The sequence below is a fragment of the Ruegeria sp. CH8 genome (assembly GCF_056536985.1).
Map to the genome: position 1 here is coordinate 225,692 of NZ_JBQFQR010000001.1, position 56,891 is coordinate 282,582.

At 57.3% G+C, this 56,891-nt stretch carries 55 protein-coding genes and 1 tRNA gene (2 of these 56 running past the window's edge); 20 read left to right on the top strand and 36 right to left on the bottom strand.

Annotation, left to right across the window (positions count from 1 at the left end; translation table 11 throughout):
• Positions 1-444: the 5' portion of a type II toxin-antitoxin system RatA family toxin gene (locus ACR0ER_RS01160; RefSeq protein WP_480767355.1), read on the bottom strand. It extends 3 nt beyond the left edge of the window; the window shows 444 of its 447 coding nt (coding positions 1-444); the start codon lies at positions 442-444; the stop codon falls past the left edge of the window.
• Between the two features lie 72 nt (positions 445-516).
• On the opposite strand from ACR0ER_RS01160, the gene hpt reads away from it, so the two are divergent.
• The gene (hpt, locus tag ACR0ER_RS01165; RefSeq protein WP_480767356.1) at positions 517-1,059 is read left to right on the top strand and encodes a hypoxanthine phosphoribosyltransferase; all 543 of its coding nucleotides are present in this window, start codon (positions 517-519) and stop codon (positions 1,057-1,059) included.
• Here the strand turns inward: hpt and ACR0ER_RS01170 are convergent.
• The gene (locus tag ACR0ER_RS01170) at positions 1,046-2,203 is read right to left on the bottom strand and encodes an amidohydrolase (protein WP_480767357.1); all 1,158 of its coding nucleotides are present in this window, start codon (positions 2,201-2,203) and stop codon (positions 1,046-1,048) included. The genes hpt and ACR0ER_RS01170 overlap by 14 nt on opposite strands.
• Positions 2,200-3,150, bottom strand: a complete 951-nt coding sequence (lipA, locus tag ACR0ER_RS01175) for a lipoyl synthase (RefSeq protein WP_480767358.1) — start codon at positions 3,148-3,150, stop codon at positions 2,200-2,202. The genes ACR0ER_RS01170 and lipA overlap by 4 nt, the downstream gene beginning before the upstream one ends.
• 264 nt (positions 3,151-3,414) lie before the next feature.
• On the opposite strand from lipA, the gene ACR0ER_RS01180 reads away from it, so the two are divergent.
• The gene (locus ACR0ER_RS01180; RefSeq protein ID WP_480767359.1) at positions 3,415-3,963 is read left to right on the top strand and encodes a redoxin family protein; all 549 of its coding nucleotides are present in this window, start codon (positions 3,415-3,417) and stop codon (positions 3,961-3,963) included.
• Positions 3,964-4,015: 52 nt separating this feature from the next.
• Here ACR0ER_RS01180 and ACR0ER_RS01185 read toward each other — a convergent pair whose 3' ends face one another.
• Both ACR0ER_RS01185 and ACR0ER_RS01190 read right to left on the bottom strand, forming a co-directional pair.
• Positions 4,016-4,939, bottom strand: a complete 924-nt coding sequence (locus ACR0ER_RS01185) for a LysR substrate-binding domain-containing protein (protein WP_480767360.1) — start codon at positions 4,937-4,939, stop codon at positions 4,016-4,018.
• A 44-nt stretch (positions 4,940-4,983) separates the two neighbouring features.
• Positions 4,984-6,093, bottom strand: a complete 1,110-nt coding sequence (locus ACR0ER_RS01190; protein ID WP_480767361.1) for a DUF6456 domain-containing protein — start codon at positions 6,091-6,093, stop codon at positions 4,984-4,986.
• Between the two features lie 253 nt (positions 6,094-6,346).
• On the opposite strand from ACR0ER_RS01190, the gene ACR0ER_RS01195 reads away from it, so the two are divergent.
• Positions 6,347-6,634, top strand: a complete 288-nt coding sequence (locus ACR0ER_RS01195) for a DUF6477 family protein (protein ID WP_480767362.1) — start codon at positions 6,347-6,349, stop codon at positions 6,632-6,634.
• Here ACR0ER_RS01195 and ACR0ER_RS01200 read toward each other — a convergent pair whose 3' ends face one another.
• The gene (locus ACR0ER_RS01200; RefSeq protein WP_480767363.1) at positions 6,635-8,176 is read right to left on the bottom strand and encodes a trimethylamine methyltransferase family protein; all 1,542 of its coding nucleotides are present in this window, start codon (positions 8,174-8,176) and stop codon (positions 6,635-6,637) included.
• A gap of 154 nt (positions 8,177-8,330) precedes the next feature.
• Here ACR0ER_RS01200 and ACR0ER_RS01205 point away from each other — a divergent pair, with 154 nt between their 5' ends.
• A complete protein-coding gene (locus tag ACR0ER_RS01205) occupies positions 8,331-9,032 on the top strand; it encodes a DUF2270 domain-containing protein (RefSeq protein ID WP_480767364.1) in 702 nt (233 codons plus the stop codon).
• Between the two features lie 8 nt (positions 9,033-9,040).
• Here ACR0ER_RS01205 and ACR0ER_RS01210 read toward each other — a convergent pair whose 3' ends face one another.
• Complete coding sequence (locus ACR0ER_RS01210) at positions 9,041-9,478, bottom strand: GNAT family N-acetyltransferase (protein WP_480767365.1); 438 nt, start codon at positions 9,476-9,478, stop codon at positions 9,041-9,043.
• A gap of 81 nt (positions 9,479-9,559) precedes the next feature.
• Between ACR0ER_RS01210 and guaA the strand changes: the two genes are divergently transcribed.
• The 9 genes from guaA (at position 9,560) to ACR0ER_RS01255 (ending at position 18,908) form a co-directional block, all read left to right on the top strand.
• Complete coding sequence (gene guaA, locus ACR0ER_RS01215) at positions 9,560-11,119, top strand: glutamine-hydrolyzing GMP synthase (protein ID WP_480767366.1); 1,560 nt, start codon at positions 9,560-9,562, stop codon at positions 11,117-11,119.
• A gap of 73 nt (positions 11,120-11,192) precedes the next feature.
• Entirely contained in the window at positions 11,193-12,095 is a 903-nt protein-coding gene (locus ACR0ER_RS01220; protein WP_480767367.1) for a DMT family transporter, read from the top strand.
• Positions 12,096-12,219: 124 nt separating this feature from the next.
• The gene (locus ACR0ER_RS01225) at positions 12,220-13,443 is read left to right on the top strand and encodes an OmpP1/FadL family transporter (RefSeq protein WP_480767368.1); all 1,224 of its coding nucleotides are present in this window, start codon (positions 12,220-12,222) and stop codon (positions 13,441-13,443) included.
• Positions 13,444-13,543: 100 nt separating this feature from the next.
• Complete coding sequence (locus tag ACR0ER_RS01230; protein WP_480767369.1) at positions 13,544-14,440, top strand: DMT family transporter; 897 nt, start codon at positions 13,544-13,546, stop codon at positions 14,438-14,440.
• Positions 14,441-14,489: 49 nt separating this feature from the next.
• Positions 14,490-15,362 (top strand): ATPase, encoded by an 873-nt coding sequence (locus ACR0ER_RS01235; protein WP_480767370.1) that lies wholly within the window; start codon positions 14,490-14,492, stop codon positions 15,360-15,362.
• A 39-nt stretch (positions 15,363-15,401) separates the two neighbouring features.
• A complete protein-coding gene (gene metA, locus ACR0ER_RS01240) occupies positions 15,402-16,340 on the top strand; it encodes a homoserine O-acetyltransferase MetA (RefSeq protein ID WP_480767371.1) in 939 nt (312 codons plus the stop codon).
• Between the two features lie 4 nt (positions 16,341-16,344).
• A complete protein-coding gene (locus tag ACR0ER_RS01245) occupies positions 16,345-17,295 on the top strand; it encodes an alpha/beta fold hydrolase (RefSeq protein WP_480767372.1) in 951 nt (316 codons plus the stop codon).
• 49 nt (positions 17,296-17,344) lie between these two features.
• Positions 17,345-18,214: a polyphosphate kinase 2 gene (gene ppk2 / locus ACR0ER_RS01250; RefSeq protein WP_480767373.1), complete on the top strand. Its 870-nt coding sequence runs from the start codon at positions 17,345-17,347 to the stop codon at positions 18,212-18,214.
• Between the two features lie 79 nt (positions 18,215-18,293).
• On the top strand, positions 18,294-18,908 hold the full coding sequence (locus ACR0ER_RS01255; protein WP_475209743.1) for a TetR/AcrR family transcriptional regulator: 615 nt from the start codon (positions 18,294-18,296) through the stop codon (positions 18,906-18,908).
• Between the two features lie 3 nt (positions 18,909-18,911).
• Here the strand turns inward: ACR0ER_RS01255 and ACR0ER_RS01260 are convergent, their stop codons facing one another.
• From ACR0ER_RS01260 to ACR0ER_RS01305, 10 genes are all read right to left on the bottom strand, one after another.
• Positions 18,912-19,970, bottom strand: coding sequence for an adenylate/guanylate cyclase domain-containing protein (locus tag ACR0ER_RS01260; RefSeq protein ID WP_480767374.1), 1,059 nt, complete (start codon positions 19,968-19,970; stop codon positions 18,912-18,914).
• Positions 19,967-20,335 carry a group I truncated hemoglobin gene (locus ACR0ER_RS01265; RefSeq protein ID WP_480767375.1) on the bottom strand — a complete coding sequence of 123 codons (369 nt, stop codon included), beginning with the start codon at positions 20,333-20,335 and terminating at the stop codon, positions 19,967-19,969. Before ACR0ER_RS01265 ends, ACR0ER_RS01260 begins: the two co-directional genes overlap by 4 nt.
• 116 nt (positions 20,336-20,451) lie before the next feature.
• Positions 20,452-21,672 (bottom strand): aminopeptidase P family protein, encoded by a 1,221-nt coding sequence (locus ACR0ER_RS01270; protein ID WP_480767376.1) that lies wholly within the window; start codon positions 21,670-21,672, stop codon positions 20,452-20,454.
• Positions 21,673-21,832: 160 nt separating this feature from the next.
• The gene (locus tag ACR0ER_RS01275) at positions 21,833-23,044 is read right to left on the bottom strand and encodes an ABC transporter permease (RefSeq protein WP_480767377.1); all 1,212 of its coding nucleotides are present in this window, start codon (positions 23,042-23,044) and stop codon (positions 21,833-21,835) included.
• Between the two features lie 5 nt (positions 23,045-23,049).
• Positions 23,050-24,321 (bottom strand): ABC transporter permease, encoded by a 1,272-nt coding sequence (locus tag ACR0ER_RS01280; protein ID WP_480767378.1) that lies wholly within the window; start codon positions 24,319-24,321, stop codon positions 23,050-23,052.
• A 66-nt stretch (positions 24,322-24,387) separates the two neighbouring features.
• A complete protein-coding gene (locus ACR0ER_RS01285; RefSeq protein WP_170329905.1) occupies positions 24,388-25,479 on the bottom strand; it encodes an extracellular solute-binding protein in 1,092 nt (363 codons plus the stop codon).
• A 111-nt stretch (positions 25,480-25,590) separates the two neighbouring features.
• The gene (locus ACR0ER_RS01290) at positions 25,591-26,682 is read right to left on the bottom strand and encodes an ABC transporter ATP-binding protein (RefSeq protein WP_480767379.1); all 1,092 of its coding nucleotides are present in this window, start codon (positions 26,680-26,682) and stop codon (positions 25,591-25,593) included.
• Between the two features lie 149 nt (positions 26,683-26,831).
• Complete coding sequence (locus ACR0ER_RS01295; protein WP_480767380.1) at positions 26,832-27,539, bottom strand: maleate cis-trans isomerase family protein; 708 nt, start codon at positions 27,537-27,539, stop codon at positions 26,832-26,834.
• The gene (locus ACR0ER_RS01300; RefSeq protein WP_480767381.1) at positions 27,536-28,681 is read right to left on the bottom strand and encodes a M24 family metallopeptidase; all 1,146 of its coding nucleotides are present in this window, start codon (positions 28,679-28,681) and stop codon (positions 27,536-27,538) included. Before ACR0ER_RS01300 ends, ACR0ER_RS01295 begins: the two co-directional genes overlap by 4 nt.
• Positions 28,678-29,721 carry a pyridoxal-phosphate dependent enzyme gene (locus ACR0ER_RS01305; protein WP_480767382.1) on the bottom strand — a complete coding sequence of 348 codons (1,044 nt, stop codon included), beginning with the start codon at positions 29,719-29,721 and terminating at the stop codon, positions 28,678-28,680. Before ACR0ER_RS01305 ends, ACR0ER_RS01300 begins: the two co-directional genes overlap by 4 nt.
• Before the next feature lie 85 nt (positions 29,722-29,806).
• Here ACR0ER_RS01305 and ACR0ER_RS01310 point away from each other — a divergent pair, with 85 nt between their 5' ends.
• Positions 29,807-30,991 carry a M24 family metallopeptidase gene (locus ACR0ER_RS01310; protein ID WP_480767383.1) on the top strand — a complete coding sequence of 395 codons (1,185 nt, stop codon included), beginning with the start codon at positions 29,807-29,809 and terminating at the stop codon, positions 30,989-30,991.
• A complete protein-coding gene (gene argE / locus ACR0ER_RS01315) occupies positions 30,988-32,145 on the top strand; it encodes an acetylornithine deacetylase (RefSeq protein ID WP_480767384.1) in 1,158 nt (385 codons plus the stop codon). The genes ACR0ER_RS01310 and argE overlap by 4 nt, the downstream gene beginning before the upstream one ends.
• Here argE and ACR0ER_RS01320 read toward each other — a convergent pair.
• The 6 genes from ACR0ER_RS01320 to ACR0ER_RS01345 are packed head-to-tail and all read right to left on the bottom strand — an operon-like array spanning position 32,142 to position 37,826.
• A complete protein-coding gene (locus ACR0ER_RS01320; protein WP_480767385.1) occupies positions 32,142-33,008 on the bottom strand; it encodes an urea carboxylase-associated family protein in 867 nt (288 codons plus the stop codon). The genes argE and ACR0ER_RS01320 overlap by 4 nt on opposite strands.
• Before the next feature lie 28 nt (positions 33,009-33,036).
• Positions 33,037-34,515 carry an aldehyde dehydrogenase gene (locus ACR0ER_RS01325; RefSeq protein WP_480767386.1) on the bottom strand — a complete coding sequence of 493 codons (1,479 nt, stop codon included), beginning with the start codon at positions 34,513-34,515 and terminating at the stop codon, positions 33,037-33,039.
• Positions 34,516-34,523: 8 nt separating this feature from the next.
• A complete protein-coding gene (locus tag ACR0ER_RS01330; RefSeq protein ID WP_480767387.1) occupies positions 34,524-35,558 on the bottom strand; it encodes an LLM class flavin-dependent oxidoreductase in 1,035 nt (344 codons plus the stop codon).
• A gap of 12 nt (positions 35,559-35,570) precedes the next feature.
• Complete coding sequence (locus ACR0ER_RS01335) at positions 35,571-36,479, bottom strand: flavin reductase (protein ID WP_480767388.1); 909 nt, start codon at positions 36,477-36,479, stop codon at positions 35,571-35,573.
• Complete coding sequence (locus ACR0ER_RS01340; RefSeq protein WP_480767389.1) at positions 36,476-37,255, bottom strand: alpha/beta fold hydrolase; 780 nt, start codon at positions 37,253-37,255, stop codon at positions 36,476-36,478. Before ACR0ER_RS01340 ends, ACR0ER_RS01335 begins: the two co-directional genes overlap by 4 nt.
• Positions 37,227-37,826 carry an amino acid synthesis family protein gene (locus ACR0ER_RS01345; RefSeq protein WP_170329894.1) on the bottom strand — a complete coding sequence of 200 codons (600 nt, stop codon included), beginning with the start codon at positions 37,824-37,826 and terminating at the stop codon, positions 37,227-37,229. The genes ACR0ER_RS01340 and ACR0ER_RS01345 overlap by 29 nt, the downstream gene beginning before the upstream one ends.
• A 108-nt stretch (positions 37,827-37,934) precedes the next feature.
• Between ACR0ER_RS01345 and ACR0ER_RS01350 the strand changes: the two genes are divergently transcribed.
• Positions 37,935-38,798, top strand: coding sequence for a LysR family transcriptional regulator (locus ACR0ER_RS01350; RefSeq protein ID WP_480767390.1), 864 nt, complete (start codon positions 37,935-37,937; stop codon positions 38,796-38,798).
• Between the two features lie 275 nt (positions 38,799-39,073).
• Here ACR0ER_RS01350 and ACR0ER_RS01355 read toward each other — a convergent pair whose 3' ends face one another.
• Positions 39,074-39,322 carry a hypothetical protein gene (locus tag ACR0ER_RS01355; RefSeq protein WP_480767391.1) on the bottom strand — a complete coding sequence of 83 codons (249 nt, stop codon included), beginning with the start codon at positions 39,320-39,322 and terminating at the stop codon, positions 39,074-39,076.
• A 3-nt stretch (positions 39,323-39,325) separates the two neighbouring features.
• The gene (locus tag ACR0ER_RS01360; protein WP_480767392.1) at positions 39,326-40,168 is read right to left on the bottom strand and encodes an alpha/beta fold hydrolase; all 843 of its coding nucleotides are present in this window, start codon (positions 40,166-40,168) and stop codon (positions 39,326-39,328) included.
• 106 nt (positions 40,169-40,274) lie between these two features.
• Here ACR0ER_RS01360 and ACR0ER_RS01365 point away from each other — a divergent pair, with 106 nt between their 5' ends.
• A complete protein-coding gene (locus tag ACR0ER_RS01365) occupies positions 40,275-41,144 on the top strand; it encodes a LysR family transcriptional regulator (protein WP_480767393.1) in 870 nt (289 codons plus the stop codon).
• 13 nt (positions 41,145-41,157) lie between these two features.
• On the opposite strand, the gene ACR0ER_RS01370 is transcribed toward ACR0ER_RS01365, so the two are convergent.
• Positions 41,158-41,769, bottom strand: a complete 612-nt coding sequence (locus ACR0ER_RS01370) for a YrbL family protein (RefSeq protein WP_480767394.1) — start codon at positions 41,767-41,769, stop codon at positions 41,158-41,160.
• 340 nt (positions 41,770-42,109) lie between these two features.
• Positions 42,110-42,982, bottom strand: a complete 873-nt coding sequence (locus ACR0ER_RS01375) for a LysR substrate-binding domain-containing protein (protein WP_480767395.1) — start codon at positions 42,980-42,982, stop codon at positions 42,110-42,112.
• Positions 42,983-43,102: 120 nt separating this feature from the next.
• Between ACR0ER_RS01375 and ACR0ER_RS01380 the strand changes: the two genes are divergently transcribed.
• Complete coding sequence (locus ACR0ER_RS01380) at positions 43,103-43,810, top strand: SDR family oxidoreductase (protein WP_480767396.1); 708 nt, start codon at positions 43,103-43,105, stop codon at positions 43,808-43,810.
• A 33-nt stretch (positions 43,811-43,843) separates the two neighbouring features.
• Here ACR0ER_RS01380 and ACR0ER_RS01385 read toward each other — a convergent pair.
• The 9 genes from ACR0ER_RS01385 to pyrH form a co-directional block, all read right to left on the bottom strand.
• A tRNA-Ser gene (locus ACR0ER_RS01385) sits at positions 43,844-43,933 on the bottom strand.
• Positions 43,934-44,023: 90 nt separating this feature from the next.
• A complete protein-coding gene (locus ACR0ER_RS01390) occupies positions 44,024-46,465 on the bottom strand; it encodes a DUF3772 domain-containing protein (RefSeq protein ID WP_480767397.1) in 2,442 nt (813 codons plus the stop codon).
• Positions 46,465-47,499: a cysteine synthase A gene (locus ACR0ER_RS01395; protein ID WP_480767398.1), complete on the bottom strand. Its 1,035-nt coding sequence runs from the start codon at positions 47,497-47,499 to the stop codon at positions 46,465-46,467. Before ACR0ER_RS01395 ends, ACR0ER_RS01390 begins: the two co-directional genes overlap by 1 nt.
• Before the next feature lie 69 nt (positions 47,500-47,568).
• Positions 47,569-48,750 carry an NUDIX domain-containing protein gene (locus ACR0ER_RS01400; RefSeq protein WP_480767399.1) on the bottom strand — a complete coding sequence of 394 codons (1,182 nt, stop codon included), beginning with the start codon at positions 48,748-48,750 and terminating at the stop codon, positions 47,569-47,571.
• Positions 48,716-49,156, bottom strand: a complete 441-nt coding sequence (locus ACR0ER_RS01405) for a TrgA family protein (RefSeq protein ID WP_480767400.1) — start codon at positions 49,154-49,156, stop codon at positions 48,716-48,718. The genes ACR0ER_RS01400 and ACR0ER_RS01405 overlap by 35 nt, the downstream gene beginning before the upstream one ends.
• Positions 49,157-49,172: 16 nt before the next feature.
• The gene (locus ACR0ER_RS01410) at positions 49,173-50,381 is read right to left on the bottom strand and encodes a class I SAM-dependent methyltransferase (protein WP_480767401.1); all 1,209 of its coding nucleotides are present in this window, start codon (positions 50,379-50,381) and stop codon (positions 49,173-49,175) included.
• Between the two features lie 69 nt (positions 50,382-50,450).
• The gene (locus ACR0ER_RS01415) at positions 50,451-51,875 is read right to left on the bottom strand and encodes a cryptochrome/photolyase family protein (RefSeq protein ID WP_480767402.1); all 1,425 of its coding nucleotides are present in this window, start codon (positions 51,873-51,875) and stop codon (positions 50,451-50,453) included.
• A 223-nt stretch (positions 51,876-52,098) separates the two neighbouring features.
• Complete coding sequence (locus ACR0ER_RS01420) at positions 52,099-53,685, bottom strand: BCCT family transporter (protein WP_480767403.1); 1,587 nt, start codon at positions 53,683-53,685, stop codon at positions 52,099-52,101.
• Positions 53,686-53,896: 211 nt separating this feature from the next.
• Positions 53,897-54,649 (bottom strand): UMP kinase, encoded by a 753-nt coding sequence (gene pyrH / locus ACR0ER_RS01425; protein WP_170331334.1) that lies wholly within the window; start codon positions 54,647-54,649, stop codon positions 53,897-53,899.
• A gap of 96 nt (positions 54,650-54,745) precedes the next feature.
• Here pyrH and miaA point away from each other — a divergent pair, with 96 nt between their 5' ends.
• Positions 54,746-55,639, top strand: coding sequence for a tRNA (adenosine(37)-N6)-dimethylallyltransferase MiaA (miaA, locus tag ACR0ER_RS01430; RefSeq protein ID WP_480767404.1), 894 nt, complete (start codon positions 54,746-54,748; stop codon positions 55,637-55,639).
• A 309-nt stretch (positions 55,640-55,948) separates the two neighbouring features.
• Positions 55,949-56,891 carry the 5' portion of an ABC transporter substrate-binding protein gene (locus ACR0ER_RS01435; RefSeq protein WP_170331330.1) on the top strand. Its footprint extends 728 nt past the window's final position, so the window shows 943 of its 1,671 coding nt (coding positions 1-943); the start codon lies at positions 55,949-55,951; its stop codon lies off the right edge, out of view.

Here is a 56,891-nt window from a genome sequence, read left to right on the forward strand (position 1 = left end):
GTCGTACAAATCCGCGGCACGAGCCTCGAACGCCTGAACGATCCGGTGCATGGCCTCGTTGAAAACGACGCCGATGATGCCCTGCAGGATGGCGTTCTTGAATTCGAAGTCCACGTGGAAAGACACATTACACCCGCCCTCGGGCGCGTCCGCGAACTGCCAGTCGGACTTCATGTATTTGAACGGACCGTCTAGATACTCGGTGTCGATCTTCATCTGATCGGGGAACAGCGTCACCCGGCTGCCGAACCGTTCGCGGAACACCTTGAACGAAATGACCAGATCCGCCTCCATCACCTGCGCTTCACCGGCGGCGTAGGTCCGGCGGATACGGGCGGCAGCACACCAGGGCAGAAACTCGGGGTACTTCGCCACATCCGCGATCAGGTCGTACATCTGCTGCGCCGTATACGGCAGGTGGCGGGTTTCCGAATGAGTAGGCATGGCGTCCGGTATTAACAGGTGACAATGGCGCGTGATTTCGTATGTTGCGCGCCAAAGATCAAGGGGGCAGCGATGAGCGACCGTGCATATGTGATAGATGAGATGATCTCGGCCAAGGCCATCGCCGCCCGGATCGAAGAGCTGTGCCGCGAGATCAGCACCGAGTTTGCCGACACCGACAAACTGGTCGTGGTCGGCCTGCTGCGTGGCAGTTTCGTCTTTATCGCTGATCTGGTACGCGAGTTGGACCTGCCGATCGAAGTGGATTTTCTTGAAGCATCATCCTACGGCGATTCGATGGAAAGCAGCCGAGAGGTGCGTATTCTCAAGGACTTGCGCGGTGCAATTGAAGGGCGCGACGTTCTGGTCGTTGAGGATATCGTCGATACCGGCCACACTCTGAACCACGTGACCAACTTGCTGCGCAGCCGCAAACCCGCGCGGCTGAGGTCCATCGCACTGCTGGACAAACCCAGTCGGCGCGAGGTCGATTTCCGGTCCGACTGGATCGGCTTCGAAATTCCAGACGAATTCGTTGTGGGGTACGGAATCGACTACGCCCAACGCAATCGCAACCTGCCTTTCATCGGCAAGGTCCGCTTTACCGAGGACTAAGCGGCCCCAACACCTGCTGAATCGCACCGACGAAAATCCCGGTTCCGATCGGGATCAGAGCGTCCGGGAAATCGTAATCCGGGTTGTGCAGTTGGGGGTGATCCACCCCCGACCCAAGCCAGAACATTGCAGACTTGGCGCCTTTGCCGAACTGTCCAAAGTCTTCCGAAAACTTTTGCGGGTTGGATGCCAACGTACATGGCACGTCCGCTTCATCACAGGACCTGCTGAGGATATCGACAGCCTCGGGCGCGTTCACACAGGCCTCGAACACGTCTTCATAACCGATCTCATAGCCCAGCCCCTGATCTGAAGCGACCTGCGCAACCAACGCCTCGGCCTCGTTCATCAGGTTCTGCATTCGCGCATCGGCGACAGTGCGCAAGGTCACCCAAAGCTCGGCCCTACCGGGGGCAACGCCAAAGGTCGGTTCGCCCAGATTAGCGTGTGTCACCGTGGTCAGGGCAAACTCAGCATCCAGAGCCCCGCCCTGCCCCAACCCCGTCAATTGCGGCATCAGGAGCGCCAGCGCCCCAGCTGGTGACACCCCGTCCTGTGGCGCCGCCGCGTGTGAGGTTTTGCCGGTCAGAACAATCTTCATCCCACGCGAGGCACAATTCGCGGGCCCCTTGCACAGCAGCACGTCCCCCTGCGCCAAGCCCGGCAGGTTGTGCAGGGAAAACACAAAATCCGGCGCGATTTCGGCAAACTTTGGATCGGCCCGAAAGGCGATGGCCCCTTGCCCGGTTTCCTCGGCCGGTTGAAAGATCAGAACCACGCGGCCCGTTTGCGGGCGGGATTGGGCCAGTTGCTCGGCCACACCCAGAACCATCGTCATATGGCCATCATGCCCGCACAAATGCCCCTTTCCAGGAACACGCGAAGCATAATCCGAGTCAGAGATTTCCTGAATCGGCAACCCGTCCAGCTCGCACCGAATAGCAACGGTTGACCCGGCCTGTCCGCTGTCAAAAACGCCCGCCACCCCATGACCGCCAATACCCGTCAGCACCTGATCGGCACCACGGGCGTGCAATTCATTCGAGATCCGGGCAGCGGTTTGTTCCTCCTGCCCAGAGACCTCAGGGTATTGATGCAATTCGTGGCGCAGCCGAGTCAGCCGCGAAAGTGTGTCAGGGGTCACCCTTGCTCCAGCTTTTTCTGACGCGCATCGCGCAGACGGGCAAAGTCATCGCCTGCATGGTAGGACGACCGGGTCAGAGGCGTCGCGGACACCATCAGGAATCCCTTGCCGTAAGCCGCCTTTTCGTAGGACGCGAACTCCTCGGGCGTGACAAAGCGATCGACGCCGTGGTGTTTCGGCGTGGGCTGCAAGTACTGACCGATGGTCAAGAAATCGATATCGGCAGCGCGCATATCGTCCATGACCTGCCGGACCTGTTGTTCGTCTTCCCCAAGGCCAACCATGATGCCCGATTTGGTAAAGATCGACGGATCCATCTCTTTGACCCGCTGCAACAGACGCAGCGAGTGGAAATACCGAGCTCCGGGGCGCACTTCGGGGTAAAGGCCCGGAACGGTTTCGAGGTTGTGGTTGAACACATCCGGTTTCGCCTCGACCACAGTTTCCAGAACCAAAGGATCACATTTCAGGAAGTCAGGCGTCAGGATTTCAATCGTTGTCTTGGGCGAGCGGTGACGCACCGCGCGGATGGTCTGGGCAAAATGCTCTGCCCCGCCATCTTTCAGGTCGTCCCGGTCAACCGAGGTGATAACCACGTGGTTCAGCCCCAGCTTTTGCACGGCATGCGCTACCCGACCGGGTTCGAACGCGTCCAGATCGTCGGGGCGACCGGTCGCAATGTTGCAGAAAGTACAGCCACGGGTACAGATCTCACCCATGATCATCATGGTGGCGTGACCCTGGCTCCAGCATTCGCCGACATTCGGGCAACCGGCCTCTTCGCAGACGGTCACGAGGTTGTTCTCGCGCATGATCTTGTGGGTTTCGGCATACCCTTTTCCACCCGGAGCCTTAACCCGAATCCATTTCGGCTTTTTCGGCTGCGCATTGTCCTGGCGATGCGCCTTTTCGGGATGACGTTGTTCGGGGATCTTCAGATCACGCACGGTCGGCTTTCCTGACTTTTGGTCACTTTGCTACGACATAATATAAACAGTGACAGATTGCTACGCCACCCATGCATAGCTGCCATAACAGCGCACTATGCAATTGCAGAAAAACACCAGACAAATCCCGGCTAAATCCTATTGAAAACAGTCCGCTTTGCAGTATCCGCCAGAATTCGCGTTTGCGGCAACAATAGCGTTGAAGCCAATTTAGAACTGTTTTAAATCTGCGGCAGTTCACACATGAATCACAGGAACTTGAGCATGAAATCCGGTACCAAACTGCCTGACGTAACCTTTCACACCCGCGTCCGTGACGAGGCCGTCGAAGGCCCCAACCCGTTCCGTTGGGAAGACAAGACCACTGCAGATTACTTTGCCGGCAAACGGGTGATCCTGTTCTCGCTGCCCGGTGCGTTCACCCCCACCTGTTCGACCTACCAGCTGCCCGGTTTTGAAAACGGTCATGCCGAATTCAAGGAAAAAGGCATCGACGAGATTTACTGCATGTCGGTGAATGACAGCTTTGTCATGAACAAATGGGCGCAGGATCAGGGCCTGGAAAACGTCAAGGTGATCCCGGATGGTTCGGGCGAGTTCACCCGCAAGATGGGCATGCTGGTCGACAAAGACAACCTGGGCTTTGGAATGCGCTCGTGGCGCTATGCTGCCATCGTCAACAACGGCGTCGTCGAGGCATGGTTCGAAGAGCCCGGCCTGATGGATAACTGCCCGGAAGACCCCTATGGCGTGTCCTCGCCGGAAAACCTGAAAAAGCACCTAGACGAAGTCAAGGAACCGGCTCTGGCCTAAGCTTTTCTACGATCCAAAACAAAAGGCCCGCCATCGGCGGGTCTTTTCTTTTTCAGGCGCGAGTCGCGGTCACGATGTCTTCGCCGACCCGCTGAATGACCTCAGCCAGACCGTCGAACCAACCCTCTCGACCGGATGACACACGTCGCACCAGACCAACCGTCCGTGCGGGTTGCGGCGTGCCGAAACGCATTAATTTCAACCCGGGCACAGCTTCGGATTCCGACCGCGCCGCAAGTTCGGGCATCAGGGTCAGGCCAAAGCCTTCGGCCACCAGTCGGGACAGGGTCGCCAGCGACGACGCACCCATATTGATCAACCCGCTGCTGCGGTCCTGCCCGCAGACCTCAAGCGCCTGATCCGTCAAACAGTGGCCATCATCCAGCAACATCAACTGCGCGGTTTTCAGGTCCAGTGGCCGAAGGGCCTCGGGGTTTGTTGCCATTCCCTGCAGGCGCGCCGTGCTACCGGCCAGAAGAAACCGATCCTGAAACAGGGGCAGTTCGAACAGCTCATTTCCCCCAACCGGCAGAGCCACGACCCCAGCGTCGATTTCCCCGGCACGCAACATATTCAGTAGCCGCTCGGTCCTGGCCTCGCGTACTTGCACTCGCAGCGACACGTCAGAGGCGCGCAACCCAGCCAGAACGCCGGGCAGCAAATACGGCGCAATTGTTGGAATGATCCCAATCGCCAGCGATCTGTGCCCACCCGAGCGATCCCTGGCAAATTGGTCCAGCCTGTCGGCGGCTCCCAGAACCTGACGCGCATGGTCCAGCACATCGCGCCCCAACGGAGTCAGTAGGATGTCGCGGGCCTGACGTTCGAAAAGCGGGCCACCCAAGCTCTCTTCCAGCGCCTTGATCTGTACGGACAAAGCAGGTTGAGACACATGGCAGGTCTGCGCCGCCCGGCCGAAATTTCGTTGTTCGGCGACGGCGCTGAAATACTGCAACTGTCTGAGGGTGAAATTCATAACCTGTGATTATCACTTGGCTGCACGAACGCAACCAAAACATATCACCCGATCATGCGATTACGCTCTGACTGGCATTCGTAATGCCGCTTGAGTCGCTGCAGCGCGATCCGCAGCACGATCTTACCCGACCGCGCCGACCAGCCCATTCGTTTTTCTGCCAGCTCCAACCCTTCGAGGTAACAGCAGCAGCGTAGCGCCACGTCGCTCAGTCCCGGCCCGAGATCCGACAGCGCACGCTCCACGCGATCCCGCGCATCGGACGAGCCCCGCCCGCCATGCGCCTCGCTTTTGAAGCTACCGCGCCCTCCGGCGGTCAGGAAATGGTCCCAGTTCTGCGCGACTTTTGGGCCGATTTGCGCCAACTCAAAATCCTCACGCAGACGTTCACCCGCTGCCACCAGCGATTCATCCAGAAACGGCTTGCCATCCCGGTCCCGTCGGCGTGCCAAGGCGATCAGAGGGCTTTCAGCCGCACTGTAGCGAATACGCTTTGGCCGATCCGCTTTTGCAGACGTACTCTGCCCCGGCGCCAATTGCGCCTGAAATGGCGCCTGCGCCTCGGCCATGCCAAATTCACTACGCTCGCGCGCCTTGTTCTCGGCCTCGGCAATCAAACAGCTCAGCGCGGCCCGACCTGCCGACGAAATCCGATAGCGCGAAATTCGCCCCGGATTGTCACAGGAAATCCAGTCCTTCAAGGCCAGCGCCTGCGCGATCCTGCATTCCACTACGGCCGTTCTGGTGGCCCCGGTGTCGCCGGTGTCACGAACCACAACGGCCTTGTCCATTTCCTCGGCCACCGCAAGGACCGATCCCGTTTCACACAACCGGCGTAGAATCCGCAGGGCTTCACGGTTGAATTCCTCGTCCCTGGCGGCTGCGGTTTCCTCTTGAGTGGCTGTGAACGTGCCACCCGCGCCCGCTTGCGGATCGGTAAAATGCGTCTCGGCCAGCGATTGCAGGGCGGCATCCACCAAAGGATCGTCTCGGCGCATTTCGATCCGTCTAATCTGTCTGAGAATGGTTGAAGCATGGCACCCCGCGGATCGCGCGATGTCGCGGATCGACTGGCCGGTCTCTGTGTGAGCAAGATATCTCTGCGCCCCCTCAGGTACCCAAGCCGGAATGGTGAAAGCCATGTTATTTTCCATAGTTCCTTGCCCTCGTCGAAACAAAAATCTGTTCTCAATCGCCCCCGATGAGTTTGTTAACCAATTCTAACTAGAGTTGCTTTCGTTACTCGTTCGTTAACCCACGGGGACAAGAACCAGATTTGATTCAAAAACATAAACACTCATGAAGTCAGAGTTCGGCGCGAGCCCAATCAAGGCTACACTCGCTTAGGTTGTGTGACAAAAGGAGCGACTTCCACTCGAACAAGGAACCCCCGAGATGCAAGACTTGATGACGATGATTAGCACCCTCCGCCGTCCCCGCCTGTTGGCTCGGGCCGCGAAATTTGGGGCGCAGGACTATGATCGGGACCGTCATCTGCAACGTATTCTGGGATACGGCTCGCTGCCAGGCACCGGCGCAGCACTGGTTCGACTGATGGAAATGGAACGAGAGGTTAACGCGCAGAGATTAGAGGAAGACGCGGCCTATTCCCTGGTGCGCCATCTGGATCTGTTGATCGCGTTGTTGGGCGAAGCGCAGCTGTATCAAGCCAGCCGCGCCTCGCAATATCAGTGATCAGGTGAAAGCATCCGGCATGGATGCTTTCTTTTCCGCCACGTATTCGTTCAGCGCGGCGTTGATTTCCGGGTCGAGTTGCGGCTGCTGGTAGTTGGCCAGCAGATGCTCGACCCGCGCAGCGGCCAAAGTCCGCGTGTCGCGCCCGCCTTCGTCTTCCCAGGTCTCGAACGGCTTATAGTCCAGCACTTCGCTCTTCCAGAACGCCTCTTTGAAGTTGGCCTGAGTATGCGCGCAACCCAGATAGTGGCCGCCGGGGCCAACTTCGCGGATTGCATCCATGGCCTGCGAGTTCTCGTCATAGGTGATGCCTTTGGCCAGACCGTGCAGAACGCCCAGCTGATCAGCATCCATGACGAACTTCTCAAAGTCTGCAACCAGACCGCCTTCCAGCCAGCCGCATGAGTGCAGCATGAAGTTCACACCGGACATCAGGCCCATGTTCAGCGAATTCGCGGTCTCATAGGCCGCCTGCGCATCCGGCAGCTTCGATCCACAGAACGAGCCAGCCGAACGGAAAGGCAGATTCAAACGCCGTGCCAACTGACCTGCGCCATAGGTAACCAGAGACGCCTCGGGCGTCCCAAAGGTCGGCGCGCCCGAGTTCATGTCGATAGACGACACGAAGGCACCAAAGATTGCCGGAGCACCTGGACGGATGATCTGGCTGTATGCCACACCGGCCAGAACCTCGGCCAGAACCTGTGTCAGTGTACCTGCCACCGAAACCGGTGCCATCGCGCCGCCGACAATAAAGGGCGAGATGATGCAGGCCTGATTGTTTGCCGCATAAACCTCGAGCGAGCCCATCATCACGTCGTCGAAGGTCATCGGCGAGTTGATGTTGGTCAGCGAGGTCATGACAGTGTTTTCCTGCACGAACTCTTTGCCGAACAGGATCCCGCACATATCAACCGAATCCTGCGCGCGGCTGGGATCGGTGACCGAGCCCATGAACGGCTTGTCCGACAGGGTCATGTGCGCCATCAGCATGTCAAGGTGACGCTTGTTCACCGGAACGTCGGTCGGCTCGCAAACAGTTCCGCCCGAGTGGTGCAGCCACTTGGACATATAGGCCAGTTTCACGAACTTGTTGAAGTCGTCCATGGTCGCATAACGTCGACCGCCATGGATATCGCGCACAAACGGAGGACCGTAGACCGGCGCCAGAACCAGGTTGCGGCCGCCGATGACAACCGATTTCTCGGGGTTGCGGGCGTGCTGGGTAAACTGGCTGGGCGCCGTCTTGATCAGCTCACGCGCCAGGCCGCGCGGGATGCGCACGCGCTCACCGTCGACATCGGCGCCAGCGTCTTTCCAACGCTGCAGCGCACCCGGGTTGTCAACAAAGTTGACGCCAACCTCGGCCAGAATGGTTTCCGCATTGGCCTCGATGATCTCCAACGCCTCTTCGTTGAGAACTTCGAAATTCGGAATGTTCCGTTCGATGTATTTCGCGGTTTCGATACGAACCGCGGTGCGCTCGGCCCGCCGGGCGGCTCCGCCACCGCCTCTGGCTCTGCGTCGGTTTGCCTCTGCCATGAGATAGCCCCGTTGTAATGTTCACGTTGCAGATTGTGTTACCGGAACACCAGATCACATCAGAAGTGGATTGCGGCGCAATAGGGGTAAAAGCGACATGATCGTCCGTTCAGTTTTGTTTTGACCCTTCTTCCTTGATGCTCATGATAGAGACATGAAATCGGAATCGCAAAATTTACCGTCCACCGAAATTGAGCGAAAAACCCTTGATGCGGCCGAAATTGGTGCCGTTGCGCACCTGTACCGAGGCGAGGTTTACCGAAGCACCATCTGGCGCACGCGCTTGGATACAACGACGAACTGGGCAGTTGTTACGCTGGGTGTCGCACTGTCTATTTCCTTTTCCTCACCCGAAGCTTCCCCCCTGCCACTGGTGCTTGTCGGCGTTCTTATCATCCTGTTCCTCATGCTCGAAGCGCGACGCTATCGATATTTCAACGTTTGGCGCGCGCGGGCCCGTTGGCTTGAGACCCATTTCTATGCACCATTACTTTATGATGGCGACCTGCACATGGAGGAGAACTGGCAAAAAGTTCTGGCACAGGACTATTTGCATCCGCGCTACCACGTCAGTCTGATAATCGCGATCGGTCGCCGAATTCGCAGGAACTATCTTTGGATTCTGTTGATCCAAAGTCTTGCTTTCTGCGTCAAAATCTCAGTTCACCCTACTCCGGTTGCAAATTTCTCTCAGGCCATCGACCGTGCGGATGTAGGACCAATTCCCGGTGAGGTTCTCATTGTAACCGGTATTTTCTATATCCTGTGCTGGTCCGTGATCGCAATCTGGAGCTACCGGGCGGACGCCAGCCGCGCCTCACACCGCGGGAGAGAAAAGTCTGAATCAATGGGCTAGGAGCAAGTTCAGATTGCTTTTTTCATCTCGACTGAATTGCCGCTGATTTCCGTTTCAAACCAACCCAGATGCGCATAGATCGCGCGTGTATCCCACATCTGACGGTGGGTTCGCAAAACCATTTGCATGCATCCAGCCTCACGCGCTTCGGCCTCGGCCCTTGCCAACAGTTTTCCGGCAATCCCCTGCCCTTGTTCCTTTGGCGAAACAGCCAGATTGAAAATCTTCATCTCGGTATCCAGCCTGTCGAAGATGACAACCCCTGCCAACCCGGCATCTGTAATGGCCAAAACCACCCGGTGATCCGAAATATCCTGCTCAATACCCGCCGTCACATCTGGTAAATCGGCTATAGTTTTGCGCGCACTAGAATAAGCCGCCGCTATACACTCAGTGATCGCCTCTGCATCTTCCTGTGTCGCGTTCACGAAGCGAATGTCCGTCATTGATCCGATCTCCCTCTGTATCTGTCAGGAAACACCTTCATAACGCTTGCACATAGCCGCCGCGCGACCTAAGAGCCAGTCATGAGCCAGACATCCCATGACCGCCTTCTGATCATCGACTTCGGCAGCCAGGTGACGCAGCTGATCGCACGCCGCCTGCGCGAGTTGAATGTCTATTGTGAAATCCACCCCTACCAGTATGTCACGATGGACTTTGTGCGCGAAATGGCGCCCAAGGCCGTGATCTTCTCGGGCGGGCCGGACAGCGTGACGCGCGAGGGTTCTCCCCGCGCCCCGCAAGAGATTTTTGACTATGGCGTGCCGATCCTTGGCATCTGCTATGGCCAACAAGTGATGATGCACCAGTTGGGCGGCAAGGTGGAAAGCGGCCACGGCACCGCCGAATTCGGCCGCGCTTTTGTCACGCCGAAAGGTCAGTTGGACATTCTGGACGGCTGGTTCGCCGACGGTGACGAGCAGGTATGGATGAGCCACGGCGACCACGTCAGCGAAATCGCCCCGGGGTTTGAAGTATTCGGCACCTCACCCAACGCGCCCTTTGCGATCACCGCCGACACCAGCCGCCATTTCTATGCCGTTCAGTTCCACCCCGAGGTGCACCACACCCCGAAGGGCGCGAAGCTGTATGAGAACTTCGTCAAACTGGCCGGGTTCGATGGCGACTGGACCATGGGCGCCTACCGCGACGAGATGATCCGCAAAATCCGCGAGCAGGTCGGCGAAAAGAAGGTCATTTGCGGGCTGTCCGGCGGTGTCGACAGCTCGGTCGCAGCGATCCTGATCCACGAGGCGATTGGCGATCAGCTGACCTGTGTGTTTGTCGACCATGGGTTGCTGCGCAAGAACGAAGCACAGGAAGTCGTCGGCATGTTCCGCGACAACTACAACATTCAGCTGATCCATGCGGATGAAAGCGACCTGTTCTTGGGTGAGCTGGACGGCCAGTCTGACCCCGAGACCAAGCGCAAGATCATTGGCAAGCTGTTCATCGACGTGTTCCAGAAACACGCCGACACCATCGAAGGCGCCGAGTTCCTGGCGCAAGGCACACTCTATCCCGACGTGATCGAATCGGTCTCGTTCTCGGGCGGTCCGTCGGTCACCATCAAATCGCACCACAATGTGGGTGGCCTGCCAGAAAAAATGGGCCTGAAGCTGGTCGAACCCCTGCGTGAACTGTTTAAGGACGAAGTCCGCGCCTTGGGCCGTGAACTCGGACTGCCGCAAAGCTTTATCGGTCGTCACCCCTTCCCCGGACCGGGTTTGGCGATCCGCTGCCCCGGCGAGATCACCCGCGAGAAACTGGAAATCCTGCGCGAGGCCGATGCGGTCTATATCGACCAGATTCGCAAACACGGACTGTACGACGAGATTTGGCAGGCCTTTGTCGCAATTCTACCCGTTCGCACCGTGGGTGTGATGGGTGACGGACGGACCTATGACTACGCCTGCGCCATGCGGGCGGTGACCTCGGTCGATGGCATGACTGCCGATTACTACCCGTTTACTCACGAATTCCTTGGCGAAACCGCCACGCGGATCATCAACGAGGTCAAGGGCATCAACCGATGCACTTACGATATCACCTCGAAACCTCCGGGAACGATCGAGTGGGAATGACAAAAAGCCGGGCACTGTCCCGGCTTTTTTGTTTAAGTTCAGCGAGAAACCAGCGATTCCCGCAGGCAGGTGAATGGACAGCAGTAAACCACAGATCGGCAAAGCCGCGCTTTGGATGACCGGGGCAATTGCCTCATTCTCATCCATGGCCGTCGCTGGACGAGAGCTTAGCGTAACGCATGATACTTTCGAAATCATGTTCTACCGCAGCCTTGTCGGCATCTGTGTCGTGGCGCTGGTCCTGACATTGTCTGGAAAGTGGCATCAGGTCTCTACACACAGGCTGGGGCTGCATGGTATTCGGAACCTTATGCATTTCACCGGCCAGAACCTGTGGTTCTACGCCGTCTCGGTGATCCCTCTGGCGCAGGTTTTTGCGCTGGAGTTTACCCAGCCCATCTGGGTCATTCTGCTGTCTCCGCTGCTGCTGAAGGAACGCCTGACCCCAGTTCGCGTCCTGTCTGCGCTGATCGGTTTCGCAGGTATCCTGATCGTCGCGCGTCCCGGAGCAGTACCAATAAGTACCGGCGTTGTTATGGCTGCACTTTCGGCGGTTTTCTTCGCTCTGACAACCATCTCCACCAAGACCCTGACGCGGTTTGCCAGCATTGGCTGCATCATGTTCTGGCTGACCGTCATGCAGGCATTTTTGGGCCTGATCGCGGCGGGCATCGACGGGCAAATTGCCCTGCCCACTCCGGCCACTGCACCTTTCCTTTTGCTTGTAGGGTTTGCAGGCCTGCTGGCCCACTATTGCATCACAAACGCCCTGGCCATCGCCCCCGCCACTGTCGTGGTTCCGTTCGATTTTGCCCGTCTGCCTACGATCGCGGTGGTGGGAACGATTCTGTATCAAGAACCGCTGGATCTTTGGACCCTTTTGGGCGCTGCAGTGATATTCTCTGGTATATTTTTGAACGTTCAGGCCGAAAATCGTAACAGTTTGGCAACAGAATCCCGGCACTCTCATAAGTAGTAACGCACCGTCACCGGTTGACGGTTAAACACGGGTAAAGAAAGTATCGAGCACCATAAGGCAGGTCGGTCGCAACCACTCCAAACTTGGATCAGACCTGAATAACACCTTTAGGGAGGACACAATGAAAAAAGCGCTATTACAGGCGTGCGTACTGAGCGTAGGGGCAACCGGTGCTTATGCTGGCGGTCTGGACCGCAGTGGACAGGGTGTGAACATTCTGTTCGAAGAAGGCTCTGTGGCTCAATTCCGTCTGGGTTACACATCACCGGATGTCAGCGGGTCGATGATCGACCAGATACCCGGTAGCCCAACCTTTGGCGAAAGAGTTGACTCGGGTAACATCGCGAACGACTTCTTCACGCCACATCTCGCGTATAAAGCCGCGCTGACCGACAACCTCGATTTCGCACTGGTTTACGATCAGCCCTTTGGTGCTGATGTTGAGTATTCCTCTGAATATCCGATCTCACAGAATGTGCTCGGGTTTTCCCCTCCATTTCCCCCTGGTGCGAACCAAGACGTCTTGCGCGCGAAGGCTGACACAGATGCCGTAACAGCACTGCTGCGCTATAAATTCGAAGGCGGGTGGAGCGCCATCGGTGGCGTTCGCGCCCAACGCCTGAAAGCAAGCGTTTCTGTTCCCCTTGCGGGTGCCGGCCTTCAACCGATCCCGTCCGGTGGATACCGCGTTGAAACAGATGCTGAAATCGACTTTGGCTATGTTGTTGGTGTTGCTTGGGAACGGCCTGACATCGCGGCCCGGGTATCTTTGACTTATAACTCGAAAATCACACATGATCTTTCGCAGACAGAGGCAAATGACTCGCTGGCGTTTACTCCGTTCCCGGAAATCGCAAGAACCAGCGCTGACTCAACGTCCGAAGTGGTTACGCCGCAATCGGTCAACCTCGACTTTCAGACTGGCGTTGCGCCCAAAACCTTGCTGTTCGGTTCTGTTCGTTGGGTTGACTGGCCGCAAACCGTATATGCTCCACCGGTTTATACCGGTCTGACAGGTATTAACCTCGTCGACTACGAAGAGGCCACCTGGACCTACTCGCTCGGCCTCGGCTATCAGTTCTCCGAAGAGTTTTCGGGTGCAGTTACAGTGGGCTACGAAAGTTCACAGGGTAATCCTGTGTCCAACCTCGGCCCGACAGATGGGTTCTGGAGCATTGGCGTTGGCGGTACCTACTCGCTGGAACGTGCGAAAATCTCGGGCGGTGTACAATACACCGACATCGGTGACGCAACCGCAAATGGTGCTGGCCCTGACAACCGCGCTACATTCTCAGGCAATAGCGCCTGGAGCGTTGGCTTCCAGATCACCTACTCGCTGAGCTAAGCAAAAATACTCTTTCACGTTAAACCCCGCTATCTTGGCGGGGTTTTTCTTTGCGCAAGTTCCGGGTCGCACGAAAGTAACCCAACTGCGACAAAGAACCATGACAAAGCAAAAACACCTTTCTCCTAAAGCATGGGCCGAGCTTCTTTTGCTGGGCCTGATCTGGGGCGCTTCGTTCCTTTCAATCCGTATCGCACTGGACACGATCCCAGTGATGACCTCTGTGTTTCATCGGGTTTTCTGGGCAATGTTGGTACTTTGGATAGTGGTTCGGGTTCAACGGCTAGCTGTTCCGTCCAGTCCTCGCGTTTGGCTGGCATTTCTGGTTATGGGGTTGCTCAATAATGCAATCCCGTTTTCCCTGATGTCCTGGGGGCAGCTTTACATCGAGACCGGCCTCACCTCGATCTTGAATGCGATGACGGCCATTTTCGGTGTCATCGTCGCAGCGATGTTTTTCAAGGACGAACGTCTTAGCCGAACCCGCGCGATTGGTGTCGGGCTCGGGTTTCTTGGGGTCACAATTGCTATCGGGCTGCGCAACTTCGCCAGTTTCGATCTGCAGAGCATGGCGCAACTTGCCGTCATCGCAGGCACGGTTTCCTATGCGCTGGCCGGTGCTTGGGCGCGGGTTACCTTGTCTGACCTGCCTCCTGTCGTCGCAGCAGCCGGTATGTTGACTGGGTCGACCCTGCTGATCCTTCCGATCACGCTGGTGGTCGATGGTGTGCCAAGTCTGGATCTGCCACTGATTACATGGGCTGCGATTGGTTATTATGCCTTGGTCGCAACTGCGGGAGCTTACCTTTTGTATTACCGAGTATTAGCCATGGCAGGTGCGGGTAATCTATTGCTGGTCACTTTGGTCATCCCTCCAGTTGCCATCGTACTGGGCGCGGTTGTGCGCGATGAGGCCCTGCCCCCGCAAGCCTTTCTGGGCTTTGCCATCCTTGCGATTGGGTTGCTGATCCTCAACCGCGCAGGCGCACGCGATTGACGCCGCCCGCTGCCCGTTTTAGCTAGGTCAGAAAAAGGGACAGCGGACGATGATCTACGGCTCGGCAAAAGACTGGCGCGACGCGACGCGGAAAAAGGTGCTGTTTTTCGGCATGTCGGGGCTGGGCAAAACCTATGTGTCCAACGTCCTGCGCGATTCTGGTGACTGGTTCCACTATTCCATCGATTACCGCATCGGAACGCGTTACATGGGGGAATACATCGCCGACAATGCCAAGGCCGAGGCGATGAAGGTCCCGTTTCTGCGCGATCTTCTGTTGTCGGATTCGATTTATATCGGCTCGAATATAACATTCGAAAACCTGACCCCTGTGGCCGCCTATTTGGGTAAGCCGGGCAATCCGGCTTTAGACGGGATGGAGCTGCACGAATACCGCCGCCGGCAGGAACAGTTCCGTCTGGCAGAAATCCACGCCCTGTTGGATACCGAGTATTTCATCGACCGCGCACAACGCCTCTACCAATACCCGCATTTCATTTGCGATACGGGTGGGTCGATTTGTGAATGGGTGGATCCCAACGATCCAGCCGACCACGTGCTGTCCGAACTGTCTCGTCAAACTTTAATGATCTGGATTCAGGGCGATGAAGACCACACCGCCGAACTGATCCGCCGCTTTGACAAGGCCCCCAAGCCGATGTCCTACCAACCCGAATTTCTGACCCGCGTCTGGAACGACTACCTGACCCAGAACGAGTGCCGGGCCGAGGACGTGGACCCCGACGCCTTTATCCGCTGGACTTATGCGCAGGCGCTGGCGCACCGTCAGCCGCGCTATCAGGCGATGGCCGAGAATTGGGGTGTAGCCGTCACCGCCGACGACATGCACAAGGTGCGCGACGCTGCTGATTTCGATGAGTTGATCGAACGCACCCTTGAGACCCGCGCAAACCGCGCTTAACTACCGCTTCTATACTGAAACTCCAAAGGCTTGCACCTGATGCCGATCAAGATTCCCGCCGACCTTCCTGCATTTGACGTCCTCACGAAAGAGGGCGTCTCGGTCATGGCCGAGGATCAGGCGATGCGTCAGGATATTCGCCCCCTGCGCATCGGGTTGCTGAACCTGATGCCCAAGAAAATTCAGACCGAAAACCAGTTCGCGCGCTTAATCGGCGCGACTCCGCTGCAGATCGATCTATCTTTGATCCGCATGACCGAACATCGCACCAGAAATACCGCTGCCGAACATATGGCCGAGTTTTACCGCCCCTTTCAGGACGTCAAGGACGAGAAATTCGACGGCCTGATCATCACCGGTGCGCCAATCGAACATCTGAATTTTGTCGATGTCACCTATTGGGATGAAATGCGCGAGGTCTTTGAATGGACACAGACGAACGTGCATTCCACCTTTGGCGTCTGCTGGGGCGGGATGGCGATGATCAACCACTTCCATGGCGTGCGAAAACACATGCTGGACGCCAAGGCGTTCGGCTGTTTCCGCCACTCGAACCTCAACCCGGCCTCGCCGTTCCTGCGCGGGTTCTCGGATGATTGCGTGATCCCGGTCAGCCGCTGGACCGAGATGAAACAGGCCGAGATTGATGCGGCCGATGGGCTGGTGACCTTGCTGGGCAGTGATGATGTCGGTCCCTGTCTGGTCGAAGATCGGGCGCATCGGGCGCTCTATATCTTCAACCATTTCGAGTATGACAGCGATACCCTGAAGCAGGAGTATGATCGCGACGTTACAAATGGCACGCCGATCAACGTGCCGATGAACTACTATCCGGATGACGACCCGGCCCAGACGCCGCAGAACAGATGGCGCAGCCACGCACACCTGCTTTACGGCAACTGGATCAGTGAAATCTACGGCACCACCCCGTACGACATCAGCCGGATCGGTGTAGAAAAAACCGATCTGAGGGCCTGATCCTGTGCTGCGCGTCGGTATCATAGTCCTGACCTTGATGGTCGCGCTATGGGCCGTCGCAATCTGGCGCGCGGCCCGGAGCGAAGCCCGCGCTGAGGCGGCCTTCCCCCTCGAAGGTCAGATCGTCGAGGTCGATGGAATCGCTGTCCATGCCGTTGTGATGGGCGAAGGACCGAACGTGGTGCTGCTCCACGGTTCCAGCGGCAACACGCGCGACATGACCTTTGCGCTGGCCCCGATTTTGGCCGAAAACTACCGCGTGATCGTGTTTGACAGGCCTGGGTTGGGCTATAGTGACAGCTTCAACCCGAACGGAGAAACCATTACGGAGCAGGCGGAAATCCTGCAAAAGGCCGCGGCCCAGCTTGGTGCCGACAAACCTATCGTGGCTGGCCAAAGCTATGGCGGGTCCGTCTCTCTTGCTTGGGTGGTGACACGGCCTGACAATATTTCGGCGCTGGTCCTGATCGCGCCCGCAGCTGTACCGTGGGAAACTCCGCTGGACGGATTCAATCAAATGGCATCGACATCAGTTGGCAATGTCGCGGCCCTGCCCTTGGTAACCGCTTTTGTGCCCGAGTGGTTTGTTGAAAAAACGCTGGACCAAGTGTTTGCGCCTCAAACCACGCCTGACGGTTATGCAGATCACTTTGGGCCGGGTCTAACCATGCGCCGCGCCTCTATGCATGCCAACGCCAAACAGCGTGCCAACCTGCTGGAAGAGGTCCGCGCCCTGCGGCCTCTGTATGGAGAGATCGACGTCCCAACCGAAATCGTTCACGGCACCGCTGATGACACAGTTGACCTCGAATGGCATTCGCACCGGTTGCTCGATGAAATTCCGGGGGCGGAACTGATTGAACTGCCGGGTATAGGGCATATGCCGCAGGTTGTGGCCGCGCCCGAAGTCGCTGCCGCCATCGACCGCGCCGCGCAACGTGCGGGTTTGCGTTAAGCTCGCTGCTAATCCATAGTAGGATATGGATTTTATGGCGAGGTGACACATGGCCCGTTCCGAAAAAGGTTCCATCGAAAAATACTTCAAGAAAGACGCCCCAAAAGAGGTGCGCTCGGCTATCGAGAAATCCGGCAAGGGCGACATTCTAAACCCGACCTACCCTTACGATGAGCGCATGAAGCGTAAGGATTACGACAAGGAAATGGAGAACCTGCAGATTGAACTGGTCAAGATGCAGTCCTGGGTCAAGGAAACCGATCAACGAGTGGCGCTGATTTTCGAGGGTCGGGATGCGGCTGGCAAGGGTGGCACGATCAAGCGGTTCCGCGAGAATCTGAATCCTCGGGGCGCGCGTAACGTCGCGCTCAACAAACCTTCGGACACCGAGCGCAGCCAATGGTATTTTCAACGCTACGTCCAGCACCTTCCCGCAGCCGGTGAGATCGTGTTCTTCGACCGCAGCTGGTACAATCGCGGCGTCGTTGAAAACGTTTTTGGTTTCTGTACCGCAGAAGAGCGAGAGCGGTTCTTCCGCCAGGTGTTACCGTTGGAAACCGGGCTGGTGAATGATGGGATTACGCTGTTCAAGTTCTGGCTGAATGTCGGCCGCGCCGAGCAGCTGAACCGGTTTCTGGCCCGCGAAACTGACCCACTGAAGCAATGGAAGCTCAGCCCAATCGACGTTGCAGGCCTGAACAAATGGGATGAATACAGCGAGTCGATCTCGGAAACCCTGACCCGCAGCCATTCAGAGCATTGCCCGTGGACTATCGTCCGGTCTGACGACAAGAAACGCGCAAGATTGGCCGCCATTCGCACTGTGTTGCACGCGCTGGACTATGATGAAAAGGACGAGAAAGCCATCGGCGACAATGATCCCAAAATCTGCGGCGGGCCGGAAATCTGGGATGCGTAACCAATAGTGGACGAACACCCCTGGACGGATTATGTCATGTATCTCTGCGGCTTAAACAACAAAGGCACCTGAAACAGGGATGACAAAACGCGGGTATCACCACGGCAACCTGAAACAGGCTTTGATCGAGGCTGCACTGTCTCTGATCGAGGAAAAAGGCCCGACCGGCTTCACCTTGTCCGAGGCAGCCAAAACCGCTGGGGTCACCCCGGCTGCAGTTTACCGGCATTTCCATGGGCGTGAAGATCTGATCGCCGAAGCGGCGCGGCAAGGGTATGAGATGTTCGCGGACCTGATGCAATACGCCTATGACAAGGGCCAGCCCTCCGCCTTAGCCGCGTTCGAGGCAACTGGCCGCGCGTACCTCGCCTTTGCGCGCAAGCATCCGGGCCATTACATCGCCATGTTCGAAAGCGGTATTTCCATCAACCGCACACCCGAACTGGCGCTGGCGGCGAACCGGGCGAAAGCAGTGCTCGAAAAAGCGGCCTCGGATCTGTCGCAGCACATCCCGCCGGAAAAACGCCCGCCCGCATCGATGTTCAGCGCACATATCTGGGCGATGAGCCACGGTGTAGTTGAACTGTTCGCCCGCAACACCGGTGCAAGTTCGCCCTTCCCTCCAGAGGATTTGCTGGAGTCTGGAATTGGTATTTACCTGCGCGGTCTGGGACTTGTTCCGCAAGACGATTGAAGATCAGAACCTGGGCAATGGCTGCGGCGCACTCAGCCCAGAAGTCACATTGATAAGCTCCATTTCCCCCATGCCTTTGATATCCACCCGCCCCAGATCCGAGACCTGAAACTCGTCGATCAGAGCATATTTCATTTCTTCCGGAGCAACGATTTTCATAGGGTTGGCAAACACTTGCAGACGCGAAGCGATATTCACCGCCGGGCCAAATACATCATAAACGTATTTTTGGATTCCAACTACAGACCCAACCGCAGCCCCCGTCCCCAACCCAATGCGAGCCAGCCATTTGTGCGGATGGCTTTCATTGCGCCTCTCCAGATAACGCAGAAAACGCACCGCACAATGGGCCACGGCGGTCGCGTGATCCGGTGTCGGATCCGGCATACCAGACACCGCCAAATAAGCGTCGCCGATGGTTTTAATCCGCTCGCAACCGAATTGTTCAACGATGCGATCAAAGGCAGTGAAGATGTCGTTTAACTCACTCAGTGTGACGGTAGGGTCTGTTTTGGCTGCGAAATCCGTAAACCCAACGAAATCCAACATCACCACGGATACCTGATCATAGAGCTGCGGCGTAACAACCCCGAAAGCTTTGAACTCTTCGTACACAGCTTTCGGCATCACATTCAGTAACAGTCTTTCAACCCGTTCCTTCTCGCGCTCCAGTTCTCGTGTATTCCGCTCGACCATAGTCGAATAGCTATCGATCATACTCTCGAGCTCTCGAATGCGTGTAATATTCTGGCATTCAACGACCAAAACCTGCTCGGACAAACCGTTTGCCAACGACACAGCCGTCGCGAATATCAGCGTTCTACGTTTTGGTTTGATTTGCAGTTCGACAGTATAGCGAAGCCCAGATTGCTTGACGTCATCCAATTCACGTTGATCCAATGAGGGCAGAATATCCAGTAAAGTCTGCCCCTCGGACGGAGTACCAAACCAATCAGCGAAAGGTCCGTTGTGAAAAACAAAGGTCAGATCCGACGCGCGCACGACAGCCACGCCGACTCCGATAGCGCGCAGCAACTGTTCGTTTATTGCCAGAATGCTCATGCCGCGTCTCGTGCAACAATAATGGCGCGCTTTGATTCAATGGCTTGCAAGGCAATCTTTATATGATCTTCCCGCATTCCGTGCATTGAAAGCGCCTCGGCAAACAACTCGGCCATTTCATCGAAATCACCATGAGAGATGTTCAGATTCCTGTGAACAGCTTCTATTCGATCATCACTAAAGGAAGCCGGTCCACCAACCAGAGAAGAGACAAACTTAGTCTGATGGTCGATGAGGCGCGGCATTTCGATGTCTTCGAAATGGCCGCCAATCTGATCAGACTCCAAGGCCATTTCATAGAATGTCATTACGATCCGACTGATCGTTTTGAACCCGCCATATCTTTCATAGATTGTCTGACCCACACCACACACCCAAGCATAAACTAGAAACAACACTGCAATCTTATATCACATTGACAGTTTTGTTAACGCTTATAGGGAGGTCGGCAGAAGGGATAATTACCCTCCTGCCGATCAGATCAGGCGTTGATCGTGTTATGTTCGGGCCCATAGGGGAAGCCGGTAATGTTCTCTGCACCGTCTTCTTCAACAACCAGAATGTCATGTTCGCGATAACCGCCTGCGCCCTTCTGGCCTTCGGGAATCCACAGCATCGGCTCGATCGAGACGACCATACCGGGCTCCAGAACCGTGTCGATATCTTCGCGTAGTTCCAGACCGGCTTCGCGGCCATAGTAGTGGCTGAGAATGCCGAAGGAGTGACCGTAGCCAAAGGATCGATATTGCAGCAAACCCTCATCTGCGAAGAACCGGTTGATCTCATCGCAGATGCCAGAACATGTCGCGCCAGGTTTGATCAGGCTCAGCCCCAGCTCATGCGCGGCTACGTTGGCCTTCCAGATGCGCAGACTCTCCGCATCGGGTTCGCCGAGGAACAGCGTGCGCTCAAGCGCTGTGTAATAGCCTGAGATCATCGGAAACGTGTTCAGCGACAGGATATCGCCCTTTTGCAACGCACGTTTGGTGACCGGGTTATGTGCGCCGTCGGTGTTCAGTCCAGACTGGAACCAGACCCAGGTGTCGCGGTATTCCGCATCCGGATAGGCTCTCGCAATCTCGGCCTCCATCGCGTCGCGTCCGGCCATGGCGATCTCGATCTCGGTCGCGCCTTCGCGGATGGCTGCGTGGATGGCCGCACCACCCACATCCGCTGTGCGTGCGCCGTCCTTGATCAAATCGATCTCTTCGGCGGATTTCACCATCCGCGCGGCCATCGTATCAGGAGCAATATCCACCAGTTCCGGCCCGCCCAGCATATCCAGCGCGGTGTCACGCATCGCCAGCGTCATGTGATCGCCTTCGATACCGATCCGGCCTACCGTGCCAATCAGGCTGGCCACCGCGCGCCAGTAATTGTTCCGCTTCCAGTCGGTATAGATCACGTTTTCCTCGACCGAGCGTCGCCACGGTTGACCCGCATCGATATTCGCCGACACGGTTGTACATGCGTCCTGCGTCACAACGCAGCCATACGGGCGGCCGAACGAGCAATACAGAAAACCCGAGTAATAGGCGATGTTGTGCATCGACGTCAGAAGCACCGCCGGGATGTCGCGCGCCGCCATTGTTGCGCGCAGGCGGGCCAGACGCCGGGAGTATTCCGCCTTGCTGAAGGGCAGCGGGGCCTTGTCGCCATTGTGGCTGGTGAAGAATTCGGGGCGATTTTGCAGGTCAGTCATTTGGTCTCTCCTCAATGCCGGACAGGCACCGCCCGGCCACAAGTCCCGGCGTTCAGGACAAGCGGCCTCGGGAACCGAGAGCCATGCACCCCGCCTTGCGTCACGACGCCATCGTGACCGGAGTGCATGGTGAAATCGCTAAATCAGCTTTCGAGTCGCGTCAAGCCGGGCTAAGCCCCCGCAGGCGTTCCGACCGCCGCCGTAGCAGTTCAACCGTGGTCAGCAAAGCAATCGAGATGACCACGAGGATCGTAGCAACTGCCAGAATGGTCGGGCTGATCTGTTCCCGCAGGCCGGTAAACATCTGCCAAGGCAGCGTTTTCTGGCTGGCAGAGCCAACAAACAGAACCACAACAACTTCATCAAACGAGGTGATGAAGGCGAACAACCCGCCCGAGATAACCCCCGGCAGGATCAGCGGCATCTGAATCTTGAAGAAGGTCCGTACCGGCCCTGCCCCCATATTCGCGGCGGCCCGCGTCAGCGACTGATCGAACCCGACCAGTGTCGCTGTCACCGTGATGATCACGAAGGGAATACCCAAAACAGCATGTGCGAGGATGACCTTCACATAGCCCACAAAGTTCTTGTCCATTCCCAGCGTACCCTCAAGGAACCGGCCGATATCGCTGTAGAAAAAGAACATACCGGTCGCCGAGATAATCAGCGGCACGATCATGGGCGAAATCAGGATACCCATAATGGCCCGACGCCCCGGCACATGCGATTGGCTGAGGCCGATGGCAGCCAGCGTCCCCAAAGACACCGAAATGATCGTCGCAATCGGCGCAATGATCAGCGAGTTCTTGAAGCTGCGTTGCCATTCATTGTTGGTGAAGAAGTCGCGGTAATGCTTCAGCGAATACCCCTCGGGGTCCAGCCGCAGCATTTCGGGCGTGAAGGTAAAGAAGTCCTGTGCGTTGAACGACAGCGGCAGAACCACCAGGATCGGCGTGATCAGGAAGACAAAGATGGCACCGCAAATCACGCGGAACAGGTAATGCTCGAACACCTGCCGACCTGTCAGATAGGGCAACAGCTTTTGCCGATAACGCCCCTCGTAGAGCCAAAAGATGAAGAAGGCAAAGAACCACCCCGCCAGCAGCCCGACGATTAATCCGGTCATCCCGGCGAAGAAGAACCCGATGGCAGCAAGCCCTAGAACGGTGATCCAGCGCGCGACACGTTCGTTGTCGAGAACGGTGATATAGACCCAGGCCAGCGCCGCCATCAGCGCGGCACCGATCACGATGCCCAGCAGGACATTGCCCTGCCCGGCTCCGACGAACATTCCGACAAACCCTCCGGCTATGGCGACTGCGGGCAGAACGACCGACAACGGTTTGCGGGATATAGGTGTAAGTGCTGCCATGTTCTTTATCCCAGTTTCACGTTATCAATGCCCACGATCTTGTCGTAGCACCAGTAGAGCAACAGAACGACCGCCAGCAGGATCGTCCCCAACGCCGCCGCCAGACCCCAGTTCAACGAGGACGAGATATGGTAGGCAATCCGGTTCGAGATGAAGACACCCTTGGTGCCGCCCACAATCTCGGGCGTGATGTAGTAACCGATGGCCAGAATGAACACGAGGATCGACCCCGCCCCGATGCCCGGGATGGATTGCGGGAAGTAGATCCGCCAGAACGTCGTCCAGTTGGTCGCGCCCATCGACTTGGCTGCGCGGGTGTAGGATGGCGGGATCGTCTGCATCACCGAATACATCGGCAGGATCATGAACGGCAGCAGAATGTGCGTCATCGCGATAATCGTGCCAAACTGGTTGTTGATGATCACCAGTCGTGCGTCATCTGCCACAAGTCCCAGCCAGACCAGCGTTTCATTGATTACGCCTTGCTGTTGCAGCATCACTTTCCACGCAGAAGTCCGCACCAGAAGCGACGTCCAGAAGGGCAACAACACCAGGATCATCAGCAGGTTCGAAACCCGCATCGGTAGCGTCGCCAGTAAGTACGAGACCGGATAAGCCAACAAGATGCAGGACCCGGTGATTATTAGCGACATGAACAGCGTGCGCCCGAACAGCTTGATCAGGATCTGCTTGTCCTCGGGCTGCGCCTGTGCGCCTTCGGGTGTACGGCGCATGTCAACGGCGTTAAGGAAATAGCCGTTGGTGATCGGAACCGCATGGGTTTTGATCGTGCGCCAAGTTTCAACATCGCCCCAGCCGTCATGAATCTCAATCAGCTTTTCCTTGAAAGGTGCGTCAGCCTCCGGATCCAATCGCTTGATACTACGCCCTGACTTACGGAACATCGAAGACATGCCGGTCTGTTCATAGTTCAGGCGCGTACCAAGTCTTGTGTGTGTTTTCGCCTCAACGGCTGCAACCATGTCTTTGGTGAAGGCTGCATACAGGGCTTCGTCGGGTAGCTCTCCACCTTCGGCGTCCCAATTTTTCAGTTCAACCACAGTCAGCGGGAGCGTTTCTGCGACGATGCTGTTCTCAACCGACCGTAGCAACATCGACACGATCGGGATCACAAACGAGAGCATTACAAACAGCAACAAGGGAGCAACGAGGGCCAGTGCCCTAAGCTTGCGGCGGCGCAGGGATCGCGCCAGTGATTTCTTCAGTGGCGTGCCATCTGCGGCCAGCATCGGACCGGATTGAGTAGCGTCAGTCATCTGCGTCCCTTGGTCTTTGGTGGATCGGGGCCATTGGCGGCCCCGATCTTGCGTTTCAAGACAGGCTTATTGTGCCAGCCATGCCTGGAACTTGGCGTCGATATCGTCGCGGTAATCAGCCCAGAACTCGTAGTTGTACAGGAACGTGTTCTTGGCGTTTTCCGGATCAGTCGGCATGTGCGGTGCCATATCGATGCCTAGATCAGCGTGCTGACCAACCAGCGGCGCCGACGAGGCACGGGCCGGACCGTACGAGATGTACTTGGCCTGATCCGCCAGACGTTGCGTGTCGGTCGCAAACTTCAGGTAATCCAGCGCGCGCTGTTTGCGTTCGTCATCCAAACCGGCGGGAATAATCCAACCGTCGATGTCAAACACCTGCGCGTCCCACAGCATTGCAACCGGTTGGTTCTGCTCTTCGATCACGCTGAACAGACGGCCGTTATAGGTCGAACCCATGATAACCTCGCCATCGGCCAGAAGCTGCGGCGTGTCGGCACCTGCAGACCACCAGACGACGCTGTCCTTGATAGTGTCCAGCTTTGCCAGCGCCTGATCCTGCCCTTCCGGGGTTGCCAGCACGTCATAGACGTCGTCCTTGGCTACACCATCACACAGCAGCGCCCATTCCATGTTGTTGATCGGGCGTTTTTCCAGCGAGCGTTTACCCGGATAGGTTTCCAGATCAAACACCGCGCAGATTTCAGTCGGAGGCGTGTCGCCAACCAGGTCGGTGCGATAGCCGAAGGTGGTCGAATACACGATGCTAGGGATGTAGCAGTCGCTGACAATAAGTTCACCGAAATCCTCAGATGCCGGCGTGCCATCGGGCGCAGGCTCCAGCATCGCGTCATGGTCGATTTCCATCGCCAGACCTTCATCGCACAGGCGGATCGCGTCCGAGGCCACAACGTCAACCACATCCCAGGTGATGTTGCCCGCTTCGTTCATTGCGCGCAGCTTGGCGACTGCTTCGTTCGAGCTGTCATCGTTCAGGATGGTGATACCGGTCTTTTCCGAATAGGGCTCGTGATAAGCTTTCAGCTGCGATTTGGAGTATGCGCCGCCCCACGAGACGATCGTCATCTCTTGGGCCATTGCGCCACCGGCAACCGCGGCAAGCGCACTCGCCATCAGAGTGGTTTTGGTAACTTTCATAGTTAACTCCCTGTTATACCCGTTAATTTTAACTTTGAAGACCGGATCACGGGGCAACCCGATCATCTGATGTCCCGCGCACCCGGGCGGATCACACGGGGATTTCCTGTATCAGGCGTCCAGCGCCCGGCAGTCGTGGGCCAGCCAACCGATCTCGACCTCTTCGCCAGGGCGCAACCTGACTGCATCCGGCGCGTTCCGGGTCTTGATGATGAAATCATCATTGCCCGCCACGGACAGGCGGAAGCGGAAAACGTCGCCCATATAGATGAACTCTTTCACCGTTGCCTTCAGCGTATGCGCATCAGCATGCAGCCGGTCCTTGTTGAATTCAACACGCTCGGGGCGGATCGAAACTTTGGTGCGATCGCCCGCGTTGTGGACGTTCACCGGTTTGGCATCAATCTCAGACCCGTCATCCAGAACCACCACGCAAGAGTCGCCGTCGATTGACTTAACAACGCCTTCCAATGTGTTGTTTTCACCGATGAACTGGGCAACAAAGCTGTTTTCTGGCTCTTCATACAGAAGATCAGGCGGCGCCAACTGCTGAATACGACCGTCATCGAACACGGCTACACGGTCCGACATTGTCAGGGCTTCGGTCTGGTCGTGGGTCACGTAAACGGTGGTAATCCCCAGCTCATGCGCCAGACGAGTGATTTCGAACTGCATGTGCTCGCGCAGTTGTTTGTCCAACGCGCCCAACGGTTCGTCCATCAGAACCAGTTCAGGTTCGAACACCAGCGCCCGCGCCAGAGCGATCCGCTGTTGCTGACCACCGGACAGTTGCGCCGGACGACGGCTGCCAAAGGCTCCCATCTGCACCATATCCAGCGCGCGTTTTACCTTTTCCTCGCGCTTCTCCTTGCCCATCTTCCGCACTTCCAACGGGAACGAGAGGTTCTCGGCCACAGTCATATGCGGGAACAGGGCGTAGTTCTGGAACACCATCCCGATACCACGCTTATGCGGCGGGATGTTGTTGATCGGCTTCCCGTCCAACATGATTTCGCCATGAGTGGCGGTTTCAAACCCGGCCAGCATCATCAGGCAAGTAGTCTTACCGGACCCCGACGGGCCCAGCATTGTCAGAAACTCACCTTTTGGCATTGAGAGGTTTAGATCTTTTACAACGAGTACTTCGCCATCATAAGACTTCTGGACACGCTGAAACTCGACGAACGCTGCGTCATTGGACATATACCGACTTGGCTCCCTGTGCGGTCTGTTGTTTGCCCGGTTTATCCGGGTCTCAAAGACCTATTGGCCTCATTAAAGGACATGCGAGACGCGGCGTGCAACCAAAATGTGACAAAGGTCAGACATTTTCGATTACGCCTGCATCACCATTAAGCGGAATTCAGTTCGCGCATATGCCATGCAAGGCTTTGATTGCTGGACAAAACCGGCTTTTTCAGGCGGCTTTCGATCTCAGGGATAGCATCAAAAGTTCTTAAATTCGTACAGCTTATAAAGACAGCTTCAACCAATGGATCAGCCCCGAGTTTCAGCGCTGCATCAACAACGGAACGCTGCGAAATACGCACAACTTTTGATTCTTCCGCCTCTCCGAACGAGCCGAATACATCCATGAAAACCCCGTTTTCGGCAAACGCTCGACGCAGCGGATCGTTCACTTCTTCGATATAGGGAGACAACAGCGCAAATTTCGAAACCCCTAAATACGCCGCACAGGCGGACGCTGCGCGCAAAGGGTTCGTGACCACGGCCGTATTGCAGGTTTTTCGGACCATCCGTTCGATCTGGTCGGACCCGATAACCGAACTGGCCGACGTGCATCCGTACCCGACCACCTTGTAGGGACGAATCTTGGGCAACAGATCCGCTGCAGCAGGCAAGGCTTTTTCCATTTCTGCCAGCGTGTCTTTCGTGACCTCAGCCCCGCTGGGAATACGCGAGACGTAGATCGGCGCGGGCCTATCAGCGAAATAAGCGTTGAACTCGGGCTCAATCGTCTCGTCGGTTTGCAAAACGATCAAACCCATAGGCGTGGCGTCGGGATCGTCCCTGTCCAGCGTGTAAGGCAGATAACTCATATCTCGGGCAACTCCGGGCCGGTTCTGGGGCTGATAAAGCGCGGTGCCCCTTCGGTGATCACAATGTTTTCCTCGTGAACGAGTATTTTGTCGCCGACCGCTATGCCGGGTTCCAGCGTCAGGACCATTCCCGGTTCAAGTACCGTGTGATCGGTGGGTATCAAAGACGGCCATTCCGTCAGCGACATCCCCAAGCCATGCCCCAATCGCCCTGCGCCAGTCTCGCCCGAGGTGCGGGACAGTACCTTGTTCATGGCGTGAAACAGCTCTGCCGCTGTTGCTCCGGGGCGCGCAGCCTCAAATGCGGTGTCTGAGGCTTCGATCAGGGTTGCATAGGCGTCGCGCACCTGCGGACTAGCTGCTCCGATCGACCAGTTGCGGTCGAAGTCGCAATAATACCCGTCCCAAACCAGCCCTGTATCCAGCATCAGAACATCACCGGGTGTCAGCGCCACGGCGCGGGCCGGAGAGATCACATCGGTATACCCGCCCTGATCGGCCCCGCCTGCTAGGTACGGCACCCAGTCCGCGCCCTCGTCCAGGCACACCATCTGGAACCGGCGGAATACCTCATCCAAAGCTACACCTTCTTGCGCAATCTCCGGCACGCGTTCAAAAGCCCGACCGGCAATAGCACAGGCGGTTTCGATCTTGGCAATCTCGGCCGGAGATTTGACCATCCGAAGAGCGCGGATAATCCCCTCGTCGCTGCCCAAACGACGCACGCCAAGCCCCTGCTGCAATCGGTTCAAGTCAGCCAACGGCATACGGACATGCGTTTCGTGCCCATCTGGCAAGCCAATGACCGCATCCTCAGGGCAAAACTCGCACAAAGTATCGGCCAGCAGGCTGACACCGTCGTTGCTCAGGTCGGGCGCGCTCCAGGTGCGAATGTCATCCACCCAAGTCTGCGCCATCAAGGCCGCCCCAATCGATGGAATCACGGCAATCGGTTTGCCCGCGGCGGGAAGGATTAGGAACCAAGGACGTGTCGGGCTTTCCCAGAATCGGGTCAGGTAGCCGGTGAAGTATCGGACTTCTGGCTCGGTCGTCAGCAACAACGCCGACAGACCCGCCTGCTCCATCCGGCGCTGCGCGCGTTCCGCTCGCGCACGGAATTCGGACGTCTCAAAGCCCCTCATTCAGCGATCTCGGACAGGAAACACAGAACACGAGCGTCAGGACCGATATCCAGGACCTCGCGCACGCCGGCATTCATAACAGCGGCAACCCCTGCCCCCCCAGACGCGGTGGTGGCGATACCCACTGCGGCCATGGCCGGAAGATGCTCGGTTACTTGCTCATCGGAAAGGGTCAGGAACCTGTCTGCATCGCGCGCAAGACCGTTCAGAGCAATCAACGAAGGCTCCTTGCAATCTAATCGCCCCATCACACTGTCGGGGCCGTCGGCGAAAATGCAGGCGCCAGCCTCAATGCTGGCCTGCAACGCCGGGGCCGCTTCGGGTTCGACCACGATGATCTGCGGCGCATCCCCCCAGACGGTCCGCGCATACGCCGCAACGGCCCCTGCCATCCCGCCAACACCGGCCTGCAGCATGATATGAGTCGGCACCTGTGGGCATTGCCGGGTGGCCTCAGCCGCCATCTGCAAGTACCCCTCCATCAGTGTATGCGGCAGATCGTAGTACCCCTCCCACGAACTGTCCGAGAGCAGAATCCAGTTGTTATCCCGTGCAGCTTTGCTGGCGGCATCCATGCTAGGCGCGTAATCCGCGCCCTCGCGCACGACCTTCGCGCCTTGTTCGCGCAGGCGCTCGGCAAAGCTCTCGGGCACAGTGTCGGCGATATAGACCACCGCGTCGGCCCCGAACCTTCGCGCACCTGAGGCCACGCTCAGCCCGTGATTCCCCGCGCTGGCCGTAACATAGGTTCGACCGGTCAATGTTGTGGTGTCCGGCATCTCAGAAATCTCTGCCGCATGGCGCGCGATAACATAGGCCGCGCCCAAGGCCTTGAACGACCCCAGCCCCATCCGTCCGCGCTCATCCTTGACCCACAGGTGGGCGACATCCGCCAGCCCCTGCACGTCGGTCAATGGGGTTTCGTCAGCCGACAGGCAACGCGCGATCAATTCCGAGGCGCGCGCTACATTCGTGGATGGAAATGGCGCGTCCTCGATCAATTTCTGACCGGCGCGGTACGGGTTAGATGTGATTTTCAACTGAGCGTCTTCCCTGTGTTGCCCATTGACGTGATCGGATTCGTCTAGTTCTGTCAACAAAACTCAGTCATTGCAGGAGTAGCCAATGGCCCATGCCGATCCGGCTTTCAGCCAGGCCGAATATGACCGTCGGCTAGCAAAGACACGCAACGCCATGGCGGCTGCGGGTCTGGACGCGCTGTTTGTCGAGGACCCGTCAAACATGGCGTGGCTCACGGGGTATGAGGGTTGGTCTTTCTACGTACATCAGGGCGTTCTGGTGCTGCATGACCGCGACCCGATCTGGTGGGGTCGAAAACAAGACGCCAATGGCGCACGGCGCACGGTCTGGATGCCGGATGACCTAGTTTACGGTTATGCGGACCATTATGTACAATCGACCGTCCGTCATCCGATGCAGGACCTTGCGGCATTGATCCGAAACTGCGGATTGGCAACGGGCCGAATTGGGGTTGAGCTGGATAACTATTATTACTCGGCCAAGGCCCATCTGACCTTGCTGGCTGAATTGCCGCAGGCTGAATTGATCGATGCGAACGCGCTGGTGAACTGGCAGCGCGCAGTGAAGTCGGGTGAAGAGATCGCCCTGATGCGCAAAGCAGCCCGTATCTCGGAACACGTGATCGACGGCGTTCTGGAACGGGTCGAACCGGGACTGCGCAAGAACGAGCTGGTCGCCCAGATTTACCATGATGCGATCTCGGGTGTTGGGGACGATTGGGGGGACTATGCCGCCATCGTACCTTTACTTCCTTCGGGTCCGGACGCGGCCGCGCCTCATCTGACATGGGATGGTGCGCCCTTCAAATCCGGCGAGTGCACGTTCTTCGAATTGTCCGGCTGTTATCGCCGCTATCACACGCCCTTCTGCCGGTCCGTTTTCCTAGGCCAGCCACCCGATCACCTGTTGCGAGCCGAGGCAGCTCTGGTCGAAGGACTCGAGGCCGGATTGGACGCCGCCCGTGCAGGCAATCAGGCACGCGACATCGCGCTGGCGCTGGCCGCTCCGCTGGTACGAGCCGGGATCGAACGCGGTGCACGCTGCGGCTATCCGGTGGGTCTAAGCTATCCGCCGGACTGGGGAGAGCGGACCATATCCCTACGCCCCGAGGATGAAACCGTTTTGGGGCCCGGCATGACCTTCCATTTCATGCCCGGCCTCTGGATGGACGACTGGGGTCTTGAGATCACCGAGTCGATCCTGATCACCGAAACCGGTCCCGCCGAATGCTTTTGTGATCGGCCCCGCAAACTGTTTGTGAAACCATGACCCTGACCAGAACCACCGAAATCCTTGCTGACCTAATTGCCTTTGAAACGGTCTCTGCCGACAGTAACCTTGAGATCATCCGCTATCTGACCGAACGGCTTGAGTCACTGGGTGCGCGGTGCATCGAGACGCGGGATGCGACCGGAGCCAAGGCGAATGTCTTTGCCACGCTGGGGCCGGATCATCCGGGCGGTATCTTGTTGTCCGGCCATACGGATGTGGTTCCGGTGGCCGATCAGGACTGGACCACGAACCCGTTTGAGATGGTCGAGCGTGACGGTAAGCTTTATGGGCGCGGCACCTGTGACATGAAAGGCTTCATCGCCGCTGCGCTGGCCTTGGCCGAGACCCTGGATATCAGCAAGCTGACCCAACCTCTGCATTTCGCCTTTACCTATGACGAGGAAACCGGCTGTCTAGGTGCGCAGAACCTGGTGGAGGACCTGTCCGAACGTGGCATCGTGCCGGACATCGCCATCATCGGCGAACCTACCGAGATGCGGGTGATCGAGGGGCACAAAGGCTGTTTCGAATACACCACCAGCTTTGTCGGTCTCGAAGGGCACAGCTCGGCCCCGGACGATGGTGTAAACGCGGCGGAATACGCAGCGCGTTATATCGGCAAGCTGCTGGAATTGCGCCACATCCTGAAAGCACGTGCGCCCAAGGGTAGCCCGTTCGAGCCACCATGGACCACAGTCAATGTCGGGCGCATCTCGGGCGGGGTTGCCCACAACGTCATTGCCAGCAAGGCCGAGGTTGCGTGGGAAATGCGCCCCGTACAGTCCAGCGATGCCGAGTTGGTCCGCAAAACCCTGTCGGACTATGTGCAACACACTCTGCTGCCCGACATGAAGGCAGTTCACCCCGAAGCCAGCATCACACAGGAGGCCGTCGCCGAGGTTCAGGGGCTTGAGCCAATGGACGAAAACGCCGCCCGCGAATTAGTGGCCGAACTCACCGGCGCAAACGGCACCGGCGTCGTTGCCTTCGCCACCGAGGCCGGTCTGTTTCAGCAACTGGGCGTGCACGCGATTGTCTGCGGGCCGGGTTCGATCACTCAGGCGCACAAGGCGGATGAGTATGTCGAGATCGAACAACTCGACCTGTGCTGCCGGATGTTGAACCGCTTGGGGCGCCGTCTGACCTCTTAGCCCGCACCATGGGAACGGTCATAAGCGGATCGCTCCGGTTGAACATGTGCCGCGCGGGCAGCTTCGCCCGGATCGTAGACCTCCATCACCAGAGGGTAACAGGCGGCCGCGTCCGAGGAATGCTCGGACGAACAATCGCCTCCGGGACAGGCTGAAAGACCGACGATCAGATCAATCTCGGCATAGAATTCCAAATAGTCCCCCGGACGCACGGGACTGGCCTTCATGAAATACTGGCCGGTGTCGCGTGTGAAGCCGGTGCACATGAAGACATTGAGCACATCATGGACCAGCATCTCGGCCTCGTGCAGCGGCAGGTCGCAATGGCTGGCCAGCGCGCGGGTCAGGTTGGAATGGCAGCAATAGTGGTAGTCGTCACCGGACAGCAACCGCCCGGTATAGGGGTCGCAGCGCGTGCCGATCACGTCATGAACCGAACCGCCAAAGGCGTCGAACCCGTACCAATCCAGCGTGTCATCCACGATGGTCGCCATTGGGCGCATATTGGGAAAGCTCGACCACATGCGGTCACCGGTCGACACGTGGGTTCCATGCAACGCACGGGTCTTGCCGGAATAGAACCGCTCGGTCAGGTCATGCTTGTTCCACATATTCAGGTCACCGACCTGAGGGCCATCGACCGACAAGACCCGAACAAACGCCCCTGCAGGCACATCGATGCAGGCCGCATCCCGAGGCGCTGCGATGGCCTCAGCGGTCTTACTAGAACCCGCCCTGAGCGTCGCCAGAGCAGCTAGGTCCGGTTGCTTGAGTGTCTCTGGAGGGTAGCAGATGACCGGAGGAATGGCCTTGCGCTCATCCGCATCCACAGGTGCCGCGAAATTCGGTTTCTCAAGTTTCATCAGCGCCCTCCCCTGCGTTTACACAGGCTTAGCGCATTACGAACGGGTTCGCCATCGGCTCTTGCGCGGTGTTGATCCAGGTGGTTTTTGTTCGGGTGTAGTCAAGGATTGCCTCAACCCCGGCCTCACGCCCATAGCCTGACTGATTGAACCCGCCGAAGGGCGCAATCGGAGAGATCGCGCGGTAGGTATTCACCCAGCAAATCCCCGCCCTGATCCGTTTCGAAACCCGATGCGCCCGCGCCAGGTTTTGCGTGAAAACTCCGGAACCCAACCCGTAAGGCGTGCTATTCGCCAGCGCGATGGCCTCTTCTTCGGTATCAAACGGCAGCAGAGACATGACCGGCCCGAACATCTCGACCTTCAACGTTTCGGTCTCGGGTGAGGTACATTGAACCAGAGTGGGCGTCATGTAGTTGCCCGGACGATCCGCACGCGCACCGCCAAATCGAATTGCCGCACCCTGCCCCTGAGCCGTCGCCAATGTTGCTTCGATCTTGCGCACCTGCGCGGCGGTACAGAGCGGGCCGACATGCGTATCGGGCAGCAGCGGATCGCCAAGCCGAATGGCACCGGCTTTCTGTTCGATCCGTTCGATCAACGGCTCCAGAATGGACCGATGCACCAGCCCTCGCGTCCCTGCCACACAGCTTTGACCCGAAGCCCCGAAATTCCCAGCGATCAGCCCGTTCGCCGCGCCATCCAGATCGGCGTCATCGAATACAAGGATCGGAGATTTTCCGCCCAGTTCCAGCGAGGTGACTGCAAAGTTTTCAGCTGAGTTGCGCACCACATGCCGTGCGGTTTCCGGTCCTCCGGTAAAGGCAATCCGGTCGATATCCGGGTGACGGGTCAGCGGAATGGCGCAGTTTTCGGCGTCACCGGTGATGACCGAGACTACGCCGGGCGGAAACCCTGCCTGTTCGATAAGCCGCGCAAATTCCAGCATCGGCGCAGGCGCGATTTCCGAGGCTTTCAACACCACCGAGCACCCCGCTGCCAAAGCCGGACCCAGTTTCGTGGCCGTAAGGAACATCTGCGCGTTCCACGGCACGATCGCCGCGACAACACCAATCGGTTCGCGCGTGGTGAAAACGTGCATGTCTGGCTTGTCGATGGGCAGCACCGTGCCTTCGACCTTATCCGCCAGTCCGGCGAAGTAGCGGTAGTAGTCCGCCACATAGCCCGTCTGTGCCGAGGTCTCCGCCAGTAGCTTGCCGCTGTCTGTGGTTTCCAACTCTCCGAGACGCGTTGCGTTTTCAGCCACCAGATCAGCCAGACGGTAGAGCAGCTTTCCCCGCGCGGTCTGGGTCATGTCCCGCCACGCAGGATCGTCCAGAACCCGTTTGGCTGCGACAATCGCGCGATCAACATCCCCGGCCGAGGCGCAGGCAAAAGTCGCCCACCCCTGCCCGGTTGCCGGGTTTTCGGAGGTCATGACCTGAGCGTCCGACCCTTCGGTCCATTCGCCATCAATGAACAGCTGAAAATGCGGAAGATTTCCCATGGTGGCCCTCACTGAAAAGCTGGCATAACTTCGTCGATGAACCGCGCCAACGAGGCGCGTTTGCGCTCGTTGGTCATGCCGCTATCGACCCAGAACGAAAACTCATCATAGCCCAGATCTTCGTAGCGTTTGATACGATCGATCACCTGCTGCGTCGTCCCGACGGTTAGGTCTCGGCCCAGTTTTTCGGTTGTGTACATTGGGTTCGCGTCCATTTCCTCGGGCGAGATCGGCTCGATCAACCCCTGCTGAATGGGTCGTTTGTTCAGGAACCACGCTCCGAAGTAGTTGTAATAACGTCGCAAATCCTGCACCCCCTTCGCCACGTCCGCGTCGTCTTTGCCGACATAAGTATGGTGCAGCAGCATGATTTTGGGGCGCGGCCCCGAATAGCTGTCACAGGCATCGTTGAAGCGGCCCATCAACGCTTCGATCTCTTCCATTCCCTGCCACAGCGGCGTGACCTGAATGTTGAAACCGTTATGCACACCGAATTCGTGGCTGTTGGGATCACGCGCTGCGATCCAGATAGGTGGGCCGCCGTCCTGCATTGGTTTCGGCGCTGAAGTGGTTGCCGGGAACGAATAGAACTCACCCTCATGCGCACAGTCGCCTTCCCAAATTTTTGGCAAGAGAGGGGTGGACTCGCGCATTTTTTGCCCGGCCTCCCACGCATCCATGCCCGGGGCCAGACGCTCGTATTCAAAGGAATAGGCCCCGCGCGCGATCCCTAACTCGATGCGGCCCTTGGTGATCTGGTCCGCCGCTGCAGCCTCACCAGCCAGTTTGATCGGGTGCCAGAACGGCGCGATAACAGTGCCGGTGCCGAGACGGATGTTCTTCGTGTGATGTGCAAGATCAACCAAAGGCAGGAACGGGTTGGGCGCAATGGTGAACTCCATCCCGTGGTGCTCACCGGTCCAGACCGCGCGCATGCCCCCTTCATCGGCCATTTTGGCCAGACCCACAAATTCATCGTAGAGAACGTCATGAGGCTGATCGGGCGTCAAACGCTCCATATGGGCAAACAGAGAAAACTCCATCATCCGGCTCCTTTAGCGAAAACTGTGAATGTCGCCCCGTTCGGCGTCACCCAGATAGAGGGCGAAATCGCCAGTCTGGGCCTCACGCGCAAAGCGGGTCATCATGTGGTGAATGCCGGGGGTGGCATAGGTCAGGTTGGGCAGGTCTTCGACTGCGACCCAACGGGTATTATCGGGCGGGGCGGCCTGTTCAGTGGAAGCCAGAAAGAACGTGTAGTGCAGCTTGGTTTCCGCGTCGTTGAACGCGGAATAAACCTGATCGATCCGTGCGTCGATGCCCCGTTCGGCCAATCCCTGCGCCAGCCTGTTTCGCTGACCACCGGGTTCTGCACCCGCGACCTGAACCGGACGGAAACGACCGTCACGTTGTTCCAGCAGAACCTTGTCCTCAGACGAGATGATCGCCCCGCAAAGCGTCGGCACTTTCGAGTCCATCTCGCGTTCCAGACCCAGGCTGAAATACGAGCCGCCAACATAGCCAAGGCCGTCGCCCGCAGCGTGAGAGAAATCAAGCACCCGCCCCATTAGAATGGTGTGGTCGCCCGCCGGGATGGCCTGATGCGTTTCGCAACTGAACTGCGCCAGTGCTCCATCGATCAGCGGCAGGTCTTGCACACCGTTGCGATGGGAAACTTTCGCGAACCGATCTCCCTTGTATCCGGCAAAGGTGTTCGACACCTCCTGCTGACCCTCAGCCAGAATATTGACGGCGAAGTGTCGGCAACCAGTGAAGACCTCGTAACTGGACAGGAATTTGCCCGGACAAACCAGCAACAGCGGCGGATCGAGGGACACGGAGGAAAAGGAATTGGCCGTGAATCCGACTGGCGCACCGGTCTCGTCGCGTGTTGTCACCACCGTCACACCGGTCATGAAGCTACCAAAGGCGTCGCGCAGGGCGCGTGGGTCAAGCGTTGTCATGGCAAGCACTCCTGCAAAAAACGCAACAGGGTGGCGTTGACCGCATCCGCATGGGTCATCGGCATCATATGGGCGGCGTTTGTAATGATTTCTGCGCGCCCTTTCGGCACCAACCCGGCCATCTCTCGGGACATTTGGGGGGTGGAGTTCGGCTCATCCGCGCCGGTCAGGAACAAGGCCGGGCAGTGAATTGCGGCCAGTTGCGCCTTAGTCGGCCCATCACTCTCAGCAAATACCGTATAGGCGGCTTTATATGCGCGCGGATCGACCTCATTTAGCCAGCGCGCACAGGCATCGCGTTCCGCGGACACATCCTCGGCAAACCATCGTTGCAGAGTGACCGACGCGTCGTTTGGTTTCGTCTCATCCAATGCGTGTGCTCGGGACAGGACGGCCTGACGCGCAGATTCCGGCCGCTGAAAAATGGCATTCAAAGCGGCAATACCTTTGACATTCGGATTGCCCGAGGCTGCAATTTGGGTCGCAATCAACGCCCCCATCGAATGCCCGATCAATACGGCTGGCTCTTGTATCAGTTCAGCCACCGGTGCGGCATAGCTGTCCAGCCCATCGACCGCAGCGAACGGGGTTTCGCCATGCCCGAACATATCCGGACAAAGCACGCGATATCCGGCAGAGACCAGAGGCTCGATCTGGCCACCCCAGGCTTCGGCACGCAAGCCAACGCCGTGAAGCAGAACGACCAAAGGCCCTTCGCCCGCATCAATCGCGGCCAGTTCGCCGAATTCAGACCGAGGCCGGGTTGTCCACGTCATGACCCAGATCCTTCAAATCCTGATAGCGGTCTCCGATCCGATGGTGAGGCCGTCCCGACGTTGCGCCGCCCAGCACAATCACCACTTCATCCGCGCGCGGGGCATCGGGGATTGAAAACTGTAACGTCAGATAGTGAGACCGGCGACCCGCGTCGTTCTTGTCCATCAACGGCACCATGATCGGCGCATTGGCCGGACCGCGCGTGTTGGTAAAAGACAGATAGGATTTCGCCGCCACGGCTTGCCGGAAATGATTGCCGAAATGTAGCGTGTGGATCAGGCCCGAGGCGTGCTCGACCTCGCCATCCAACCCGACGACGGCGGCCTTGCCATACGCCTCGATAGCATCACCGCTACCTGCCAAGGCGATCATCCGGCTGGTTAATTCTGCGCCCAGAATTGGGGCAAAGCTCAGAATTTCGGGGCGAAGATCTTCCACATAACGTCCCGCCCAAGGGTTCGACACCACTGCTGCCACAGCAAACATCCGCCACGGGCGCTCGGCCTTGCGAAATCCTTCGACCAGAACCTCTTCGTCATAGGTCACGATTTTCCGAATATTTGGCTCCACGAGCGCCCCCTTTTCTGTCGTTGCCAAACTATCCTCGCTCGGGGACCGCTTTGACAAACGAAAGAACTTTAGTCTTAGGTATTAGTGACTCTAATATGTAGGTTACCAATGTCGAAATCCCTGCCCCCGCTGACTTGGTTCAGATCGTTTGAAGCCGCGGCCCGACGGCTCAGTTCGACCGCCGCCGCCGAGGAAATCGGGCTAACGCAATCCGCCGTCAGCCAGCAGATCAGGTCGTTGGAAACGCGACTGGGCGTGGTGCTGTTTCACCGCCACGCACGCGGGCTGTCCCTGACCGATGAAGGCCGCAAGCTGCTGCCGCAGGTCGAAACCGCGCTTGAGATGCTGCACTCTGCCGCCTCGCCCTATCTGGCCGAGGAACGGGCGCGGCATATCACCGTTGCGGCCTCGGTCAGTGTTCTGGAATGGGTCATCTCCCCAGCCCTGACCCGGTTTCAGCAACAGAATCCCGATACCTCCGTGCGGTTCGTCAGCACGATCTGGCCGGATGAATTCGCCGCCTCTCGAGCGGATGTCGAGATTCGGTTCGGGTCGGAAAAGCAGGTGGGGCGGGATGCGACAGCACTGCGACCCAACCATCTGATCGCAGTCAAAGCACCGCACCTTTCGGGCGGCCTGCAAGACCTACCGCTTATCGGAACAGTTGGTACGTCTGACAATTGGGCGTCCTGGGCCGAAGCAACCAGTATGCCGGTTGGCACCCCCGCATTTTATGTCGACTCCTACGGGCTTGCCCTTCAACTGGCCACAACCGGCAATGGGGTCGCTTTGGTCAACGCCCTAATCGCTGATCACGCCCTGCAAACCGGTCAGGTTGTACTTGCAAGTGAGGCTTCTGCCCCGGCCAGCGAAGGGTACTTTCTGGCGGTGCAGCGACGCTCGCCCGAGGTCGACGCCTTTGTGCAGTGGTTCGCCGACATTCAGCGCCAAAAGACCCAAGACCAAGTCTGATCCAACTTAGGCAACTTCAAACCCGAGGGATTTCAATCGGCTCAGAATTGTAAATTCTGACGAAGAAAGTCCGTTTCTGCAGTTTTCCAACTTTCTAGTCACCATGAGGTTTAGCGTGGTAAGCAACCGCTCGGCGTTGCCTGCCAGCAATGGCTCGATCACTAAAGGCAGACAGACACCGTAAAGAGTTTATAAACAGAAAGATGATCTCGATCCTGTTTTCCAAAGGTATTGGGCATTCTGAGCAGGAACGCTTCCGCAGCCCTATTCAAAGTTCAAGCCCAACGGATTAGCCCGATAATGGCCGAGGTCGCGTAAAACCCCTGAAGCAGCAGAAAGGTCCAGCGCCGGTCGATCATTGCCCAGGCCGCGAATAGGCCAGCCGACAATAGCAAAAGCGCAAAACCCAGAAGCTCCGCCCCGGTATTCGAAGCGATCAGAAGAGCATATGCCATTGCCAAAACCGATCCGGTGACTTCAAACACGGTCGTCAGACCACGGCGAGAAGTGTCGATCTTAGACATGTCTCATCCTTTCCGTTTGAGGAAGTCGACCAGTAGGGTCGAAATCTGTTCAGGCTGGTCCTCCATCGCGAAGTGACCGCAGTTTTCCGGAATATGAAGTTCGGACCCCGGAATGGCGTCATGCAGCTTGTACGCCCGGTCGACCACCTGCCATGCGTCATCAGCCCCCCAAATCAATTGGACCGGCAGTGCGCTAAGCTTCGAATATTCAATGCTGTTGGTGTGTTTGGCGTCATAGTGCCGAACCTGATGCTGGAACAGGCTACCCTGCCCGATGGGACCGGTGACAAAGTTCAGATATGTGTCCAGCGCCGTATCGGCCAGACGCTGTTTGTTCTGTACGGCCGAGAAAAGCCACTCGCGAAAATGCTCACGGTGTTGTGCATCCGGTGCATCAATCAGGTGCTGGAGACCCGCTTGCATCTGTTCCTTGGTGCGCTTGGACGGCCAGCTGTCAAAGCTGACGACGTCGATCATAGTCAGCGACCTTACCCGGTCAGGTGACTGAATGGCAAAACGCGGAGCCACGGCCCCGCCAATATCATGCGAGATCACGTGCAGATCATCCAACCCCCACAGATCCAACAACCCTTCGAGGATCGGCACCTGAGCGGAGACGGATGTATCAACCGAAGGGTCCCAGGGACGTTCAGAAAGACCAAACCCCAGCAAATCGTAGACATGGACCTTGTAACCAGCCTCGACCAGTACCGGCAGAACGCTACGCCAGATGTAAGACGAGGATGGCGTGCCGTGAATCAACACGACGGGTTCGCCTGCGCCATGAATGCCATAGGCGATGCGGGAATTGTTGATCAGGGCGTGGTCGGTGACGAGATGTGACATGAATGATCTCCGGTGATTTGTCTTTCATGTTGACTAAACCGGCGATAGGATGTGACACAAATGAATGATTGTCATCATTCTATCCGCTTCTGTCATGGTCTTAAAAATGAATGAACGTCTGGAAATCGATGCCCTTCGCGCCTTGCTGGCCATCGCGGCCCACGGCGGCGTCACGCGGGCAGCGGAACATCTGGCGCTGTCGCAATCCGCAGTTAGCCACAAAATTCGACGGTTGGAGCAAGCTCTGGACTGTGATCTTTTGGCCCGCCGTACCGGAGGCCCTCTGTTTACTGATGCTGGGCAGCGACTATGTGACTATGCCCGTCGGATCACCGAATTGCATGACGAGGCGCTGGCTTCGTTGGGCAAAAAACCTCTGTCCGGGACAATCCGTCTGGGCATGACCGAAGACACCACCACCAGCGATATTGCCCGTATACTGGGTCGTTTCACGCGGCTATACCCTGATGTCCGCGTCCGCACGCGCACCAGCCAAAGCCTGAACGTCCAGACGTGGTTGAAGAACGGGGAGTTGGACGTAGCGGTCATGCAGATCTTTCGTCAGGACGTGCTGCCCGATGATCTGATCCTGTTCGAGGATGAGTTGCATTGGGTGAAATCGCCGGAGTTTCGTGTCGAATTGTCCGCACCCGTGCCGTTCCTGTCCTTCGACAGCCAGTGCTTTTACCGACATTGGGGCATGGGTCATGGGCCCCATCGATTTGACAGCGTTCTGGAATGCCCCAGCGCAGCCGGCATTCAGTCGGCGGTGCGCTCGGGGTTAGGCGTTGCACTGCTTAACGGCCTGCACGTCTCTCCGGATATGGAAATCATTGACGGCCTGTTCCCCGAACCGCCCGGCATAGCTTATATAGCGCGGACGCATCTGAAACGTCGAAACCCCGCGGCGATGGCACTGATCGAAGAGATCCGCAAAGAGGTCGAAAGCGCCAAACCTTTGCGCATCGCAGGCTAAGCCAAACGCTGCGTTACGGGGAATCCAACCTGAACACTTTGGTCATGCGCTCCCGACGGCGTTCGATTGATCTTCGGAAAGCCCAGTTACTGAAAAGGGTCAACGGGAACATCACTCTTTCACCCAGACCATCGATAATGGCCAGCTTTCCGCCTCGCTCATGCGCGCGCACGACGTTCTCCGCCCACATGTCACCAACGATGATCTGACCCCGCTCAAGATCATTCAACAATTCCATGAACTCGTCATACAACCGCTGTCGCCCTGCCCGGTCTTTCTTGAACGCCGCCAGTTCAGACCTCAAAGTCGGCGCAAGCTTCCCATCCGGCCCGGTCAACTTTTCCACCACGATAGCAGGTCCCAGCGAAGTCGGAGCATAGCCCATGAACACCGCCAGACGCTCGATTTCCGGGCATTGCCGGTTCAGCGCGGCAAGGTATTCGTTCGCCTCTCGGTTCCACTGCCGCAGGTTGCCATAGCGCCATTCCGCATAGCGCGGCAGCAGGTACTTTCTGACCGGCTCATCGGTGCGAACCTTCAACAACGCCCCTTCAATTTCTGGATGTTGAAAAATCTTGTAATTGCGGCTTTCCCGCAAGGGAGTGACGCCACTCAGGTCAATCATATACACCGGGTCCTTTGCGCAACAACCACACGCCTGCCAAGGCACGAGTTCTGAAATCAGCACCCTACATAAAGCGTTATTATTTCCGTTACAATTGGCCTTGGCGGAAGACCGCAGGACAAGAGGCGAAAGTCACGAAAAGCCGTCGGCAGCAGGTAGCGAAATGAAAGAACATTGATCCACGTGTTTAGCGACCGGATTCTCTGTTAGACATTTGATGTCAGAGGGTTGCCCTAAATTCGAAAACAATTTTTGAGTGCCGTCGCAGGTATTAACTGAGCCTCTCGGCCAGTTGTGGCGCGTATCAAAGGTGCATGCAAATTGTTGTTAACTTCAAACTTCAGACGTTCTCAAGGAGCCAAGCCCGAACCGAGGCGACGATCCGAGGATTTCTCGGTTCGCGTGGGGAAACGATATGGTATCCTTCTTGCACCACGGTCGAAAAGGAAACCGGTCGGCACAGGCGCTTAGCCTGAAGATCATCCGCGACAAACTCTCGATTTGCCAGCGCCACCCCTTGGCCGGCAATAGCGGCATCAATGGCAAGAGAAGTCTGGCTAAACGCCATCGTTTTCAACCCGGTTGAAGGCACCTCTCCCAGCGCAGCTTCCAAAAACAGTGGCCACTGACCATGCGTATCTTCAAGCAGGATATGATTAAGCAAATCTGCTGGAACCCGGATCGGATTGTTACCTACAGCCAAATCCGGGTGACACACTGCGATCAGTTCGGCGGAAAACAAAGGCTCAGAGATCAAACCGGGTCCAAAAGGCGGCTTCCCCTGTCGCACCGCGATATCAACTCCATCGGTCTGAAAACTTGCCAGCGCGTTTGACGCATCCAGACGCAGACGGATATCCGGATGATCTTGCGCGAAAGCCCCAAGCCTGGGCACCAACCAGCGTGTAGCAAAAGACGGTGTTGTGCTGATTGTGACCACGACGTCCTGAGGCGACAGACTGGCCGTTGCTTCCGCCATCAAATCAAAGGCGCGACGGATCGGGGCAAGGTATTTTCGACCTTCATCCGTCAGTGACAAGCCTCTTGGTCGTCGATCAAACAGTTTGATATTTAAAAATTCTTCAAGGGATCGAACGTGTTGCGCAACGGCACCCTGCGTAACACCAAGTTCTTCGGCGGCACGACCGAAATTCAAATGCCGCCCGGAGGCCTCAAAAGCCTTCAGCGCGTTTAAGGGCGGGATTTTGCGCATTTCCCTTCACTCAATCAATAGTTTTTCTACAGGGTTAAAGCAGATTTACTCATTGGTCAAACACCCCATCTCACCCCATCTTAGCCACAGATCAAAAGCACTCTTTAAATGGAGAAAAACATGACCGAAAAGAAAGTCGCGATCATCATGGGCGGCGGCAGTGGTATGGGGGCAGAAAGCGCGCGCCGACTGGCTGCAGACGGATTCAATGTCGCCATTCTGTCGTCTTCGGGCAAAGGAGAAGCCTTGGCGTTTGAACTAGGAGGCATTGGAGCAACCGGCACCAACAGATCCACCGCAGACATGCAAAAGCTGGTAGATTCGGTCATGACCAAATGGGGCCGCGTTGACGTGCTTGTAAATTCGGCCGGTCATGGTCCTCGCGCGCCGGTTCTGGAGATCAGTGACGAGGGATGGCACGAAGGGATGGAGGTTTACTTCCTGAACGCCGTGCGCGCCACGCGAATTGTTGCGCCCATCATGATCGACCAGAAATCCGGCGCGATCGTCAACATCTCAACTTTTGCGGCGTTTGAACCCGATCCGGTCTTCCCAACTTCTGGCGTGATGCGAGCCGGGCTTGCGGCCTATACCAAACTTTTTTCTGACAAATACGCGCCCGACAATGTGCGCATGAACAACGTACTGCCGGGGTTCATCGACAGCCTGCCCGAAAACCCGGAATGGAAGGCCCGCATCCCGATGGAGCGCTACGGCAAAGCCTATGATGAAATCGCCGCGACCGTGGCCTTTCTTGCTTCGGACGGTGGCGCGTATATCACCGGCCAGAATATCCGCGTGGATGGAGGTATCACGCGCTCGGTCTGACTTTGGTCAAGCGGCTGTATTCTTGGGGTGTTATGGCGGAGAGACAGGGATTCGAACCCTGGAGACGGTTTCCCGCCTACACACTTTCCAGGCGTGCGCCTTCGACCACTCGGCCACCTCTCCGTGGACGCGATATGTGGACCATAGCCGAAGGATTTGCAAGGGGCGATTAAAGCGAAAATTCAACCTTTCGCAGTTCCATCACACAGGCACTCAGACCTCGTCGCCGTCCCCGCCATCCAGATCGGCCTCGGTCATTTCAACAGGCGCAGCGGACTGTGATTTTGAGGCCGGTTTTTTGGTTTCGGGCACTGGTGTCTGTTGCGATGCGGCAGGGCGTCCCTGCAACGCCTCGGGGTTGCGCAGCCAGACATCGCGCTGCGCAAACGGGATCTCGATCCCCTCTTCGACAAAGCGGCGGTTGATCTCGTGGTTCATGTCGGATTTCACCGACAGGACCCAGTTTACGTCACGCAGAATGGCGCGGATCTCGAAGTCCAGAGAATCCGCACCGAAACCCTGAAACACAACGCTGGGGGCAGGATGCGCCAAGACCATAGGGTGCGCATTCGCGACCTCGCCCAGAATTTTCTCAACCACGCGGGTGTCGGTGCCATAGGCCACACCGACCGGCACGATGACCCGCCCGATGGTGTTGCCACGGGTGTAGTTCGTCACTACTCCGCTGATCAGGTCCGAGTTCGGAACAATCACGTCGGTCCGGTCAAACGTCTCAATCCGCGTGGACCGCACCGAGATGTCACGCACGTAACCCATCATCCCGTTCACATCGATCCAGTCGCCCTTTGAGATCGGGCGCTCGACCAGCAGGATGATGCCCGAGACGAAGTTCGATACGATGGTCTGCAAACCAAAACCGATACCAACCGACAGCGCACCGGCGACGATGGCCAGTGACGATAGATCGAACCCGGCCACCATGATGGCGATCAAGGCCGCAAGGAAAACCCCGACATATCCGGTGCCCGCCGCAATTGCGTTCTGCCCGCCCGGATCGATGCTGGTCTTGGGCAGCAGCGAGTTGCGAAGTCCGCTCTGCAGCAACCGTGTCAGACCATAACCGATGGCGAACACGACCAGGAAAGTAAAGAAGTTGCTGGGCGAGATCGTAACACCACCGATATCGAACCCAAGCAGCAGCCGTGACCAGACTTCGAGCAGGTCGGTTTTCCGCGCGCCCCAATACAGCGCCAGAACTGGCAAGGTCAGGATAGCGAGGGTAAAGCCAGCAAGCACCGAGAACAGAGAGTCCCGCGCGGAATCACCTTGCCCGCTGAGCCAGCCATAGACCGAGGTCAGGAACCGGTGGAAGATCGCCAGCGCCGCAAACAGCACCAGCGTTTTCACTGCCGGGAAGACAATCGCCTCGGCCGCGTTGGTAAAGCCGACGGCCGCCAGGATTGGGCTGGCGATCCCCAGCAGGAACAGGGCCTTGCGAAGAAACTCCAAGATCTGTGCTAAACCAGCACTGCGCGCCGTTTCGCTGGCTTCGGCGTCATCCGTTACGGGCCTGCTGGTCCGGATTCGGCGAATGCGCAATAGGATCAGAGCGGTTCCGACAACCACCGGAAAGCTGATAACCGCTCGGGTCGCATCCGTGATGTTCTCGATCTGATCGAACAACAGCCCGAACTCATACGTGATCAGGAAGACCGCCAGTATGTCGAGATAGACCCGCAGCTCGGTGACATTCTTGCGGGATAGGCGATTGAAGCTCTGCGCCGCCTGCGTGAGGTACAGCTGACGCCCAATCCAGTCATAGTAAAAGATCAGGGCAGCCCAAGACGGGACGTTCTGGATCAGCAGTGTCCCGCGCAGCCCAAGAAGGCTGGTCATTATAACCGCTTGCACCAGCAGCCAGACGCCCAACCAGGGCAGCAGAATGCGTAACAGCGAAACCAGAAATGACCAGACGCCGATGCCGCGTCCGCCAAGACCCCGAAGATAATTACCGGCGGCTTCGGACCAGTAGCGCCCGTAGTACAGCAATACACCCGCGGCGAGGGTCAGGAACAGAATGCCCAGGCCGCGATCTCTCAGACGGTCCTGAACAATATTGGACTTCAGGTTGTAAGCAGATTCGCTGACCAAACTGCGCACGGATTCGACGATGTCAGTCCAGGCGGGCCCCCAATACACCGGGTTGATCGGCGATGGGCCGCGTTCAAGAAGCTCTTTCTTTTGCCTGTCGCGCAGCAGCCGATCGATCTCGCTGATTAGGCCGTTGGCTCGACTGAAGGCCTCTTCCGAGATGATCCGCGGAACCTGTAGGCTGCTTAATTGATCTTCCAGATGCGCCCGCAATCTGGCGATTTCTTCAGGCTCGGTCGCATCGCCTTCGGGCGCAGGCCCAAGTGCCTTGATCTGGGCATCAAGGGTCTGAATACGATCGGTATTGGCGCTCCGCGCTTGGTTGAAATCTTCACGATAGTCGTGGATTTCGGACCGCAGGTTCTCAAGCGCTGCGTTCGAAGTTCGGTCAGCTTCGATTTCGGTCTCGGCACGGTCCGCCGTTGCAAGCCATTTCTGGTAGTACTCGCTTTGCTGATCGGTCAGTTCGGCGGCAACGGGGCCGCCCAGCAGGGCAAAGCAAACCAGAAAGAGCGTTAGAAACAGGCGGACCTGCCGCAGCATCATAGGTCCTCGAACACGCCGGGAATGCTGCGTGGAGCTTCGGTCATCCAATCCGGCACCGGCAGTTCCTTTTCGCGCAGGAATTCGGGGTTGAACAGCTTGGACTGATAACGCGTGCCATAATCGCACAGGATCGTCACGATGGTATGGCCCGGCCCTAGGTCCTTGGCCAGACGCACAGCACCGGCCATGTTGATCGCGGTCGAGCCGCCCATGACCAGCCCCTCTTCGCGCAGAAGATCAAAGATGTAGGGTAGCGCTTCGTTATCGGTCATCTGATAGGCGTAGTCGGGTTTGAACCCTTCGAGGTTCTTCGTGATACGTACCTGACCGATACCTTCGGCGATCGAGCTGCCCTCCATCGCGATCTCACCGGTGGTGTAGTAGGAATAGAGCCCCGCCCCCATCGGATCGACCAGAGCGATTTTGACACCCTTGGGTTGCAGCGCGTCGGCCACACCAGCCAGCGTTCCGCCCGAGCCAACGGCGCTGACAAAGCCATCCACCTTACCGCCGGTCTGTTCCCAGATTTCCGGACCGGTGGTTTCGACATGGGCCTGACGGTTCGCAACGTTGTCAAACTGGTTTGCCCAGATCGCGCCATTGGGTTCGGTCTGCGCCAGTTCCTCGGCCAAACGGCGCGAGTAATGCACGAAATTGTTCGGGTTGCGGTACGGCGCGGCAGGAACCTGCACCAGTTGAGCACCCGCCAGTCGCAGCATGTCTTTCTTTTCTTCCGACTGGGTTTCCGGGATCACGATCACCGTCTTGAAGCCCATCGACGCACCGACCAGTGCCAAACCGATGCCAGTATTGCCTGCCGTACCTTCGACAATGGTTCCGCCGGGCTTCAGGTCTCCGCGCGCGATGGCGTCACGAATGATGTAAAGCGCCGCGCGATCCTTGACCGATTGGCCCGGATTCATGAACTCGGCCTTGCCAAGAATTTCGCACCCGGTTTCTTCACTGATGCGCTTCAGCCGGATCAGCGGTGTTTTCCCGACTGCGTCGGCAAGGTCTCGTGCAATGCGCATGGCGCCCTCATTTCATTACGTATCAACGAAGATTTACAGATGCCGTGCGGCAACCACAAGCAGCGATAGTTAGTTGCGCAAACGGTCGCGATGCCGGGCTAGCCAATGGGCTAGCGACAATAGGGGCAAATCCTTGAATTCATTGTTGTCCACCTTCTGCATGAAGGTGTCGTACGGCAGTATCTGCGTACGAATATCCTCGCCTTCGGAAGCCACTCCACCATTATCGATCGTACGGGTCAGATCACCCAGCCCGACATATAGGTATAAATACTCGCTCGATGACCCGCTTGAGGAATAGGCCGCACCCGCATACTCCAACGCATTCAGCGTGACCTGCGCCTCTTCCATGGCTTCGCGATGGGCGGCCTGTTCAGGTGTTTCACCCGGATCGATCATGCCAGCCACCGGCTCCCACATCCAGGGTTCGGGATCGTCGATCAAAAACACCGGCGCGCGGAATTGCTCGACCAGCAGAACGGCATCTCGCACTGGATCATATGGCAGGACGACCACCGCGGCCCCTTGCATCAACCCGCTGCGGTGCAGGACCGGCCCCATAGTTCCGTCATGTTGACGGTGTCTTACCTCCAGCTCATCCATGCCGAAATAGTTCACATAGGCGTGCTTGTGGCTTTGAACGATGACGTCTTTATCCGTGTCGCGAGGATCGCCTGTCCGCCGCTTGCGCGCCGCCAGGCGGGCCCAGGCGCGGGTGCGAATCGGCGAGAAGTAGCGGGAAATCATCGCAGCGTCGACCCTGCCGTAGTAAGCAAGCTCTTCCCGTGCGGCCAGCAGGGTCACTTCGGCCCACTTTTCCACCCAATCCTGTAGCGACCACGGCCCGTCCGGGGTCCAGAGGCCCGGTTCCGGGAAGAACAGGCTGGCCTGGGAGGTTGTTCCGTCGGCAAGCTGCACGTTCTGCGAACTGAGATCGTAATCGAACCCGCCCTCGTAGTAAGACAGCCTGTTCAGGTCCTCTTGGCTAAACCCCTGTACCAGCAGACCTTCGGCTATGCTGCCTTTTTCCGAAACAATCATCGGAAAAGCCTGCCCTGCTACTGCATAAACCGCGTGATCCGGGAGGTGTGCCTGAGCAATCGTCAATTGCGTCAGAGGGCGGCCAATCACGAGCTCCAGCAGAGGCTGGTGCCTGAGCGTACCGTAAAAGAACAAATCGGACACTGGAGTGAAACTCGCGATGATTTCCAGGGGATTACCGCCAGCGGCGGCCAGCTTCTTCGGTTGCAAGACCGGCGATAAGTGCTCCGATCACCAAAGTCCATAGAATTTCCGGCGCCAATAGAAGTTGGCTGTAGTCGATACCAATTTTGAAAATGTCGATCAGGGCCTCAAACGGGCCATTGTACCTGTGACGCATAGCCAGCCGAAACATTTCATAACAGCCTTGAACAAACAGCCCCCAGAAAACGAGTGACGCAACACCTGTAATCCCGTTGTTTATCGCTCCGGTCCATCCCCGACCGACCCGTTTGCCCATAATCTTCCAACCACAGACGACCCCAATGGCCATATTGACTACTGTGAACCAGCCGTAGTCCTTACCTTCTTCACCGTTGTCGATGATCATGCTTGAAACAAGAAAGGCCACCACCAACAGACAAATTGCAGCAACGAGGCGCGGGGCACTTGGCATTCGGAATTTCCGTTTGTTAACTGGGTTTTGCTATAGTGATCTGTGTCACATCGCAGTTACCAGTGTCAAAGGCTGCGCCGCACGCGGTCAAATAATAGTTCCACATACGGCGGAAACGCTCATCGAAGCCCATTTCAGCGATTTCGTCCCATTTGTCGTTGAACGTCTCGTACCATCGACGTAGTGTCAGATCATAACTTTTGCCAAATTCCCGCGACTTCACCACGTTAAGCCCCGCTTCGGCGACCTGATCTTTCAGGACCGATGGTGCCGGTAGCATACCCCCAGGGAAGATATATTTCTGAATAAAATCAACGCCGTTCTTGTATATATCCCAGCGATGGTCCGCGACAGTGATAATTTGCAAAGTGGCCTGCGCGCCCGGTTTCAAACGCTCGCGCACTGTTTCGAAGTAGACAGGCCAGTACTTTTGACCAACAGCCTCGAACATCTCTATTGATGCGATCCCATCATACTGGCCCCGCTCATCACGGTAATCCTGCAACTTGAACTCAACAAGGTCAGAAAGCCCTGCTTTTTCTATGCGTTGCCGCGCGAAGTTCAACTGCTCTTGACTGATCGTCAGACCTGTGACCCGAAGGCCACGCTCTTTTGCGGCATATTCAGCGAACCCGCCCCAGCCACAACCGATCTCAAGAATATGATCTCCGGGCTTTGCACCCATTTCATCGACCAAACTGGCGTATTTAGCAGTTTGGGCTTTTTCCAAACTTTCCTGACCAGTCTCAAACAGCGCGCTGGAATATGTCATCGTTTCATCCAGCCATAAGCTATAGAAATCATTTCCTAAATCGTAGTGGTACGAGATGTTTTTCTTGGCCTGGCGCCGGTGGTTTCGGTGCAGCCAGAAACGCAGGCGCTCATAGGCCTGAACCAGAAACATTCCGGTAAAATCGTCATAAACTGTTTCAGTACCCAGATGCACCAGATCCATGAATGACCGCAGGTCTGGGGTGCTCCAATCGCCTTCCAGGTAGGCATCGGAAAAGCCCAGTTCGCCCTCACGGATCAAACGTGCAAAGACGTCCGGATCATGGATATCGACCCGCGCGACCGGCCCCGGCCTGGCCCCTTCGGACCGAAAAACCCGGCCGTCGGGCAAGGCGATGTCCATTCGCCCGGACTCCATCCGGTTCAGCATTTTGAAGACTTGAGCAAAATATCTGGGCAGGTCTTTCTGCCCTTCTGTCGTGGTTAGGATCATCCGCTCTCCCCTGTGCGGCCGTGGTTCAAAGCTAGGCCGAGTTTGTGTTTCTGGCAAGTTTTCAGTTCCTTACCCGGATTTTCGGCTTTCATAGGCCGCCAAAGCTCGCGCTCGTCCACTTGTAAGATCGACCACAGGTTCGGGGTACGTAGACGCAGGATCAAGCGCCCATGATCGCGGTACAGCTTCGAAATAGGCCAGTGCCGTCGCCGATGGCGTGGCTTGCCCCTCGGCAATCCATCGTTTCAAATAAGCCCCTCCGGGGTCGAATTTTTCCTGCTGCGTCTGCGGATTGAAAATCCGAAAGAAGGGCGAAGCGTCCGGTCCAGAGCCTGCAACCCATTGCCAGCCCATCGCATTTGCCGCCGGATCCCAATCGATCAGGCAATCGGCAAACCAGCTCATACCGATTTTCCAATGTGTCATCAGATGCTTGGTCAGATAGCTGGCTGCAATCATACGCGCGCGATTGTGCATTCTGCCGGTCACGTACATCTGACGCAACCCGGCATCCACCGCCGGAACTCCGGTGCGCCCCTGCTGCCACGCGACGACTTCAGGCTGGCTGGCATCCTCGTTCCAAGGGAATGCGTCCCATTCCTGTTTCCAATTTCCGTTCAGCAAGTGCGGCGTGTGGAACATCAGGTGATACGCAAACTCGCGCCAGACCAGTTGGCGCAGGAACGTATCCGTGCCTTGGGTGCCAGTCATCGCAGCGTGCTGGACCGCGTGCCAAACGCTGCGCGGCCCGATTTCGCCTAAAGACAGGTATTCGGACAAATCCGAGGTACCATCCGTATCCAGACGGTTCCGATCCTCCGAGTAGTTTGAGATGCGGTCCAGAAACCCGTGAAGAACCTCAAATGCCGCAGGTTCACCGGACCGAAGATAAGGCGCAACAACCGCCGCACCGCGGTTCATGGCACGCCCTAATTTCCATGCTTCCAAGTTTTCGGACGCAGGCCATATCTGAGGTGCGGAAATAACGTAGGGTGCAGCTTCCGGTGCCGCAACTTCCCGCCGCTGAACAGCGCGCCACATTGGAGTGAAGACACGGAAAGGCTGACCAGCCTTGGTGGCCACAGTCCAAGGTTCGAACAACAAGTGGCCGGCAAACGATCTGGCCTCAACGCCCTGCTTGGTCAGAGCCGATTTGATACGAGTGTCACGCGCAATTGCGTCCGGATCGTAGGCCCGTGACCAATAGACAGAAGTCGCGCCAGATTCTGCGATCAATTCCTGCAGAACGGACAACGGATCTCCGCGCCGCAGGATCAGGCGATTACTCGCCTTCCTAAGCGACTGCGCAAAGGCGGCCAGCCCAAGACCAAGCCGCCATTTTGGTGCCGCGCCCAGTGCTGCGGCAAGGTCGTCCAGAATGAAAAGCGCGATGACAGGGCGCCCGGACCGGACTGCCACGCTTAGCGCCGGATGATCCGATAGGCGGAAGTCGCGCCGGAACCACATGATGATCGGAGATTGCTTGTTTTCCATGACCGCCCGGTTGTTTTCCTTGCACTACGAAGCCGAACGGAAACCGGATCACAAAACTGCGTCAAGTACTTTCAATAACTGACCAATTTCCTGTTGCGAGAAATAGGGCGTTGAGAGATGAAATCGTCAGCGCATAGTCAGTCAGAGCAGAGAAACTGGTCACCCCGACCCCGAACAAAAAAGCCCCGACGCAAGGCCGGGGCTTTCGTAGATATTTCTCGCCTCAACGGCGGCGTTTTTCGTTCGCCAGACCGATGAAGATCGATACGCACATCAGCACCAGCACGATCGCAAACGGAAAGCCGGTTGCAATCGCGGCAGCCTGCAAAGCGCCAAGCCCTCCGCCCAGTAACAGTACGACGGCAATGGCGCCTTCAAGGATGCACCAGAACACGCGCTGCGCCGTTGGGGCATCTGTCTTGCCTCCTGCTGTGATCGTGTCGATCACCAGCGACCCCGAGTCCGAACTGGTTACGAAGAACACAACAACTAGGATGATGCCGACAAAGGACAGCAGACCGGTCATCGGGAAGGCTTCGAACATCTTGAACATTTTCAGCTCAAGAGCCGCGTCCGACAGGGCCTGCCCAGAACCAGACATGACCTGATCCAGCGCTGCGCCACCGAAAACGCTCATCCAAAGCGCACCGACAACTGTCGGAATCAGGATTACACAAGTCACGAATTCACGCACCGTGCGGCCACGCGAAATACGGGCGATGAACATGCCAACGAAAGGCGACCAGGAAATCCACCACGCCCAATAGAACGTAGTCCAGCCCTGCATGAAGTTGGTGTCTTCACGACCGACCCAGTTCGACAGAGCGGGCAACGCTATGAAGTACTCGATCATGCTGTCGAAAAAGCCGGTTAGAATCGCGACGGTCGGTCCAACGATCAGCACCAGCAACAACAGAGCCGCAGCCAGGATCATATTGGCTTCGGACAGGCGCTTTACCCCTTTGTCGAGGCCAGCAACAACCGAGATCAGAGCAAAAACCGTAATCAACCCAATCAGCAGCACTTTCATGCCATCCGAGATCGGAACATCGAACAGATAATTCAGACCGGCCAGCGCCTGCGTCGCACCCAGACCCAGCGATGTGGCCAGACCAAAGATGGTCGCAAACACGGCCAGAACATCAATGATATGCCCCAGCGGGCCCCATGTTGCTTCGCCAAACAGCGGATAGAACACCGACCGCATGGTCAGAGGCAGACCGCGGTTAAAGCTGAAAAAGGCCAGAGCCAGCGCCACGACAGCATAGACGGCCCAAGGGTGCATACCCCAGTGGAAGATGGTCGCCGCCATCGCCAGCTTTTTCGAGGCTTCCGGGTCTTCCAGCCCTGCCCCCAACGGTGCCCAATCGGTGCGCACGCCGTCTTCACCAACTGCTACGCCGCCAACCGATGACCCGTAGTGTGAAATCGGCTCGGCCACGCCCCAGAACACCAGCCCGATGCCCATGCCTGCGGCAAACAGCATCGAGAACCATCCGGCATAGCTGTAGTCCGGCTTGGCATCGTCTCCACCCAGACGGATCGAGCCATAAGGCGTGACGATTAACAGCAGCGAAAACACCACAAAAATGTTGGCTGCGATCATGAACACCCAGTCGAACTGGCTGGTCAGTGCCGGACGAAGCCACCCAAAGAATTCGGTCGCCTGCTCGCGAAACACGAGCGAGAAAAACACGAATGCAATGATGGTAAGCCCCGATACGGCAAAGACCGGATTGTGAACGTCCAGACCCATAATCTGAACGTTGTCCTGACCGACCTCATAGTCGGTCTCCATATTATCGGACATAGGTTCTCTTCCTTCCCTTATTCGGTGCTCAGGACTTTCAATATCCCGTGCCGAAAAGGGTTGGCTGAGAAGACCACATATCACGAGAAAACGACAAAACCTACAAATACCGACATGGGTAAAGAGTAAGTTTTTGAACCGATAGAACCGGTATCCGCACACAAAAAAGGCCGGGGATGTGACCCCGGCCTTCGCATTCAGTGTGTTACAATTAGCCCTGAACTTTGGTGTAGGTGCCCTCACCCGCCAGAATGCCGCGGAACCCGCCGGGCTCGTCCAGACCAAAGACAATCAGCGGCAGATTGTTGTCCCGCGCCAACGCAATGGCCGAAGCATCCATGACCTTCAGCCGTTTTGCCAGAACATCGTCATAGCTGACCGTGTCATAACGCACCGCGTCCGCGTGAACCTTCGGGTCTTTGTCATAGACGCCATCGACGCCGTTCTTGCCCATGAAGATCGCCTCGCACGCCATTTCGTTGGCACGCAGGGTCGCAGCGGTATCGGTGGTGAAATACGGGTTGCCGGTACCGGCGGCAAATATGCAGACCCGCTTCTTTTCCAAGTGCCGAACAGCGCGGCGACGGATATAGGGCTCACACACTTCATCCATGCGAATGGCCGAGATGACACGGGTAAAGACGCCAATCTCTTCCAATGCCGACTGCATCCCCAGCGCGTTCATGACCGTTGCCAGCATTCCCATGTAGTCAGCCGTTGTACGCTCCATCCCCTGTGCAGAGCCGCTAAGGCCGCGGAAGATGTTGCCGCCGCCGATCACCATACAGATCTCGACACCCAGATCGTGCACCGACTTGACCTCTTGCGCGATGCGCTGAACAGTCGGCGGGTGCAGACCAAATCCCTGATCCCCCATCAGCGCTTCGCCCGAGATTTTCAGCATCACGCGGTTGTACTTCGCTTTTGGGGTCTCGGTGGTTTCGAGTGTCTCGGTCAGGCTCATGTTGCGCTCCGGGCTGGCACGGGGTTAATTTCGGCGCAAAATGAAGCAAAAACTCCGCAGGTTCAATGCGGATGGTGAGGATTGGGGCGCACCCGGATGGCCAATAACGAAAGATCGCAGTTTTGGGACCGCCTGCCCCCGATTGACGACAACAAACCAGTGCTGATCGCGGGGCCGACTGCATCGGGGAAATCAGCGCTGGCCTTGCAGATCGCCGAGACCTTTGGCGGTGTGATCGTGAATGCGGATGCCAGCCAGGTCTATGATTGCTGGCGGGTGATTTCGGCGCGACCTTCAGCCGAGGAAGAGGCCCGCGCTCCGCATCTACTATATGGTCATATCGCTTTTAATCAGGACTATTCCACCGGTCACTGGCTGCGCGAGGTAACGCCGCTGCTATCTGGGGATCAACGACCGATCATCGTCGGTGGCACCGGCCTGTATTTCTCTGCTCTGACCGAAGGGATGGCCGACATCCCAGCCACGCCACCTGCAGTTCGGGCTGAGGCTGATCAAATGGACCTGCCCTCTTTGATCGCCGGAGTGGATGCGCTAACGCTGGGTCGGATCGACACCCAGAACCGCGCTCGCGTTCAGCGCGCCTGGGAAGTTCAGCAAGCCACCGGGCGCAGCCTGAGAGACTGGCAAGCCGACACCCCGCCTCCGGTTCTGAACTTGTCAGACACGGTGCCGATCGTCTTTGACGTGAACAAGGAATGGCTGCTGGACCGTATCAAACGGCGGTTCGATCAGATGCTGGACACTGGCGCGCTGCAAGAGGTCGAGGCGATGCGCGGCCTCTATGATCCGACCCTGCCAGCCTTCAAGGCGATCGGTGTGCCGGAATTGATCGCGTATCTGGAAGGAAAGATGACCCTGAACGCCGCCCGCGAACGTGCGGCGATTTCCACCCGTCAATTTGCCAAACGTCAACGAACCTGGTTCCGTGCGCGGATGAAAAACTGGAATCGGGTAGATTTCGCAAAATGATACGTCGATTTCCTGAGGAATTTTCCTAACCGATTCCCTGCAAGGAAGGAATCTGTCGGTTCACCACAGTATACATAGCGAATTCACCCGGATCCGGGCGTCGGGCATGGCACAACAATCTCTGACCATGTCGCTTTTGTATCATGAATGACGATTTCGAACATTGACCTGATCCGGATTCTGGGGCCGAATGGGCCTATGGGGACATTCAGAACTCAAAAAATCCGTGAAACTGCTGCCGGAAACTGACCGGTTCGAGCGGTTCCAACCTTCTTCAAAAACAAAACATGTCATCAGGGAGAGACATTGATGAAAAACCAAACCATCACCGGAACCCCGATTCATTGGGCCGCAGAAATGCACGCTCAGGAGTATCGGGATGGCAAACTGAACCGGCGAGAATTCCTGGCCCGCGCCACCGCGCTGGGTGTTGCCGTGCCAGCGGCCTACGGGATGATCGGCCTGCAATCGCCTGCCGCAGCGCAAGAGCCGCAGCGGGGTGGAACCATCCGCTATCAGATGGAAGTACGCGCGCTGAAAGATCCTCGGACCTTTGACTGGACTCAGATCGCCACCTTCACCGCAGGTTGGTTGGAATATCTGGTCGAGTACAACAACGACGGATCGTTCAAGCCTATGCTTCTGGAAAGTTGGGAAGCCAACGACGACGCCACCGAGTACACCTTGAACGTCCGTAAGGGCGTGAAATGGAACAATGGTGACGATTTCACTGCCGAAGATGTTGCGCGCAATATTACCGGATGGTGTGATTCCTCGGTCGAGGGCAACTCGATGGCGTCACGAATGTCATCGCTGATCGACGAAAGCACCCAGCAAGCCGCAGAGGGTGCAATTACTGTTGTCGACAGCCACACGGTCAAGCTGAAGTGTAGCGCTCCGGATATCACGATCATCCCCGGCATGGCTGACTATCCCGGTGCCATCGTGCACAGCAGCCATGACCCCAACACTATGTTGGACAATCCGATTGGTACCGGATTCATGCTGCCGGAGAGCCACGAAGTTGGCGTGAAAGGTGTTCTGGTCCGCAATGAAGACTTTGATTGGTGGGGATATGAAGCCGGTAAAGGTGGCTATATCGACAGGATCGAGTTCATCGACTACGGCACCGACCCTGCCGCTTTCCTTGCTGCCTATGAGGCCGAAGAAATCGACATGAATTGGGAGTCGGTCGGTGAATTTGTCGACATCTTTGACAGCATCGGCCTTGTCCGCTCGGAAATCCCGTCCG

Excerpts from the sequence above, each read along its gene's own strand:
- hpt (WP_480767356.1), top strand. The coding sequence starts at position 517 with ATGAGCGACCGTGCATATGTGATAGATGAGATGATCTCGGCCAAGGCC.
- ACR0ER_RS01180 (WP_480767359.1), top strand. The coding sequence starts at position 3,415 with ATGAAATCCGGTACCAAACTGCCTGACGTAACCTTTCACACCCGCGTC.
- ACR0ER_RS01185 (WP_480767360.1), bottom strand. The coding sequence starts at position 4,939 with ATGAATTTCACCCTCAGACAGTTGCAGTATTTCAGCGCCGTCGCCGAA.
- ACR0ER_RS01190 (WP_480767361.1), bottom strand. The coding sequence starts at position 6,093 with ATGGAAAATAACATGGCTTTCACCATTCCGGCTTGGGTACCTGAGGGG.
- ACR0ER_RS01195 (WP_480767362.1), top strand. The coding sequence starts at position 6,347 with ATGACGATGATTAGCACCCTCCGCCGTCCCCGCCTGTTGGCTCGGGCC.
- ACR0ER_RS01200 (WP_480767363.1), bottom strand. The coding sequence starts at position 8,176 with ATGGCAGAGGCAAACCGACGCAGAGCCAGAGGCGGTGGCGGAGCCGCC.
- ACR0ER_RS01205 (WP_480767364.1), top strand. The coding sequence starts at position 8,331 with ATGAAATCGGAATCGCAAAATTTACCGTCCACCGAAATTGAGCGAAAA.
- ACR0ER_RS01210 (WP_480767365.1), bottom strand. The coding sequence starts at position 9,478 with ATGACGGACATTCGCTTCGTGAACGCGACACAGGAAGATGCAGAGGCG.
- guaA (WP_480767366.1), top strand. The coding sequence starts at position 9,560 with ATGAGCCAGACATCCCATGACCGCCTTCTGATCATCGACTTCGGCAGC.
- ACR0ER_RS01220 (WP_480767367.1), top strand. The coding sequence starts at position 11,193 with ATGGACAGCAGTAAACCACAGATCGGCAAAGCCGCGCTTTGGATGACC.
- ACR0ER_RS01225 (WP_480767368.1), top strand. The coding sequence starts at position 12,220 with ATGAAAAAAGCGCTATTACAGGCGTGCGTACTGAGCGTAGGGGCAACC.
- ACR0ER_RS01230 (WP_480767369.1), top strand. The coding sequence starts at position 13,544 with ATGACAAAGCAAAAACACCTTTCTCCTAAAGCATGGGCCGAGCTTCTT.
- ACR0ER_RS01235 (WP_480767370.1), top strand. The coding sequence starts at position 14,490 with ATGATCTACGGCTCGGCAAAAGACTGGCGCGACGCGACGCGGAAAAAG.
- metA (WP_480767371.1), top strand. The coding sequence starts at position 15,402 with ATGCCGATCAAGATTCCCGCCGACCTTCCTGCATTTGACGTCCTCACG.
- ppk2 (WP_480767373.1), top strand. The coding sequence starts at position 17,345 with ATGGCCCGTTCCGAAAAAGGTTCCATCGAAAAATACTTCAAGAAAGAC.
- ACR0ER_RS01255 (WP_475209743.1), top strand. The coding sequence starts at position 18,294 with ATGACAAAACGCGGGTATCACCACGGCAACCTGAAACAGGCTTTGATC.
- ACR0ER_RS01260 (WP_480767374.1), bottom strand. The coding sequence starts at position 19,970 with ATGAGCATTCTGGCAATAAACGAACAGTTGCTGCGCGCTATCGGAGTC.
- ACR0ER_RS01270 (WP_480767376.1), bottom strand. The coding sequence starts at position 21,672 with ATGACTGACCTGCAAAATCGCCCCGAATTCTTCACCAGCCACAATGGC.
- ACR0ER_RS01275 (WP_480767377.1), bottom strand. The coding sequence starts at position 23,044 with ATGGCAGCACTTACACCTATATCCCGCAAACCGTTGTCGGTCGTTCTG.
- ACR0ER_RS01280 (WP_480767378.1), bottom strand. The coding sequence starts at position 24,321 with ATGACTGACGCTACTCAATCCGGTCCGATGCTGGCCGCAGATGGCACG.
- ACR0ER_RS01285 (WP_170329905.1), bottom strand. The coding sequence starts at position 25,479 with ATGAAAGTTACCAAAACCACTCTGATGGCGAGTGCGCTTGCCGCGGTT.
- ACR0ER_RS01290 (WP_480767379.1), bottom strand. The coding sequence starts at position 26,682 with ATGTCCAATGACGCAGCGTTCGTCGAGTTTCAGCGTGTCCAGAAGTCT.
- ACR0ER_RS01295 (WP_480767380.1), bottom strand. The coding sequence starts at position 27,539 with ATGAGTTATCTGCCTTACACGCTGGACAGGGACGATCCCGACGCCACG.
- ACR0ER_RS01300 (WP_480767381.1), bottom strand. The coding sequence starts at position 28,681 with ATGAGGGGCTTTGAGACGTCCGAATTCCGTGCGCGAGCGGAACGCGCG.
- ACR0ER_RS01310 (WP_480767383.1), top strand. The coding sequence starts at position 29,807 with ATGGCCCATGCCGATCCGGCTTTCAGCCAGGCCGAATATGACCGTCGG.
- argE (WP_480767384.1), top strand. The coding sequence starts at position 30,988 with ATGACCCTGACCAGAACCACCGAAATCCTTGCTGACCTAATTGCCTTT.
- ACR0ER_RS01320 (WP_480767385.1), bottom strand. The coding sequence starts at position 33,008 with ATGAAACTTGAGAAACCGAATTTCGCGGCACCTGTGGATGCGGATGAG.
- ACR0ER_RS01325 (WP_480767386.1), bottom strand. The coding sequence starts at position 34,515 with ATGGGAAATCTTCCGCATTTTCAGCTGTTCATTGATGGCGAATGGACC.
- ACR0ER_RS01330 (WP_480767387.1), bottom strand. The coding sequence starts at position 35,558 with ATGGAGTTTTCTCTGTTTGCCCATATGGAGCGTTTGACGCCCGATCAG.
- ACR0ER_RS01335 (WP_480767388.1), bottom strand. The coding sequence starts at position 36,479 with ATGACAACGCTTGACCCACGCGCCCTGCGCGACGCCTTTGGTAGCTTC.
- ACR0ER_RS01340 (WP_480767389.1), bottom strand. The coding sequence starts at position 37,255 with ATGACGTGGACAACCCGGCCTCGGTCTGAATTCGGCGAACTGGCCGCG.
- ACR0ER_RS01350 (WP_480767390.1), top strand. The coding sequence starts at position 37,935 with ATGTCGAAATCCCTGCCCCCGCTGACTTGGTTCAGATCGTTTGAAGCC.
- ACR0ER_RS01355 (WP_480767391.1), bottom strand. The coding sequence starts at position 39,322 with ATGTCTAAGATCGACACTTCTCGCCGTGGTCTGACGACCGTGTTTGAA.
- ACR0ER_RS01360 (WP_480767392.1), bottom strand. The coding sequence starts at position 40,168 with ATGTCACATCTCGTCACCGACCACGCCCTGATCAACAATTCCCGCATC.
- ACR0ER_RS01365 (WP_480767393.1), top strand. The coding sequence starts at position 40,275 with ATGAATGAACGTCTGGAAATCGATGCCCTTCGCGCCTTGCTGGCCATC.
- ACR0ER_RS01370 (WP_480767394.1), bottom strand. The coding sequence starts at position 41,769 with ATGATTGACCTGAGTGGCGTCACTCCCTTGCGGGAAAGCCGCAATTAC.
- ACR0ER_RS01375 (WP_480767395.1), bottom strand. The coding sequence starts at position 42,982 with ATGCGCAAAATCCCGCCCTTAAACGCGCTGAAGGCTTTTGAGGCCTCC.
- ACR0ER_RS01380 (WP_480767396.1), top strand. The coding sequence starts at position 43,103 with ATGACCGAAAAGAAAGTCGCGATCATCATGGGCGGCGGCAGTGGTATG.
- ACR0ER_RS01390 (WP_480767397.1), bottom strand. The coding sequence starts at position 46,465 with ATGCTGCGGCAGGTCCGCCTGTTTCTAACGCTCTTTCTGGTTTGCTTT.
- ACR0ER_RS01395 (WP_480767398.1), bottom strand. The coding sequence starts at position 47,499 with ATGCGCATTGCACGAGACCTTGCCGACGCAGTCGGGAAAACACCGCTG.
- ACR0ER_RS01405 (WP_480767400.1), bottom strand. The coding sequence starts at position 49,156 with ATGCCAAGTGCCCCGCGCCTCGTTGCTGCAATTTGTCTGTTGGTGGTG.
- ACR0ER_RS01410 (WP_480767401.1), bottom strand. The coding sequence starts at position 50,381 with ATGATCCTAACCACGACAGAAGGGCAGAAAGACCTGCCCAGATATTTT.
- ACR0ER_RS01415 (WP_480767402.1), bottom strand. The coding sequence starts at position 51,875 with ATGGAAAACAAGCAATCTCCGATCATCATGTGGTTCCGGCGCGACTTC.
- ACR0ER_RS01420 (WP_480767403.1), bottom strand. The coding sequence starts at position 53,685 with ATGTCCGATAATATGGAGACCGACTATGAGGTCGGTCAGGACAACGTT.
- pyrH (WP_170331334.1), bottom strand. The coding sequence starts at position 54,649 with ATGAGCCTGACCGAGACACTCGAAACCACCGAGACCCCAAAAGCGAAG.
- miaA (WP_480767404.1), top strand. The coding sequence starts at position 54,746 with ATGGCCAATAACGAAAGATCGCAGTTTTGGGACCGCCTGCCCCCGATT.